The organism is Mesorhizobium sp. M0800 (assembly GCF_040320095.1).
Classification (GTDB): domain Bacteria; phylum Pseudomonadota; class Alphaproteobacteria; order Rhizobiales; family Rhizobiaceae; genus Mesorhizobium.
Window position 1 is genome coordinate 57091 of sequence record NZ_JAMYOZ010000006.1, and the last position, 54142, is coordinate 111232.

Below are 54142 nucleotides of genomic sequence, written 5' to 3' on the forward strand. Positions count from 1 at the left end.
GTCCGCCAAGGGACCAGCGCCTATCTGGCGGTGCTGGTCGCGCTGAGCGTCATGACGCTCATTCTGCCGACCTACACGCGAACCACCGATCCCGGCACGTTCTCGGCCGCGCAACTTGGCTTCGTCAGCGTGCTTTCGGTGCTGCTCTATACCGGTTTTCTGTTCGCGCAGACTGTCCGCCACCGCGACGATTTCATCGACGGGCAAGCGCATGGCGCCGCAGTGCGAACCGACGCTCACGAAAGCGTCGCCGCCGGCGCTGTTCTCCTGCTGATCGGGCTGATCGGCATCGTCATGCTGGCCGAACAGGTCGCAGCCAGCGTCGAAGATGCGCTCGTCGCCTACCAGGTGCCGCAGGCCGACGCCATTGTCGGCGCAATGATCGCCGCGCTGGTCTTGATGCCGGAGGCCATTTCGGCGGTTCGTGCCGCACTCAACAACGAGCTGCAGCGCGGCCTGAACGTCGCCATGGGCTCGGCCTGTGCCACGATCGGCCTGACAATACCGGCAATCGCCGCCGCCAGCCTGCTGACCGGAAGAGGCCTGACCCTGGGGCTGCCGGCGACCGACACGGTGCTTTTGGTTCTGGCGCTCTTCATCTGCAATGTAAGCTTTAGCACCGAGAGAACGACGTTCTTGACCGGCTTGGTGCATCTGGTGGTGTTTTTTACTTGGGTGTTTTTGATATTTGTGCCGTGAGGGTTGGGGGAGGTGGCAAACCACTATCGACCGGTTTTCGAACGAGCGGTCATCCGTTTCCGCATTGAGTTGCGAAGTAGGCGAGCCGCAAAAGTTCCGGATGAGGCGATGGTCGAGAATTGAGAGTGGTGACAGCAAAGACGGCTTGAGGGGTGGGCGCCAATTTGTCTCCTTTGCGCCGTGGGCGGACGCTTAGCACCAAGGCCTTGAACGTCTCGATCTGCAGCCGATTGCGGAATGGCGGCTTTAACGTTTGAAGAAGGATTGCGGACGTTCAGCCCGACGGGACCAAGGTCTGCTCCCGGGTCTAGCCGTCCCGTCTCAATGGCGTCCCGGACCGCCCGGTGGATCTGCGTTGCCAGTGGCGGGTGGCGGGGCAGCCACAGGGTGGACATTTCAGCCCACATGGAAAATGATCATGTTGCCATGCACAACACTGCAGTGCTCTGATCTCGACGAAAAGCCTGAGCGTAGAAGCGGATCAACCGACCTCCGGGTCCAGCGAGCGAGGACGCAAATGGACACCCCAGAGAATGGGCAATTGCATCGCGACGCGGGCGGGCGACCCTGTCGATCGGCCGGCTGGCTTCCCCGCGCCGCCGTGTCGGCGGCATTCCTGCTCGGCATGGCTTTCAGCAGCACTGCGTTTGCGCAGGACCAGCAGCTACCCGTGGTGACAGCGGCCAAGCCGGTGGTCCGTGAAATCGTCGAAGACGACGAGTTCGTCGGGCGCTTCGAAGCCGTCGACCAGGTCGCCATCCGTTCGCGCGTCAGCGGCTATCTGGACAAGGTCAGCTTCCAGGACGGCGCACTGGTCAACAAGGGCGACCTGCTCTTCACCATCGACGAGCGTCCGTACCAGGCGGCTTATGATGCCGCCAAGTCGCAAGTGGACGTCGCCAAGAGTCTGCTCGAATTCTCCAAGATGCAGCTGGATCGCGCCGACGAACTCGCCAAGACCGGCAATATCTCAACCGCGACGGTCGACGACCGCCGGCGGGAATACCTTTCGGCGCAGGCGCAGATGCAGGGCGCGACGGCTGCGCTGACGACGGCCAGCCTGAACATGGAATTCACCGAGATCAAGGCGCCCTTGTCCGGCCGCATCGACCGCCGGCTGGTGTCGGTCGGCAACCTCGTGCAGCCGGATTCCACCTTGCTGACGACCATCGTTACGCGCGATCCGATCGACTTCTATTTCGACGTCGATGAGCGCCTGTATTTCAGCTATGCCCGCGATGCGAAGGAGCGCGGCGGCAGCATGCAGGAAGGCGCCGGCGGGCTCGAGGTGGTGGTTCGCGTCGCCGACCGCGCGGAGGCGGTATTCAAAGGCAAGCTCGATTTTGCCGAGAACCGGATCGACAACGCGACCGGCACCATGCGGGTGCGTGCAAGGTTTCCCAACGCCGATGGCATTCTCCAGCCAGGCATGTTCGGGCGCATCAACGTGCCGGGGTCGCTGCCGCATAGCGGCGTGCTGGTGCCCGACGAGGCGATCGGCGCCGATCAGGATCGCCGCATCGTGTTCCTGGTGGATGAGGCCGGGATGGTGTCGGCGAAGCCCGTGCGCACCGGCCCGCTTCTCGACGGCTACCGGGTCATCCGCCAGGGCCTGACCGGCGACGAGACAATCATCGTCAAAGGGCTGATGCACGCCAGGCCCGGCACCAAGGTGAAGGTCGAGATGGTGGCGTTGCCGCCCAAGGCCGAGACTGCCGAGTTGCAGCAATGAGGTTCGCACATTTCTTCGTCGACCGTCCGATCTTCGCATCGGTCGTTTCGATCGTCCTGCTGATCCTCGGCGGGATTGCTTATACCCAGCTGCCGGTCGCGCAATATCCCGAGATCGCGCCGCCGACCATCGTCGTTCGCGCGCAGTATCCGGGCGCCGACGCCGAGACGGTCGCAGCGACGGTGGCAACGCCGATCGAGCAGGAGATCAACGGCGTCGAGGGCATGCTCTACATGTCGTCCTATTCGTCGGGCGACGGGGCGATGGCGCTGACCATCACCTTCAAGCTGGGCACCGATCTCGACCAGGCTCAGGTGCTGGTGCAGAACCGCGTGTCGGTCGCCGAGCCGCGCCTGCCCGAAGAAGTCCGCCGCCTCGGCATCACCACCACCAAGAGCTCGCCCGACCTGATGATGGTCGTGCACATGCTGTCGCCCGACAATACCTACGACCAGCTCTACGTCTCGAACTACGCCCGCTCGCGGGTGCGCGACATACTGCTCAGACTAGACGGCGTCGGCGACCTCATCATCTTCGGCGAACGCGAATATTCGCTGCGCATCTGGCTCGATCCGGAAAAACTGTCCGCCCTGGGGATGACCTCGGGCGATGTGGTGCAGGCGCTGCGCGACCAGAACGTCCAGGTGTCGGGCGGCTCGATCGGCGCGCCGCCGACCAGCACCGGCACGGCGTTCCAGTACACGGTCACCACGCAAGGCCGCTTCAACGACGCACGCGACTTCCGATACGTGATCGTCAAATCGACCGACGACGGCCGCCTGATCTCGCTGCAGGACGTGGCGCGCATCGAGCTCGGCGCCAAGGATTACGTCACCAACTCCTATCTCAACGGCAAACCGGCGGTGGCGCTCGCCATCTTCCAGCGGCCGGGCACCAATGCGCTCGCCGCAGCCGCGGAGATCCAGGACAAGATGAAGGAGCTTTCCCGCGACTTCCCGAAGGGGTTGAGCTACGACATCGTCTACAATCCGACCGAGTTCGTCGCCGAGTCGATCCAGGAGGTCTACAAGACGATTCTCGAGGCGATGCTGCTGGTCATCATCGTCATCATCGTCTTCCTGCAATCGTGGCGCATGGCGATCGTGCCGATCGTGGCGATCCCCGTGTCGCTGATCGGCACGCTGGCGGTGCTTTACGCCGCCGGCTTCTCGCTCAACATGCTGACGCTGTTCGGCCTAGTTCTGGCGATCGGCATCGTCGTCGACGATGCGATCGTCGTGGTCGAAAACGTCGAGCGCAATATCGCCAGAGGGCTGGCGCCCAATCCGGCGTCGCACCTGACCATGGACGAAGTCGGAACGGCCGTCATCGCGATCTCGCTGGTGCTGATAGCCGTGTTCGTACCGACAGCCTTCATCCCCGGCATTTCTGGGCAGTTCTATCTGCAGTTTGCGATCACCATCGCGGTGTCGACGGCGATCTCGGCATTCAATTCGCTGACGCTTTCGCCGGCGCTGGCCGCACTGCTGTTCAAGCCGCATCACGCCGCGGCGGCGCCGCCGCGCTTTTTCCTGGCGCGGTTCGGACGGGCGCTCGCCGACGGCTTCAATCGCGGCTTCGACAGGGTCGCCCATTGGTATTCGAGCATCATCCGCGTGCTGGTCGGCTCGTGGATAACGATCGCCGCCATGCTGGCCGTTTTCGCGGCCCTCATCTACGCCACGGCCTACATGGTGCAGTCGGTGCCGCGCGGTTTCATTCCGTCGCTTGACCAGGGCTATGCGATCGTCGTCATCCAGTTGCCGGACGGCGCTTCGCTGTCGAGGACCGATGCGGTCATCCAGCAGGCGTCGCAGATCATCCAGAAAACGCCAGGCGTCGACTACGCAGTCGCCTTCGCCGGCTTCTCCGGCGCGACCTTCACCAACGCCAGCAACGCGGGCGTGATCTTCGCCAGGTTCAAGCCGTTTGACGAGCGACTGAAAGCCGGCCAGTCGGCGACCCAGGTCATCGGCAATCTGTTCGGCAGCCTGCAAAGCATCAAGGAAGCCTTCATTATCGCACTGCCGCCGCCGCCGATCCGCGGCGTCGGCAATGCCGGCGGCTTCAAGCTGCAGATCCAGGAGCGCAACAGCGCCGACATGCGGCAGATCCTGGCGCTTGCCAACGAAATCGCCGGCAAGGCCAACAAGACGCCGGGGCTGACGGGCGTGTTCACCACGTTCTCCGCGTCGAGCCCGCAATTCTTCCTGGCGATCGATCGCGACAAGGCGCGCATCCTGAACGTGCCGATCCCCAACATCTTCGAGGCGCTGTCAATCAATTTGGGCACCGCCTACGTCAACGACTTCAACGCTTTCGGGCGCGTCTACCAGGTGCGGGCGCAGGCCGACCAGGCGTTCCGCCTCGATCGCGCCGACATCTTGAAACTGAAGGTGCGCTCGGCGACCGGCGCGCTGGTTCCGCTCGGCACGTTGGTCGAGATCCGCGACGTCACCGGCCCGGCGCTGGTCCAGCGCTACAACATGTACGTTTCGGTGCCGCTGCAGGGCAACGCCGCGCCCGGCGTTTCCACGGGCGACGCGCTGGCATTGATGGAAGGGATCACGGCAAAGACGCTGCCGGCCGGTACCTCCTACGAATGGACCGAGCTCGCCTATCAGGAGCGCAACACCGGCAATGCCGCTGTCTATATCTTCGGACTGTCGGTGCTGTTCGTGTTCCTGGCGCTGGCGGCGCAATATGAAAGCTGGGTGCTGCCGTTCGCCATTGTGCTGGTGGTGCCGCTCGGCGTGCTCGCGGCGTTGCTCGGCGTGTCGCTCCGAGGGCTGGACAACAACATCCTCGTGCAGATCGGCCTCATCGTGCTGATCGGGCTTGCCGCCAAGAACGCGATCCTGATCGTCGAATTCGCGCGGCAGGCGCAGGAACGCGGCCTGTCGGCCGCCGAGGCTGCCGTCGAAGCCTGCCGGCTCAGGCTGCGGCCGATCCTGATGACCGCCTTCTCGTTCATCCTCGGTGTCGTGCCGCTGATGATCGCAACGGGCCCGGGCGCAGAAATGCGCCAGTCGCTCGGCACCGCGGTATTCTCCGGCATGCTCGGCGTCACCTTCGTCGGCCTGTTCCTGACGCCGGTGTTCTACGTCACGCTCAGGTCGCTGTTTTCACGGCGCAAGCCCCGTGCCGAGGCTGAGCCTTCGGGGCCGGCAGAGGCGCCATCGGAGACGGCCGCCGAGTAGGGTTACGAATTCGCCGCGTCGGGCGCGGCTTATCACTCCAGAAAATCGGCGCGGCGCGGCAACGGCCACGATCTGCGCGATCTCGGCGTCGAGGTGCGGCGGAGACCCTGCTCGGTCTGATCCAGCCTAACAGCCGCATCCAGTTCAGCGAGATGATACCGGGCGGCGAGGCCAATGCGATCTTCTATCTGGTCGACCGGGCGGGGCTTGAGGGCGCAACCGCGACCTCCGGAGTCCTCGCTTGCGATGTCTGCTTTCAGGACCCGGAGAAGCTGATCTCTACGGCCGAGATCGGGCGCGAAGCGGTCATCCACGATCTTCAGGTTTTGACCCAGGACGGCCTTTCCCTGGTAGTGAGCGGGAAGGGCGCGGTCGTCGAGCGAGTTGTCAGCCGCCTATTTCCGCAGCCCATTAATGTGCAACTTGGGAAGCCGCTGACATCAATTCCTCCGGATTCGGCGCCTTGGGGGTATTGAGGCCAGCCTCCAGAACTTCAGTGAAGCTCCAGCGTACAATGCCCCCTCGGTCGATGAGAAACTGACCAACCAGCAGCTCCTTAGCGGAAGCCATCATCTGCTGATCGGCTTCCGTAATCTCATACCCGTCCTTCTTGTTGAGCAACTCGTTTATTGCGATGGGGTCCATAGGCTCGGGCAACTCACCCGGGAGATCGATACGGATCCCCATGACCTTGTCCATCCCGATCTCGCGCAAGCCGAAAGCACGGTGCGAGGCCCGCTCCGGGTCGGACGCGGCGAGAAGATCGGGTGTCGGATGGTAACGGAAATAGAGCCGTGCACGCTCTACCGGCGTATTGACGACCGCCAGGCATTCGACGCCTTTCTCAGCCAGGGCCGGCTTGAGTTGCGCCATAGCCGCGACATTGCGCCGGCAGAACGCACAGTGCAGGCCTCGAAACAAGCCGATCAACAATGGGCTACGACCTCGAAAATCAGTGAGCGCGATTTTGCCTTCGCGGGAGATCGCATCGAGAATAATATTCGGCGCCCGGTCGCCCGGCTGCAGCGGGCGTTCGACATTACTCGTGGACATGGACAACCTCCTCGCCCCGGATAAGCACGCCCAGCCATCCGGAGTTGAGTCCGTGCTGGGGGACGCCAGGGCAAAAATTGCTTTCGACCTTTGCCATATTGCCGAGGTCGAGATTACGCGCGTTGCAGGTGCATCATAACACGAAAAAAGCCTCTGCGGGTCGCCCGTTTCGCGAGCTGTCGCGAGCGCTGTGGTAAACAGTGCATCGTCTCATCCGTGCCATGGGACGACACAGCGGCGGGACCGATTGGATCTTCACATGCTTGCGGTGTTCAAGCCTTGAAACTTGGGCGGCTTCCATGTGCCCAGACGTCAAATGCCGACCGCACAGATCGCAGATCTCTAGCCTCAGCGGAACCGACCCGCCATGCAGCCGGTTAATCGGCATGAAGCCACAACCAATCCAAGGCCGCATCATGAGCATTCTGCAAACCACGAAGAAAGCCGTCGAGCAGGTCACCGGTATCGCCAGGCCGGGCAGGCGAGAGCTCCCCGACCTCCTGAGGCCGCGCAAAGCGAATGAATTTCGGTTCAGCGATGATGGCCTGGTGCCCAACCATCCGTCCTGGCCGCTTGTCGTCTATCGCGGCGCCGTGAAGCTGCCCGAAGACTTCGATCCGGCGGCGGTCATGGAGGCGCTTTTCGAGGCAAATGGCTGGGGCGATAGCTGGCGCAACGGCATCTACAGTTACGTTCACTACCATTCGCGGATACACGAGGTGCTGGGCGTCGCGCGCGGGATGGCCAACGTCCGGTTTGGCGGCAACAAGGGACGAATCCTGTCGCTGAAGGCCGGCGACGTCGCGGTGCTTCCGGCCGGCACCGGGCACCAGCGTCTTTCCGCATCCGACGACTTTTTGGTTGTCGGCGCCTATCCTCCATCCGGCACCTATGACCTGTGTACGACCGCCGCCGACCATGCCAAGGCAGTCGTCACGATCCCCAGGGTCGGCCGTCCGCGCAAGGACCCTGTCTATGGAAGCAACGGCCCGTTGCTCGCAGCCTGGGAAAATGATTGAAGCCGTTCCTTTCTTGCGGGTTGGCTTCGGGGCTAAAACCGGATCCTTGACCCGCCGCTCTACGCTGCCAGCACCGCCGTATCCAGCCCGCGAATGATCTTGGCCAGTTCGACGCATTCGTCGTGGCGAACCTTGTTGCGTCGCCACGCCAGGCAGATCGTGCGTTGCGGCATCGGCTCCTGGAACGGCACGATCTTCAAATCGGGGATAGTGCTGGCCGGCCCTGCCGCCATTTCCGGGATGAGCGTGACGCCGAGCCCATGCGCCACCATCTGTAAGAGCGTCGTCAGGCTGGTCGCGCCGTAGCTTGCCATCGCCACCGGCCGCACGTTGCCGCAGACGGCGAGCGCCTGTTCACGCAGGCAATGGCCTTCCTCCAGCAGCATCAGCCGCTCCAGTGCCGGGCTCTCCGGTGGCACCGGCGGCGAGGCGAAGGCGGGATCGCCGGCCGGCACGGCCAGGAAGAACCGGTCGGAGAAAAGTTCCTCGGTAACCAGGCCTGGGTAATCGAGAGGCAGCGCCGCGACGAAGGCGTCGAGCTTTCCCGAACTGGTGTCCTCGACCAGCGAGGCGGTCACGGCTTCGCGCAGTTCCAGCTGCAAGGCCGGGAAATGCCGTTTCAGCTCCGGCAGCACATGCGGCAGGAGATAGGGCGCTACCGTCGGGATGATGCCGAGCCGGAAGCGGCCTTCCAGCGCCGGGCGGCCGCGCCGGGCCGTCGCCTCGACGTCGCGGACGTCGGCAAGAATGCGCTCGATGCGCGGCAGCAGGACCTGCGCTTCGTCGGTCATGCGCACCGATTTGCCGCCGCGCTCGAACAGAGGGCAATTCAGCCGCAGCTCCATCTCAGCGATCTGCGAAGACAGCGCCGGCTGGCTGACGCCGGCGAGTTTTGCGGCACGGCCGAAATGCAGCGTCTGCGCCAGCGCCTCGAAATAATGCATCTGCCGGACGGTCAAACCGATCATAAGGAAAACCTATCAGAATAAACAGCAAAGGCAATTTGTCTTTATCGGCTGGGCGGGCTAGTCTGGAACCATTCCAGAATGGCGCGGCCGCTGGCCCTGCCCGGAAAATCAAAAAAATCCCGGAAAATCAACAAATCGGAGGCAAAGATGGACGCGAAAACCGACGACAACAGCGCCGGCAAATGCCCGGTCCCACATGGATCGGCCAGGAGGAGCAACCGTGACTGGTGGCCGAACCAGCTTGACCTTGGCGTCCTCCATCAGCAGTCCAGCCTCTCGGACCCGATGGACGAGGACTTCGACTACGCCAAGGAATTCAAGAGCCTCGATCTCGATGCGGTGATCAGGGATCTGCACCAGGTGATGACCGATTCGCAGGATTGGTGGCCGGCCGATTTCGGCCATTACGGCCCGCTCTTCATCCGCATGGCCTGGCACAGCGCCGGTACCTATCGCATCGGCGACGGCCGTGGCGGCGCCGGCGCCGGCCAGCAGCGTTTCGCGCCGCTCAACAGCTGGCCGGACAATGCCAATCTCGACAAGGCGCGCCGGCTGCTGTGGCCGGTCAAGCAGAAATACGGCAGGAAAATCTCCTGGGCCGACCTGTTGATCCTCACCGGCAACGTCGCGCTGGAATCGATGGGCTTCAAGACCTTCGGCTTCGCCGGCGGCCGCGCCGATGTCTGGGAGCCGGAGCAGGACGTCGACTGGGGATCGGAAACCAAATGGCTCGCCGACGAGCGCTATTCCGGCGACCGCGAACTTCACGGCCATCTCGGCGCCGTGCAGATGGGGCTGATCTACGTCAACCCGGAAGGGCCGAACGGCACGCCCGATCCATTGGCCGCGGCGCGCGACATTCGCGAGACCTTCGCTCGCATGGCCATGAACGACGAGGAAACCGTGGCGCTCATCGCCGGCGGTCACACCTTCGGCAAGACGCACGGCGCCGGTGATGCATCGCTGGTCGGGGCGGAGCCGGAAGGCGCCGGCATCGAGGCGCAGGGCCTCGGCTGGTCGAGCAAGCATGCCACCGGCATTGCCGGCGACGCCATCACCTCGGGCCTCGAGGTGACCTGGACCACGACGCCGACCAAATGGAGCAACAACTTCTTCGACAATCTGTTCAACTACGAATGGGAGCTGACCAAGAGCCCGGCCGGCGCCCATCAGTGGACGCCGAAGGGCGGCGCCGGTGCAGGCACCGTGCCGGACGCGCACGATCCGTCGAAGCGCCGCGCGCCGGCGATGCTGACCACCGACCTCGCGCTGCGCGTCGACCCGGCCTACGAGAAGATCTCGCGGCGGTTCCATCAGAATCCTGATCAGTTCGCCGATGCCTTCGCCCGCGCCTGGTTCAAGCTGACGCATCGCGACATGGGTCCGGTCGTCCGCTATCTCGGCCCGCTCGTGCCGAAGGAAGAGCTGATCTGGCAGGACCCGATACCGGCAATCGACCACGAGCTGGTCAGCGAACAGGACATCGCCTCGCTGAAGGCGAAGATCCTGGCCTCCGGCCTGTCCGTTTCCGAACTGGTCTCGACCGCCTGGGCCTCGGCCTCGACTTTCCGCGGCTCCGACAAGCGCGGCGGCGCCAACGGCGCCCGCATCCGCCTGGCGCCGCAGAAGGATTGGGAGGTCAACCAGCCGGACCAGCTGGCCAAGGTGCTCGAGACACTCGAAGGTATCCAGAAGGGCTTCAATAACTCGCAGTCCGGCGGCAAGAAGGTCTCGCTTGCCGACCTGATCGTGCTTGGCGGCGTCGCCGCGATCGAGAAGGCGGCCAAAGACGGCGGCCATGACGTGGGGGTGCCGTTCACGCCAGGCCGCATGGACGCCTCGCAGGAACAGACCGATGTCCAGTCCTTCGCCGCGCTCGAGCCGAAAGTCGATGGCTTCCGCAATTATGTCAGGGGCAAGCCGCCGATGTCGGTCGAAGCGATGCTGGTCGACCGGGCGCAGCTGCTGACCTTGACGGCGCCGGAGATGACGGTGCTCGTCGGCGGGTTGCGGGTGCTCGGCGCCAACACCGGTCAGTCGAAGCACGGGGTGTTCACCGACAGGCCGGGCACGTTGACCAACGATTTCTTCGTCAACCTGCTCTCCATGAACACGGTCTGGGATCCGGCCGCCGGCTCCGATGAAGTCTACGAGGCGCGCGACCGCAAGACCAGGGCAGTCAAGTGGACCGGCACCCGCGCCGACCTGATCTTCGGCTCGCACGCGCAACTGCGGGCGCTGGCCGAGGTCTACGGATCGGCCGACGCCGGGCGGAAGTTCGTCAGGGATTTCGTCGCGGCCTGGGCCAAGGTGATGAACGCCGACCGTTTTGACCTCGCGGCGTGATCCGGGCATACGAATTCTCGACGCAACAAAAAAGGCGCGGGCCTCGACCCGCGCCTTTTCATGAAGCCTTCGAAAAATCAGTCTTTCTCGAAGATACCGGCCTTGGCGACCACGCCGGCGATGGCGCCGCCGATCAGCGGCGCGACGATGAACAGCCACAGCTGGCCGATCGCCGCAGTTCCCGAAAACAGCGCCGGGCCGATCGAACGGGCCGGGTTGAGCGATGTGCCGGTCACCGGGATGATGGCGAAATGCAGTCCGGCCAGCGTCAGGCCGATGACCAGGCCGGCGAAGGCAGTGGTGTGCTTGGCGTTGGTGACGCCGAGGATCACCGTGACGAAGGTGAAGGTTCCGATCAGCTCCCACAGGAAGGCCGAGCTGACGCCCCATTTCGTCACGTCCCAGCCATTGGCGCCGAAGCCGCCGGTGTGGCCGCCGACCTGTCCGGAGACGATGATCCACAGCGCCAGCGACGCGATGATGGCGCCGATGACCTGCGCGATCCAGTAGGGAATGACATCCCTGGCCGGCATCCGCCCGGCGAGGAACACACCGAGCGTCACCGCCGGATTGAGGTGCGCGCCGGAAATCGGGCCGATCGCGTAAGCGGCCGCTATCAGGCCGATGCCGAACGCCAGACCGATACCTTCCTGGCCGAGCGGCAGCGCGCCGCCGAAGCCGCCCGTCACCACCGAAGCCGTGCCGATGAACACCAATAGAAACGTGCCTAGAACTTCCGCCAGATAAGTTTTCATTGCCCTCTCCTCGTATCGACCCGCGGCTCCGCTTTTTCTGCGACGCGAATCACTGCGCAAAGAGTATTCGCAACCGGAAAACTTGCAAAGCAGAGCAGTTGCGCAAGCCGCTATGCTTGTGAGCGCCGGACACGCACATTAGAGACTTGTAATATATTGATCGAATTGTTTGGTTCCGCATGCCGGCGCGGGGCGGCTCGCGATGCACCAATCCACATTCGTCACCCCTTGCATGGATTGTCTCGCCGTCGGCGAAACAGAACTGTTTCAATCAGGGCACGAAAAGCTCTAAGAGCAGGGCCGGAATTAATTTACTGAGTAATGGAAGACGACAATGAGACTGGGCGGGCGGCTGGCGGCAGCCATTGAAGTGCTTGACGACATTGGCCGGCGCCACCGGCCGGTGGCCGATGCGCTGAAGGACTGGGGCCTGTCGCACCGCTTCGCCGGTGGCGGCGACCGCGCCGCGATCGGCAACATCGTCTACGACGCGCTGCGCCGCAAGCGCTCGGCCGGCTGGCTGTTGGGCGAAGACACGCCGCGCGCCATCGGCTTCGGCGCGCTGCTGCTCGAATGGGGCCAGACGGCGCAGTCGCTGAACGAGGCGCTCGAGGGCGACAAGTTCGCGCCGCCGCTGCTTACCGCCGACGAATTGAAAACGCTCGGCGGTCGCCGGCTTGCCGATGCGCCGCCGGCCGTCAGGGCAGACATCCCCGACTGGTGCATGCCGCTGTTCGAACGGGCGTTTGGCACGGCCTGGGTGGAAGAGGGTGCCGCTCTCGCGACACGCCCGCCGCTCGACCTCAGGGTCAATACGCTGAAGGCCGATCGCGGCAAGGTGCTGGCCGAGTTGGCGGAGACCGGCGCCAAGCCTGCGCGGATCGCGCCGCACGGCATCCGCATCCCGCCGATCGAAGGCGACGGCAGGCACCCGAACGTGCAGGCCGAGCCGGCCTTCCAGAAAGGCTGGTTCGAAGTTCAGGACGAGGGCTCCCAGATTGCGGCCGAACTGGCCGGCGCCGAACCTGGAATGCAGGTGCTCGATTTTTGCGCCGGCGCCGGCGGCAAGACGCTGGCGCTGTCCGCGGCGATGGACAATCGCGGCCAGATCTTCGCCCACGACGCCGAGAAGGCCAGGCTGGCGCCGATCTTCGACCGCATCCGCCGCTCGGAAAACCGCAACGTGCAGATCGTCACCAAGCCGGCCGAACTCGCGCCGCTCGGCAAGCATATGGACATCGTCCTGATCGATGCGCCCTGCACCGGCAGCGGCACCTGGCGGCGCCGGCCGGATGCCAAATGGCGGCTGACGCAAAGACAGCTCGACGCCCGCAAGGGCGAGCAGGAGACGATACTCGATGCCGCCAGGGACTTCGTCAAACCCGGCGGCCTGCTGGTCTACATCACCTGTTCGGTGTTCGACGAGGAGAATGGCGACCAGGTTTCGGCCTTCCGGGACCGCCATCCCGGCTTTGTCCCGCTCGATCACCGCCAGCTTTGGGACAGCCGTTTTGCGGGCCACGAAGCGGCAATGCGGATAGGCGCTGCGGGCGGCATTTCGCTGTCGCCATTGCTGAGCGGCACCGACGGCTTTTACTTCTGCGCGCTGCGGTGGGCCGGCTGAATCGCTGCCATCGATATAGGGCTAAGCCGAATGCTGCAGTGCAGCATTTGCGATTGCCTGCCGCCCACCCCTCTGCGATAAATGCCTTTGCAATGAGATTTGCCGAGAAACAAAGGGCGACGGCCATGGCAGCAAAGATCGTTCCTGCTCCCGATTATGAGGACCGCGTCAGGACGTCCTTCGCGCGCCAGAACGCGATGATGACGATTGGCGCCGAGCTGACGCTGGTGACGCCCGGCATCATCGAGATCGAAATGCCCTATTCTGCGGCATTGACGCAGCAGCACGGCTTTCTCCATGCCGGCGTCATTTCGACGGCTCTCGACTCGGCCTGCGGCTATGCGGCCTTCTCGCTGATGCCGGAAAATTCCGGCGTGCTGACCATCGAGTTCAAGGTCAATCTGCTGGCGCCCGGCAGGGGCGAGCGCTTCCTGTTCCGCGGCTCGGTGACCAAGCCTGGCCGCACCATCATCGTCGCCGACGGACAAGCCTATGCGTTCGCCGTCGATGGCGAGGCCAAGCTGATTGCCACAATGACCGGAACGATGATGACAGTGCTCGGCCGCGACGGTATCGAGGGCTGAGGAGCGGGTAGGGGGATGGACGATCATGGCCGGCAAGACACCTGGTGAGCTCACCCCGATCTCCGGCAAGTCCGTTCTCTTCGTCATGGCGGCCGAGGCCGAATACGGTCCACACCTGCAGCGGCTGTTCACGCCGCTGCTGACCGGCGTCGGACCGGTCGAGGCCGGCGTCGGACTCAGCGCCGAACTATCCCGGCTGCATGCCGGGATGGCGCTGCCCGATCTCGTCGTGTCGCTCGGGTCGGCGGGCAGCCGGACGCTGGAGCAGACGGAAATCTACCAGGCCGTTTCGGTTGGCTACCGCGACATGGACGCCTCGCCCCTTGGGTTCGAGAAGGGCGCCACGCCGTTCCTCGATCTGCCTGTCAGCGTGCCGCTGCCGTTCAGGATACCAGGCGTCAGACAGGCGACGCTGTCGACCGGGGCGGCAATCGTCACCGGCGCCGCCTACGACGCGATCGCGGCCGACATGGTCGATATGGAGACCTTCGCCTGCCTGCGCGCCTGCCAGCTGTTCGACGTTCCGCTTATCGGCCTGCGCGGCATTTCCGACGGGGCGGCCGATCTGAGACACGTTGGCGACTGGACCGAATATCTGCACGTCATCGACGAGAAGCTGGCCGCGGCGGTGCAACTGCTGGAACAGGCGATCGCCTCCGGCGCGATCGACTTCAAGCTTGTTGGGGCGGCAGGTTCTTAGCGTTGCCGAACAGCACGCCGATCATCCTGAAGCGGACGGCGTTGTCGCGATTGATGTAAGTGACTGACCCGGGCTCGTGATCGAGGGTCCAGCGTCCGGTCGCGCCGGTGTCCCAGTCGGCGACATAACCGTCATCGAGCATCCACCAGCGCCCGCTTCGCGCCTCGCCATCGTCGAGCAGCATGTGCGCGGCACCCTCGCTTTCAAAATAGACGTAAGCCTCCTTGCCGTTTCGTTCCAACACATGGGTCATGCCCGGAATGAGCATTGCAAGGGTTTCCTTCTGAAGTGCTGCCATGATTTCCTCCTGAATTGAAGTCGCCGATTGCCTTGACCGGCATCGCCACTTACAGTGAACTAGTAGTCAAGATGCTTGACTATGTATCGGGCGAGAAGAATTTGGTCAAGGGCCTTGACGAAAAACCTGAAACGCTGCCGGATCACATAGGTTGGCGGCTGTGGCAGGCGAGCCGCGCCTGGCAGACCGAGTTCGCCGCTGCGATGCGCGCTGCCGGCCATCACTGGTTCACCGAAGCGCGTGCCGGCCTGCTTGGACACATCCCGCGCGGCGGCATGCGCCAGTCGGCGCTGATCGAGCGCTCGGCGACCTCAAAGCAGGCGATTCAGCAATTGCTCGATGGCCTGGAGACGGAAGGTGTGTTGCAGCGTCTGCCCGATCCGCAAGACGGTCGCGGCAAGCTTGTGCGCTACACCCGCAAGGGCCTGGACGCCCTGCGCGATGGCGACCGCATCAAGCTGCAGATCGAACGGAGCTATGTTGCCCGCCTTGGTCACGAGCGTTTCGCGGCGCTGATGGGCGCCTTGCGGTCACTCGATACAACGCAAACTGATGCATTGGACAAAGCCTCTGGCGTTCAGGACGACACACCGGAATCGAAGTGAAAGCGCGACCTCACAACCCATTGCGCCGACTCGTTTCTTTCTCTAAACGCTCGCCATGAAAACAGCCAATCATCCCGACACCGTCCTGATTGTCGATTTCGGCAGCCAGTTCACCCAGCTGATCGCCCGCCGCATCCGCGAGGCCGGCGTGTTTTCCGAGATCGTGCCCTTCCAGTCGGCCGAGGCGGCGTTCAAGCGCATCAATCCGAAGGCGGTGATCCTGTCCGGCGGCCCGGCCTCGACCGGCGACATCGGCAGCCCGCGCGCGCCGCAGATCGTCTTCGATGCCGGCGTGCCGGTGCTCGGCATCTGCTATGGCCAGATGGCGATGTGCGTGCAGATGGGCGGCGTCGCCGAAAGCTCCGACCACCGCGAATTCGGCCGCGCCTTCGTCGAGATCGCCGAGGACAGCCCGCTGTTCGAGGGCCTGTGGGCGCCCGGCCAGCGCCACCAGGTGTGGATGAGCCATGGCGACCGCGTCATCTCCCTGCCCAAGGGGTTCGAGGTGCTAGGAAAATCGGAGGGCTCGCCCTTCGCCATCTTCGGCAATGTCGAGCGCAAAATGTACGGCCTCATGTTCCACCCCGAAGTGGTGCATACGCCGGACGGCGCCAGGCTGCTCCGCAACTTCGTCCACAACATCGCCGGCATCGAAGGCGACTGGACGATGCGCGCCTACCGCGAGCACGCGGTCGAGACGATCCGCAAGCAGGTCGGCAAGGGCAAGGTGATCTGCGCGCTGTCGGGCGGCGTCGATTCCTCGGTCGCGGCCTTGCTGATCCATGAGGCGGTCGGCGACCAACTCACCTGCATCCTTGTCGATCACGGTCTGATGCGCAAGGACGAGGCATCAGGCGTGGTGGAGATGTTTCGCCAGCACTACAATCTGCCGCTGATCCTGGTCGACGCTGCGGACCGTTTCATCGGCGCGCTCGAGGGCGAGTCGGACCCCGAGAAGAAGCGCAAGACCATCGGGCGGCTGTTCATCGAAGTGTTCGAGGAGGAGGCCGAGAAGCTCGGCGGCGCCGATTTCCTGGCACAAGGCACCCTCTATCCCGACGTCATCGAAAGCGTCTCTTTCAGCGGCGGCCCGTCGGTGACCATCAAGTCGCATCACAATGTCGGCGGCCTGCCCGAGCGTATGAACATGCAGCTGGTCGAGCCGCTGCGCGAATTGTTCAAGGACGAGGTGAGGGCGCTCGGCAAGGAGCTCGGCCTGCCCGACAGCTTCATTGGCCGGCATCCGTTCCCCGGTCCCGGTCTCGCCATCCGCTGTCCGGGCGGCATCACCCGCGAAAAGCTGGAGATCCTGCGCGAGGCCGACGCCATCTATCTCGACGAGATCCGCAAGGCCGGCCTCTACGACGCCATCTGGCAGGCCTTCGCCGTGCTGCTGCCGGTGCAGACCGTCGGCGTGATGGGCGACGGCCGCACCTACGAATTCGTCTGCGCGCTGCGCGCCGTCACCTCGGTCGACGGCATGACGGCCGACTTCTACCATTACGACATGGCATTCCTGGGAGCAGCCGCCACCCGCATCATCAACGAGGTACGCGGCATCAACCGCGTCGTCTACGACGTGACGAGCAAACCGCCGGGCACCATCGAGTGGGAGTGAGGGAAACGGCGATGATAGGCGGCTCTAGCGTAGTATTTCGCAGAAAATACAATGATTTGCGGGCAGGGCAGACTGCTAGCCAGGGCACATTATCAATGGAATTGACAAATCTATCAAGTCATTGAAATCGTTAAGTTTATCGGAGCGCCTGGCGCGGCTCGCAGCTTGTAGCAGATCACTCTGACGGTACTTTTGACGGTGCTTTTCGTATCCGACAGAGCATTCTAAAAAGTACCGTCATTCCTTTTTTAGGGTTTGACGGTACTTTTCTGTGTGTCAACGCTTTGAAATATATAACTGAAATTGCCCGAAGCATGACATTTCCGCGCTGACGGTACTTTAGTTATCGACATACATAGTTTCAGCTTTGGCTGCGGTACCGATCGATGTTCCGGGACCCGATAGCATATCGTCGGATGGCACCGTCGCATCACCTATCAAATGTTGTCCCGACTGCTGCCGGATCTGCGATGGAGAGAAGCGTCGACCGCATCCAGGCGGGAGCTTGGACCGCGGTAGATGCGAGCGTCTTTTTATCGTTGGGAGAAAGATGAGGTGCCGCGATCTGTGCAAGCTCGGCCGCGCGCGCCGGCCCAATATGACGAAGCGCCTGGACGACGGTCCCGGCCAAGCTGCCCGGAGCAATCAAATGCTTATCCGCCCGCGTGGTCGTTGCCACCGTGCGCGGCGATGAACATGGCGACGGCCGACCGGCAATAGGATTCGATTTCGTTGTCGTCCTCTGCTCTCGCCTCATCGAAGCGTGCGATAATCAGGAGATCGGATCCTTTGAAAAGCGCGGCAAACAAGCGGGCGGACCGGAGAGGATCGGGCACGTTCAGAACCGCCTTCGCGTGCAACTGACGCAACAGGGCCTCGATTTGGGCGATGACATGGGCGGGGCCGGCTTCGTAATGGAGCTTGCTTAGCGACTTTTGATTCGTCTTGTCGGCCATGATCATGGCTTCGACACTGCGGACGTCCGAGCTCAACAGCGTGCGAAGCAGGGATGATCCCACCGCCATGAGCTGATCTTCGGCCGCACCGTCGACGCCTTCAAAAAGGGCCTGTGGTGCAAACTGATGGCAGCGGGTCGCGATGGCCGCGCTGAACAGCGCCTCCTTGTTCTCGAAGTGCCGATAGATGCTGAGCTTGGATATCTTCGCCCGCTGGGCGACCTTGTCCAATGTCGTCGCTTGAAAACCCAATTCCACAAAGAGTTCGCACGCGGCGTCGACTATCGTTTGGCCAAGCGCCTCGTTGGCGGGCCGGCCGCGCCGGCCCTGGCTGTTTACGGTCACGACAATTCCAGTACTTGACAGTATCCTAATTCGTGCATTACGATACCATGTAGTATCGGAAATGTGCAAGCCAGTGGGTAGGTTTCAACCTGTTGTCCAAATCAAGTTTCCCCGGGCCGCCCGGCGATATCGAATGCGGCATTGTCCGGCCGGTCAACACAGTGATGGGCGACTTTCTCGCAGAGGCCGAAGCCCTGCTAGCTGCCCGTCTCGAGCGCGTATCCCTGGACGATATTGCGCGCCAGGCCCAGCCCAACCCCCTCCATCCACGACACGGAGCCCATCACCATGGATGACGTCATCATCATCGGCGGCAGCTTTGCCGGTCTCGCCGGCGCCCTGCAGCTCGGCCGTGCCCGCCGCAAGGTCACCGTTCTCGATACCGGCCTGCCGCGCAACCGCTTCGCCGGCCATTCGCATGGTCTGCTCGGCCACGATCACAAGCCACCGCTGGACATCCTGGCCGAGGCGCGGCAGCAGCTGGCGCGCTATCCCACGATCAGGCTGGTCAATGCCCGGGCCGACAGCGTCTCCGGCGCCATCGACGATTTCTCCGTCCTCACTGGCGATGGCGAAAGCCTTGCGGCGCGCCGCCTGATCCTGAGCTATGGCGTCGCCGACCAGATGCCTGATGTTCCGGGCTTTGCCGAAGGCTGGGGCACGTCCATCGTGCCCTGCCCCTATTGCGACGGCTTTGAAGTCGCCGACCAGCATTGGGGCCTCGTCTGGTCCGGCCCGCAGTCGCACAATCATGTCAGGCTGTTCCACGATTGGACCGACACGTTGACGCTCTTCGCCGATGGTCACGACATTCCGCCCGATATCCGGGCCGATCTCGCGCGCCGCAACATACCTGTCGTCGATGGCCGGATCATCGAGATCGCCCATCGCGGGGGCCATATCGCCACCGTCAATCTCGATACCGGACGCAATGTCGCGGTCGACATCCTGTTCGCGCATCCGCGCAACAAGCCGTCCGCAAGCCTGCATGAATCACTGGGCCTCGCCACGGTCGATACGCCCCTCGGCATCGCCCTCAAGGTCGACGAGCGCCGCGAAACCAGCATGCCCGGCATCTACGCCGCCGGCGACCTCGCCAACCCCCTCATGCCCTCGGTCACCACGGCATCATCGCACGGCGCGATGGCGGGCATCTTCTCCCAGCAGTCGATGCTGGTTTGAGAGCACAGATTCCCTTCTCCGGTTGCCGCGGGCTATCATATTCTGAAGGTTGCGGGCCGGTGCCACGGAACGCGGGCCCCCTCTCCCCTGAGGGGCGTCTTTGGCCGGTCAGCCGTCTCGAAGGGGCAGTTGAGCAAAACGATTCCTAGGCTCAGGCCGGTCCGCAAACGGTCCCAAAAGACCCACAGGCTATTCAACCTCCCCCGGCCCCCTCCCGGGAAGAAGTTCAGCAAGTGAGGGCGCGACATTGCACCTTGAACCGTGCTGTCGCGCCCTCGGAGGGAGTGGGTCTTGAGGTGTCCAGTTTATACTGCCGGGAGTGTCCAGTTTGCACTGCCAGCGGTATCCAGTTCACCCACAAACGGAGAGGGATGGCGCTTGGATGACGCTGCCGCGGCGGGTCGCGTTGTGGCGCGCTGTGCTATGAAAGTTGGTGACGGTACTTTCTTCGTTCGCTGTGAAACCCACCTGAGTTGCCCAAAGTGGGTCCGGAAAGGCGATCGACTTCGATAGATGCCGAAACCGCACAAAAAATTTTCGTGCTATTTTTCCCTTTGAAATCAAGACTGTAACGTTTTGACGGCCCATGGGTCGGCTTCTTGCGCGGCAACGAATAAAAAACTAGCTATATCAATGGCCTAACTAGATTTAGAACAATCGAGTGGGAGTGAGGGGCGTACGGTAGAGTAGGTTGGAGTACTGTCGGATATATTCGGAAATTGTTGGTCAATGATAGGAGGCGATAGTTCGCGGGCGATTCCGCAAGAACAAGCAGCCGTTTTGCAGGTCGGCGATAGACCTTCGATTATGTGTAGAGATGCTCAAAGGGATCGATACACCGCGCCGTTCACAGCACATGCTTTGGATTGGGATTGGAGCGCCGATCCAATTCCTCGGACAATAGACATCATGTTCCGTGGATTTGTATCATGGTCTAAGCCCCGGGGCGGGACCAACGAGACGAGCGCATGGCCGCCGAGCACAGCGGGGACGGCGCCGTAGCTGAATACGTTCTCGTGCCTCGCATAGTTTCAGAGTGCTCCCGCAATGCGTGGATCGTGCGCATGCCGTGCGGCAGATCCCTGTAGACTTAAGCGTGCCATGCTTCAGCAGCTTGGCCGACAGCGGACCCGAGTTGGCGAACGGAACAATTTGGTCGTCCTGCTACGCGACGAAGCGGACCACGCCACCATCCACCCGCAAAGCCGCGCCGGTGGTCGCCGAAGCCTGCTCCGAGCATGTGTAGATGATCATGTTGGCCACCTCATCGGTGGTCGCGAAGCGGTGGATGAGGCTCGTCGGACGCATCGCCTGCAGGAAGCCCTGCTCGGCTTCGTGCTGCGTGATTCCATTTGCGTCAGCCTGTTTCGCCATGAAGTTGCCCAGGATCTCAGAGCGGGTAGGTCCCGGCAGGACGGCGTTGACGGTGACGCCCGTGCCCGCGACCGCCTCGGCAAGCCCGCGTGAAACCGCGAGTTGAGCGGTCTTGGTCATGCCATAGTCGAGCATTTCCTTAGGGATGTTGACTGCGGATTCGCTACTTATGAACACGACGCGGCCCCAGCCTTTCGCCACCATCCGCGGCAGGTAATGACGGCTCACGCGCACGCCACTCATTACGTTCAACTGGAAGAGGTCAAGCCAGTCCTCATCGGGGATATTTGCGATATCCTCGACGCCGTTGTAGCTCCGGATGTGTGCTGTACCGACGTTGTTCACAAGGATATCGGCGTCCGGCGCATGCGCGATCAAGGCTTTTGCCCCCTCCGCTGTCGCAAGATCAGCGGCGATACCCGAGATGTCGCTGCCGGGGAAGGCCTGCCGCATCTGCCGCACCGCCTCATCGACCCGAGCGTTTCCACGGCCGTTGACGACGACCGATGCACCGGCACGCGCCAACCCCTCCGCCGTCGCGCGGCCGATACCGGCGGTGGATCCGGTAACAATGGCCTTGCGGCCTTTGAGTTCGATATTCATCTCATTCATCTCCAAAATTAAATAGGAAGCGCAATCAATCCACTGTCGTCTTCGCTGTTTCCGCCTCCGCTGCGTGGGCGAGGCTTTCGACCCAGTCCTGGTGATACCGGTAGAGTGCGCCGGGATGTTTGCGCCCGAGCTCATCGAGGAAGAAGGGGCCCTGCTGCGTTTCCTCGGTCAGCACATGGCAGCCATGGTCCGTAGGCGTGATGACCCAGCCATGGTATGCGCTTGACCCGGTCTCGTCGCCATCAACTGTCGTCGCCCATGCGAGCCTGCGAAGGGGCTCGCATTCCGTCACGACCAGACTCATCGGAAATCCAACCGTCACACGGCTGTATCGCGTTCCGAGCGTCAGTTCCGGCTCCCCCGTCAGAATCTTGACCTGATCCTCGGCGGGAAAGTAGCTCGACCAATTCTCGGCTTCGACGAGCAGCTTCCAGACCGCTTCAGGCGGCGCCTTCACGTCAATGTCGTTGAGTGCGTAGATGGCCGACGTTTTCGGATCATATCGCTCGGGCCAGGTCACATGGTCGTACATCGATTACTGCTCCTTCTTGAACAAATCCTGGAAGATGAGCTGGCCCCAAGTGCGGCCGCGCGCGTGCACCAGCGCGCCACCCTCGTTGAGCTTTCCCAGCTTGACGGGTGCGAACCCAAGTTGTTTGGCCAAGGCCGCCACGGGAGCGGTCGCGTCCTCGTCGTCGCTCGACAGAAAGACGACACGGTGCCCGCCCTCGACGATCGGATCGGCAGCCAGGGTGGCCGCAACCAGATGATTGAACCCTTTGACGAGCTTGGCGCCGGTGAACGCCTTCGCGACGAAGGCGGAGGACGGGAGACCGTCCAGCTCTTCAGGGACTGGAAACGCGTTCATCGCGTCGATGACTGTCTTGCCTTCCCAGCTCGGCAGAGCCTTCGCAACTTCGCGGTGCTCTCCGAACGGGACTGCCAAGATGATTGTGTCGGCCTCGAGTGCATCCCGCAGCGACTTGGCGACGACCGTGGGTCCAATCGCCCGAGCTTGCGGCGCCAACGCCTCGGGCGGCCGGCGGCTCGCGACGGCCACGTCGATGTTTTTACGGGCGAAGGCGCGGGCGAGGGCCTGGCCTATCTTACCGAATCCTACAATTGCGTAGCTCATAATGCTTCTCCGATCCGTGTTGGTATTGATTTCCCCGGCCTTCAACGGCGCTGGGTTATTCGTTCCGCTGTGTGGCGAACTTTGCGTGGTCGTTCCACCATGGACACGCTAGTTCCCGCCGGTCAGCCGCTTCCCGCGATCCGGCGCGATTTCAGATGGCCGAGAAGCCGCCATCGACAGACAACTCGACCCCATTCACGAAGCTCGAATCGTCGGAAGCAAGAAACAGCGCGGCCGTCGCAATTTCCTCGGGACGCCCCATCTTTCCCCGCGGGATCAGGGATTCGAACATCTGCTTCGCCTCCTCGGTGAGGACTTGGTCCTGCATCGGCGTGGCGATCGGCCCCGGGTGCAGCACGTTCACCCGGATATTCCTGCCCTTGAGTTCGTTGAGCCACCCGCGTGCGAATGCGTGCAGCGCCGCCTTGCTCGCCGCATACACGCTGTAACCAGGAAAACCTTTCACCGAAGCAACTGACCCGGTCATGAAGATCGATCCGCCATCGTTGAACAGCGGCAACGCCTTCTGAACCGTAAACAGCGTGCCGCGCGTATTCAGGCCGAAGGCCGCATCGAAGTGCTGCTCGGTAATCTCGCCCAGTGGGACGGCTTCGCCCGTGCCGGCGCTCGCGTACAGGACGTCGATCCTGCCCTTTTCCCGCTTGACTGTATCGAACAGGCGGTCGAGGTCGTCGAGATTGGCCGCGTCGCCGCGCACGCCGGTCACGTTCCGGCCGATCAGCTTGACGGCCTCGTCCAGCGCCTCCTGTCTCCGGCCCGTGATGAAAACATAGGCGCCTTCTTCAACGAACCGCTTGGCGCTCGCCAGCGCCATGCCGCTCGATCCACCCGTGATGACTGCAACCTTACCCTCAAGCTTTCCCATGACTTCTCCTTTCGTGGTGTCGGGACAGCATCTGCCTCCGAGAACCTCGAAATGGGTCCGCCGGCGTCAGTTGTTGAGTGCGGAAGCGCGCACATCGGTGGTGCGAAATCGATCCGGCTGGACGACTGACGCCAGCCGCGACGATCGGCGTCCGCCGTTCGGAATTGAGCCGCGCTCGTCGACATAGGCTATGATGACCGCCCGTACTGCTGTTCGATGTGTTAGATACGGGCTTTGGAAGGCGCACCGCGCGGTGCGGGATTGCACCATGATCGACTGGGATGACGTTCGCTACTTTCTTGCTGTCGCGCGCGGAGGCTCAGTGCGGGCCGCCGCCGAGCGCCTCGGGGTGAATCACTCGACCGTGCTGCGACGTGTCGCCCAGCTCGAGGAACGCCTCGGGGTGCACATGTTCGAAAAGCTGCCTTCGGGCTACCGCCTGACGACTGCGGGCGAGGAGGTCCTCGAGTTCGCGGACCAGATGGAAGTGTCGTCGCACCTGCTGGAGACGCGCGTCTTCGGGCGCGACCAGAGCGTGCGCGGGCTTCTGCGGGTGACGCTGGCACCGCCCCTCGCGACACACCTGCTCATGCCGGACTTCGCCGATTTCGCGCGTCTGCATCCGGACATCGAGATGGAAATCTTGTCGTCCGGCGAGCTGGCAAATCTGACCAACCGAGAGGCCGACGTCGCGATCCGCGTCGTCTACGATCGCAAAACCCTGCCGCTCAATCTTCATGGTCTGAAGGGACCGGAGGTGTTCGGCGGCGTCTATATGTCCTGTGATCGACTAGCCGCGTGGCGTGCGGGCGCGCCTGATCCCATCCGGTGGATCGTCATAAGCATTCATGGAATTCCGGAATGGGCCAGCGAGGGTGAGGTTCGCACCACGGGGGTTCCCTTCAGGACCACGGACGCCGAGGCGCAGATCGTTGCTGTACGGCAAGGGCTCGGGATCACGACACTGCCCTGCTTCGTCGGCGATGCCGACCCCCTGCTGGTGAGGGTGCCGGGCACCGACCTGCACATGTACGGAACGCTCTGGCTTCTCACACAGGGGGAGACACGCAAGACGAAGCGCGTGCGGCTCTTCACGGAGTTCGTATCCCACAGGCTCGCCGCGTACGCGCCGCTTCTCGCGGGGCTGTCCATATCGCGCGACTGACGCCTGGCAGGTCGCCGATGGCGCTGTCTCGAGCGTACCGCTGTAGAAGGGCCATTCTCGGCGTTGAAAGACAATTGCTCTTTGAAGACTGTGGCGCGTACAGCTATTTCGAAATCCCATGATTGGTATGAGAAGCTTTGCCCGAGCACCGCGCCGCACGAATGATGACGCGCAGCGCAACCAAATTAGGGAGGATTCAAAATATTAGTATGCGATGTTTGATTGTCACGGCTCATCCACTCAATCCAAGCCTTTGCCAAACGCTTTCGAACGCAGCTATCGACACCCTGGTGGATGCGAAGCACCAGTGCCGACATGTTGATCTGTATCGATCTGGCTTCTTCCCGGCTCTTACACCGGCGGAGCGCGCGAGCTACTATTCCGGATTCAAGACCACAGAGGTAGCTAAAGAGATTGAGGATCTTCTCTGGGCCGAGACTATCGTCTTGATTTTTCCCACGTGGTGGTTCGGACCTCCAGCTATATTGAAGGGCTGGTTCGACAGGGTATGGGTGCCTGGTATTGCATACGATCACGCAGCCGATCTTGGTGCCATACAACCGCGACTTCGCCAGTTAAGGAAGGTGGTTGCAATAACAACTTTGGGCTCACCTTGGTGGGTCGATTGGCTGATCCTCAGGCGGCCAGTGCGGCGTGTTCTCAAGACAGCTATTCTGAATACCTGTGCTCCTCAAGCCTCGCTTACGTTCCTTTCATTTTACAAGGTTGAAAGTCTGCCTAAGCAAGGTGTCGATGCTGCGATAAATCGCATTAGATCAATGCTACAGCGTCTATAGCTAAGCCCGTCACAATGCTCCTTTTCTTTGAAGGGCGCACGTAGAGCAATGCCCGCGGGGACAGCGCGGCTCGTGACCGCTGCCCTTATCGGTATGTACGCGCATACGCGCCGAAAGCGTCACCATCGGTAGATGGCAGCACCGCGGATATCTACCGTCACGACATGGCATTCCTGGGCGCCGCCGCCACCGGCATCATCACGAGGTGCGCGGCATCAACCGCGTCATCTATGACGTGACGAGCAAACCGCCAGGCACCATCGAGTGGGAATGAGGGGGAGTACTGTGGAGTAGCTTAGGACAAAGCAGAGTACCAAAGGCGACATTGTCCCAGCGATAATAGTCGATAGTCGTCGCATCATTGCGAACCGCACCTCAATTGACGATATCCTGCGTCGTCGCGGGTTTACCCAGCACAGCATGACAACTTCGCCACGTCCTTGGCAAAGCCGAGTGCTGCCAGTTTCAGACCTTCGACCGTGGTGAGATACGGAAAGATCGTATCGGCGAGGTCGTCGACAGTGAGGCCTTGCCGGATCGCCAGCGCGGCAGTCTGAATGCTGTCGGCGCCCTCGGGCGCCAGGATGTGCGCGCCGAGCAGTCGGCCGTTGCCACTATCCGCGACGAGCTTGATGAGCCCCCGCGTGTCGCGGGCGGCAAGGGCGCGGGGCACTTGGTTGAGATCGATGGTCGACATGCGGATGGCATGTCCGGCGGTTCGTGCCGCGGCCTCGGTCAGACCGACGCTCGCCACCTGCGGATCGGTGAACACAACGGCTGGCATGGCGCTATTGTCATAGCGCAGGCTGTCGCCGTTGAGCGCATTCTTGGCGGCGAGCTTCGCGCCGTAGGCGGCCATGTAGACGAACTGGTCCCGGCCGATGACGTCGCCGGCCGCATAGACGCCCGCCCTGGCCGTGCGCATGCGGTCGTCGACGACGATGCCGCCCTTCGGGGAGAGAGCAATGCCGTGCTCGGCAAGCCCAAGACCTTCGACATTTGGTGCGCGCCCGGTGCTGACGAGTACCTGATCAGCATCGATCACCACGTCCTGACCGTCGCGGGTGACGGTCAGTGAAACACCGTCCCCTGTCTTGCGGATCTCGCGATAGGCAATGCCCGAGATGATCGTGATCCCTTCGTCGCGGAAGTATCCCGTAAGCGCCGCGCCAATCTCGGGCTCGGCCTCGGGAAGCAAGCGGGACCGGCACACGAGCGTCACCTTGACACCGGCGCGAGCGAACATCTGGGCGAGCTCGGCGCCGATGTAGCCGCCGCCGATGACGAGCAACGATCGCGGCAGCTTCTCGAGATCGAGCGCGCTTGTGCTGGTGAGATACGGCACGGACTCGATGCCAGCGATGGCGGGCACGGCGGGCCGTGCACCGGTCGCGATGATGATCTTGCCGGCTGCGACGCGTGCGCCATTCACCTCGACTCCGCCGTCGACGAGACGCGCCGACCCTTCCCGATAGGCGATGCGGTTGTAGGCCGGGAGCAGGTCCGCGTACTTGGCCTGGCGTAGTTGGGAGACGAGTGCATCCTTTTGGTGAATGGTTTCCCGCCAGTTGGCCAATTGGGCCTCGGCCGTGATGCCGGCGAAGCGTGCCGTCACGCGGGCGTTGTGCAGTGTCTCGGCGGCGCGGATCAAGGTCTTTGACGGCACGCAGCCAATATTGACGCAGGTGCCGCCGATGGTGCCGCTGCCGATGAGCGCCACTTGTGCGCCTTGATCGGCGGCCGTGATCGCGGCGGAGAAGCCGGCCGAGCCCGCGCCGATCACGAGAAGATCATAAGCGCCGTTGCGGCCGTTGGCGCGGACGGAGCCGTTCGCGACGGCCGCGCTCTTGGGTGCCGGATCAGTCGGCGGTCGCGGCGCTCTATCGAGACCAGCGAGGCTTGGTCCGAAGAGTGCACGGCCGGCCTCGAGCCCTTCCTCGATCGACAGCCGAAAGCCGGGTTCGTCGGCAGAACGTTCGCGGCGCCAGGCAGAAAGATGATCATCCGAGCAGAAGAAGGCGGTCGTCGCGCACAACGAATTTGCGGCGCATGCACCTTCATAACGGACGCTTTGCCACATAGCGGCCGTCGTCGGCTCGATATCAGCCAGTGCTCGCCCCCGATGCTGCGTAACGATACGGATTGGCGCACCGCAATGACGACAGCGCGAGGCGATCGAGATGTCACGATCGGTCATGGCACCGATGCCGAGGGCGTCGACCGCACACATGGCGTTGACAATGTACCCGTCCAACGTCACCCGATGCCCGGTCTCCCGGTCGCTGAAGGGATAGGCGCCGACGATGCGCCCGCCTTCGAGAACAACCATGTCGCGCCGGCGGAGTTCTTCCAGCTGAGACCAGATTGTGGGCTCATTCAACCCTGTGCGCTCTGCAAGCGTGGCTGGGACGGGCGCTCGCCCGTCTTCGACGTAAAGCTGAAGCAGGGCAACGCGGATGCGGTCCGTGATGGGATCGTAGCCGCTCCAACGATGGAACACATGATCGGAGCCGGCCATGGCCTGCAGTGCGTCCCTGACCGCTGGTGATGAGACGACCGACCAGTCGGGAAATGTCACGGCCTGCCGTATGACAAACGCCGGCAGTGTCGCGGATGCGGATGGTCGGCGCTCGGCCGGCGACGAGGGTGATGTGCAGCAGTCGTTCATGGCCTCGTGTCCTCCTCGTGAGTCTTTAGCTCGCAGCCGGTGGGTTTTGCCGGTCGATGATGGTGGCGCCATACAACGAGAGCCAAACCCGCAATGATGATTAGCGGAATTGCGGCCAGACCCGCGCCCGCCATCCATGCACCAAAGCCGGCCAAAGGCAGGACGGCGGCGAGCAACGGCGCCGCACAGCAGATCGCCGCGAGGATACTACCGACCAGGCCAGTAGCGATGAGTGTGCGGTCGCTCAAGTGGGACCTTTCAATTTGCGCTCGCGACATGGGATGGATAGCCGGCCTTCGTCGTCGCCGCGATCAGCGCGGTTTCGTTGGCGACTGTGTCGTCAAACGTGACGGTGGCCATGAAGTCGGCCATTTGATCCGCTTGACGGGTCTCCACCTTCTTGACGCCCTTCACGCGCAGTAGTGATTGTTTCACGATCGGGGGGCAGAGCACGCAGTCCGCGTTTTTCACATCGAGAACGACGGTCTTGTCTGCTGCCAGGGCCGGCCAAGACATTAGAACTGCGATGAGGGCGACGATGCCGGGAGGCATGCGCATGGATATCTCCTTGGTTCACAGGAACAGGGCGGCGATTCGCGGGAAGCCGACGGCGATCAGGACGAGAACGAGCGCCGTCCACAGACCGATTTTGGCGAGGCGGCTTGAAGAAGGGCTGGCACAGTAGGACCCTTCGGCGCAGGCGATCTTCGGCCTGCGGTAGACCATGTGGAAGCCATAGCCGAGGCACGCTGCGGCGATCGCAGCAAATAGCGGCTGATAGGGTTCAAGAGCCGTTAGGTTGCCAATCCACGCTCCGCTGACCCCAAGTGTGAACAGGGCAAAAGGTACGACGCAGCACGAGGCCGCGCCAAGCGCAGCGAGAATGCCGCCGGCGGCGGCCAAGCGCTGACGCCCAAGCTTGCCACGCTTCAGCGCTGGTGCGCCTACCGCAGGCGCCGTATCTGCTGCTCCGGATCGCAGTGCAGGCATGGCTGTCCTCTTCCTTGCCAAAATCCTCATTGCCCCATAAGGTACGGTCTGTAGTCACTACAGGGTCAACAGGGCTTTTGCGATGCGCGATCACGCCGTGGTGAAGGGCATGCAGCGGGCGGAGCTCGCCCGGCGGACCGGCAGCAATCTGGAGACGGTGCGTTACTACGAGAAAGTTGGACTTCTAGCCGAGCCGCCGCGCACGGCAGCCGGCTATCGCAGCTACGACATCGCGTATGAGCGGCGCCTTCGCTTCGTCTTGCGTGCCCGCGAGCTCGGCTTCTCGCTAGAGGAAATCCGTGGGTTGCTGCGCCTCGTCGACGAGCGTGACCAGCCTTGCGCTGAAGCAAGGGACGTTGCTGCTGTCCATCTCGCGGATATTCGGGCGAAGATCGCCGACCTCAAGCGCATGGAACGAGTGCTGAAGGACGTGGTGGCGCAATGCGGCGACGGCACGCTGCCAGAGTGCCCGCTCATCGAAACTTTATTTGGCAAGGCTGCGTGAACTCGCGGTTGCGAGCGAGGTGACATGTCGAAGGGCGTGATGGAACTGGCACAAACCGTCAGATCGATGCGGCCGATGGTGCCAGCCAAAACTTTTGAGATCAGCAAGCGGTTCAATATTGACCTTGGTTTCAAGCCCCGACTGCTGACCGACAATCTCATCGAGATGCGCCTCGGCGCATACGCCTTCATTCTCCAGGACCACTACGTCCGGCAATGGGCCGATAACTTCGTGATGCACATATCCGTCTCTGACTTGAGCTTGTGGTGGGATCACATTGTGTCGCTCGACCTTCCGTCTCGATACGGGGTCAAGAGTCCGCGCGCGCCACAGTTGGAAGACTGGGGCGTCGTCGCGAACGTGATCGATCCGTCGGGTGTGCTCTGGAGAATCGCCGAGGACGTATCCTCAAAGCTTAGCGAAACGATACGCCTCTCTTGATGTGCTCCTGTCGTTGATAGCTTCGTGACGGTCTTTTTTGGAGTTGCAGGCGTCGATCCCTCGGCGGCTGTCAGCGAAAAAATCGACCGATTGATGCCGATAGTCGTCGAAATCGAGCAAATTCCGAATTGTCGAAATTCCCCTTTAATTTCAAGAGCGCGATTTTCTGACGGATCGGGGATACGGTTCTTTAGGATGCGCGGAAAAAATTTGCGCTGAAAAATCAGCGCGTTATCATCACTTAGAACAATCGAGTGGGAATGAGCTCAAATTCGGTCCGACGGACGTTAGGGTGTCGGGTGGGTTGTGATCAGGCGGGAACGTACGTCAACCTGATCGCGTCCTCGCCAACCCGGTCGCTGGCCACGAGACGCAGCGGTGGCCGGGGGCCGGCGAAGAATGGCTTGCCGCGACCAAGCACGATAGGACGGAAGTAGAGCCGGTACTCATCGATAAGGCCAAGCTCGGTCAGACTACCCGCAAGCTCCGGTCCGGCGACTTCGATCTCGCCCTCGTGTTCGGCTTTAAGCGCCCTAACGAACCCTTTGAGATCGTCGTCCACCAGCGTGGCGTTCGGCCCGACCGACTTCAGGGTGCGAGAGACGACCCATTTCGGCTGCGCCCGCCAGGCCGCCGCAAAGTCGCGCCCGACCTGGTCCTGTCCCGGCTGATCCTCGTCCCAATAGCGCATTACCTCGTACATGCGCCGGCCGTAGAGGCTCCCGGCGATCCCGCGCACATGGGCGTTGAAGTGGCGATGGAGCGCCTCGCCCGGCATCGGCAGCCCGGGCCCGCCCTCGGCGCCAGCGACATAGCCGTCGAGCGACTGCATCATTCCGAACACAAGCTTCGCCATGCACAGGCTCCTATCGATCGACGACGATCCGAAGGGATCGCATTCATTTATACCTCGCCCTCACTTCGTCGGTTCGTTGGTTGCACACATTCTCTGACGTGTTCACGTTGGCCGGTAAATCTGCGCCACCGCGCCCCCCGGGAAGGCTTTCGAGCTCACCAGCTTGAGAGACATCGGCGCGACCAGTTCGGAGAACAGCGGCAGGCCTTTGCCCAGCGCCACGGGGGCCACCGTCAGGGCGAGCTGGTCGACCAGTCCTTGGGCGACGAGACTGCGGGCGAAGCTCACTCCGCCGTGGGCGATGATCGGCTTGCCCTCTTGGGCTTTCAACTTCGCGACTTCCTCCGCCAAGTCACCGCTCGCCACATAGGCCTCCGCCCAACTTTCACCACCGGGCTGCAACTTCGCCGGCTGTCCGGTTCCCGCGTTGACGGCGCGACCCTCATCGAGCGCCGCCGACTTGTTCACCTCCCTCAGGATCTCCGGTCCCCGTCGTGAGAAGACGGCCTTGGGGATCTGGTTCATCGGCGCCGCGAACTGGTCGCAGGAGATCGGCCACCAGGCGGCCATGTCACGGAAGCTGCGGCTGCCCATGATGTGCAGGCTCGAGTTCCATATGAACTCTACGCCCCAGGCCTTCGCCTCTTGATCGGCGCCGAACATCCATGTGTTTCGGCCATCCAGGTCACTCACGAAGCCGTCGATCGATATGGACATCTTCAAGATCAGGTCTCTCATCGCTTCTTCCTTGCGCTGGTGAGACCCAAGGACGGGCCAGATCGGTCAGTTCCGACAATTCGTTGCAGGATAGTCCGACAACGCTCGCGCGCCGCCGAAGAAGGGATACCGAGCTTCCTTGCCTAGTCGGCGAGGGTGTCGTTGATGCCGCGCCAAATTCTGGTTCAGCGCCGTTTGTCAAAGCAGCGCACCTGAAGGTTGCGGCTGAGGCAACTGCCGTCCGCCAGGTGGCGAGAGGCATGTGAGACGAAGCCGGTGCACGCCGACTGATTTGATTCCCAAAACCGGATACGGGTCTTTCCGTAACGGCGCCAATCAGCTTATCCATTTTTCTCGGCCGGGTTCTCCTTTCGTGGCACCGAGGCGGGTAAGCAGATTGAGCGTGATCCTGCCGACATCGTTCATGGCGCCTGCGGCTGGCAGCGCGCCGCACCAGGCAACCGAACTTGCGGAAAAGATCAAGCCGCCTGCTGCGAGCTTTCGCAGGGTCATTTCGGCGCAGCGGCGGGCGATGCGTTGCGTATCCCCGCCCTCATACCAGCGCGTCGGATCCTGGAAGAAGCTGTCGGGAAATCCCGTCGCACGCGCGATCACGACGGTGTCACCGGGAGTGCCGAGGGCTGGGTCCGTCGCATCCACTTCGTAGCCCGCGGCACCGCCCAGCACGATGCCGTCGGTGCCGAAGGTCGCATTTTCAACGCCTTCGAACAGCCATGCGCATCCTGCTTCATGGCTTTCCTCAGTGCGCGTGAAGGGGCGTGCGCCATCGAAACCCATCAATGAGATTGCACCGCCGATCAGCGAGAATTCGCCTCGGCCGCGGCAACGGAGATAGCCGCCTGGTTCGTTGGTGATCGACAGCGCCTGTTCGGCGACCGGGCCGTCCCAGGTGCGGCCGGCCTCCAGCGGCGAGCGCCGCAACTCCATCAGATCGTCCTTGAAAGCCACAGTGGCAGCAAAGCCGTTTCCGCCGAGATAGGCGATGCTGCCGCCTTCGGCTACAAACTGCCGCAGCGCCTGCTCCATCTCGATCGACATATATTCGGGATGACTGCCGGTGACGACGGCTTGATGTCGACGCAAACCGTCTATGCCGCATTCGTGCAAATCGTGATCGGTCATGACGTCAAACACGATTCCATTGTCGTGGCAGAATCGGAGGAAATGCAGATCGACCGGCAAATTGTGTGGGCAGCCGCAGAGCGGATAATCGTAATCGTCCCTGAGCGTCACTTTCGGCTTTTTGTAGGAGCAAATGGAAACACCGCTAAAGTCGGAATGGTAGTCGTAAAGGGATTTCAGATTGTTGGCGATCGCGAAGCGATGTCCGCGGTCGTCGCCTTTCCATTCATAAAGATGATCCGGGAGACATTCGTCCGCATAAGCGAGATAGGTCGCCGTCGGCACGAGATACAACAGCGGCGACGAAACCTGTGAAGAGGTGACGAAGAACACCACGCGTTCGTAGCCACCCTCCCATTCGACCTGGAACGCGTAGACGCCTGGGTGTGCGTTTTCAGGGATCGTCGTTTGGTGCGATGCCGGCCACTCAAGCGGGCCGATGTCGTCGTCGTGGCAATGGATAGCGTCGTAGTGCGACGGCACCAAGCGAGGCTCGAAGCTCGATCCGTCCCAGCGTGCCGAAGTCACGCAGAAGGCTGGCTGATTGATCACGTCGAGGAGCAACGGATCTGCTCCGCTCGACGACAGGATCGGCTGCGTTGGTAACAGCGTCGGGAAATTCCAGGCAACAGTCCCGTGTGGGGTGTCGAGCCGGATCGCAGCAAATTTCGCGTTGAGGGTAGGTTCGTGGTTGGTGGCACTTGCGCCGAAATGGATGCCGTGCGCCTGGAGGTTCCGCGCCGGGCCGCCAAAACCTTCATGGAGTTCGTAAGGCGCGAGAAGATCATGAGATTTGATGCGCAGACGCGATTGTTCCTGCCGCAGGTCCAACTCGACAGTGAGCCACACACCAGTTGGCGCCTTCTTCTCGACAGGGGTTTCGCCGCCGATTTCCACGACAAATGCGCCGTCGCGGAGGCGCAGCCCGAGGGCGCCTGCCTCCAGGATCGTGCGCGCACCTTCGTTGCGCGTGAGGAACAGCTCGAAACGTATGCCGTGGACGGCTTGTACTTTGGCCAGTTCGCCGGCTCGCACGAACAGGAACGACCCCTGGTCGAAATGCCGATGCCGTGCTTCACCTATCGTTTCGATGGGCCAGGCGAGAAATTCCGGAACCGGCTTGTCGAGCCGGCAAATTCGTGTGGCCTTTATCGGCCGATCGCATGACAGGCTGAGCTTGATCCGCTGGCCTGCTTTGGCACTCCAGGGGGTTGTATAGCCGACCACGCTCATCGCGTCGTGGTCTACTGCGCGCTTCATCTATCCCCTCCCGATGAACTCCAGATGGGCTGGGGCGAACCGCGTAGACCGGTCCGATGTCGGCCAAAGCGCTGCCGCTCTGACGAGCAAAGTTCCGCATGGCGCACTACAGCCATGATGTACATGCTTGTATAGATAAGCTGCATTCGGATAGTCTCGACGCGATCGGTCCAAGCGCGACATTACCAAGGAGGATGACATGCGCAACGCATCTCTCTTCGATCTGTCAGGCAGGAAGGCGCTTGTAACCGGCGCAAGCCGTGGCATCGGGCGCAGCATCGCCGAGGCGCTCAGCGCGGCCGGCGCCGACGTCGCGGTCACGGCGCGCAGCGTGGCCTCGCTCGAGAAGACGATGGCGGCCATCCGCACCGCCGGCGGGGTCGCACACGCCATCGCCCTGGACGTCACCGATGTCGACCGCTGCCTGGCGGCGACAGCCGAGGCCGGCAGCCTGCTCGGAGGTCTCGATATTCTCGTCAACAATGCGGGGGTGGAAGAGGTCCGGCCTTCACTCGATGTCGACGAGGCCTTGTGGGACAGGATTGTCGATACGAATCTCAAAGGCGCCTTCTTCTGCGCCCAAGCCGCCGCGCGGCAGATGAGAGACGCCGGACGGCCCGGCGTCATTATCAATCTCTGCTCGCTGACCTCCGAGGTCGGGATTCCCACGGCGGTGCCGTACGGCTCGTCGAAATCAGGCCTCCTCGGCATGACGCGGGCGCTTGCGGCGGAGTGGGCCGATCTCGGGATCCGGGTCAACGCCATTGCGCCTGGCTATTTCAGGACAGCGATGACAGACGTGTTCTACAGCAACGAGGCATGGCAGCAATCGATGCTCGCCAAGATTCCGCAGCGCCGTTTTGGTGATCTCTCGGACCTGCACGGAATCGCGGTGTTCCTCGCTTCGGATGCGGCAGCCTACATAACCGGCCAGTCCATTCCCGTGGATGGAGGCTTTCTCGCATCGATTTGAAGGCTTCAGGGGCCGGAGACGTGTCCCAGAAGTGATCGACAAGCGCTAATCGTAATTGCGTTCTAAGAAAAGGAGCCGCCATGTCTGACGTCAGCTTCCACCGCCTGTCATCCCTCAGTGTCGATCAGCGGGCCAGTTTACTGAAACGCGCCGAAGGAGATCTGTCTTCCTTCATCGAAAAGGTCCGTCCAATCATCCAGGCCGTCAAGGATGAAGGTGACGCGGCACTGCTCCGGTTTGCACGCGAACTCGACAAAGCCGATGTTGCCGACGGTGGACTGAAAGTTTCGGAAGCGGAGTTCGACGCGGCATTCGACAAGGTCGAGAAGGATGTCGTGGAGAGTATCCGGTTCGGCATCGAGAACATAAGGCATTTCCACGAGGAGCAGCGCCCGGAAACGATGTGGCTCAAGGAAGTTCGGCCGGGCGCCTATGCGGGCGACCGATACACACCGATTGCTTCCGTTGCGCTTTATGTTCCGCGCGGCAAGGGCGCCTTTCCCTCGGTGACGATGATGACCTCGGTTCCGGCGGTGATTGCCGGGGTTCCCCAGATCGCGATCGTGACGCCTGCGACTTCGGATGGTTCCGTCGACGCCGCGACGCTGGTTGCTGCCCGCCTCGCCGGCGTGGAGACCGTGTACAAGTGCGGCGGCGCCCATGCGGTCGCCGCTGTCGCCTATGGAACCGAGACCGTGAAGCCTGCCGTCAAGATCGTCGGGCCGGGGAGCCCGTGGGTGGTCGCGGCAAAGAGCGTATTGTCCCCGATCATCAACACAGGTCTCCCCGCCGGTCCTTCCGAAGCGATCATTTTTGCCGATGACAGCATCGACGGCGGCCTGGCTGCTCTTGACCTGTTGATCGAGGCCGAGCACGGGCCGGATTCCTCGGCCTACCTGGTGACGCACAGCCGCAAGGTCGCCGAAGCCGCATTGATTGCGATACCGGAACATTGGTCCCGGATGAGCGAACAGCGTGTAGAGTTCTCGCGCGCGGTACTGACTGGAAAGCGCGGCGGCATCGTGCTGACCGAGTCGCTGGAGGACAGCTACCGCTTCATCAACGATTATGCGCCGGAGCATCTCGAGATTCTGTCAACCGAGCCATTTGCGCATCTCGGACGTATCACGGAAGCCGCCGAGATCCTCATGGGTCCGCATACGCCGGTGACCCTCGCCAACTTCGTCCTGGGACCCAATGCGGTGCTGCCGACCAGCCGGTGGGCGCGAACCTTTGGACCGCTTTCCGTGACGGATTTCGTCAAGAGATCGTCGGTCGGCTATGTGACCTCGGCGGCCTATCCGGAACTCGCCCTGCATGCCCGCAGGCTCGCCCGCTACGAAGGATTCAGCTCGCATGAGAACGCGGTTTCGGAGATCCGCGATCGCTATCTCGCCGGCTGAGCGGAAACGATGACGATGAGGGCGGCGCGACTCTATGGACCCGGCGACTTGCGCGTCGAGGATATCGCCGCGCCAGGCGCTCCCGAGCCAGGCTGGGTGAAGCTGAGGGTCGATGCCGCAGGCATTTGCGGTTCCGATCTTCACAACTTTCGCACGGGCCAATGGATAAGCCGGTCGCCTTCGACGGCTGGCCATGAGCTGACAGGCACGGTGATCGCCATCGGCGAGGGCGTGGACACCATCGCTGTTGGCGACCGAGTGGTCGCCGATTCCCGTTTCTGGTGTGGAGAATGCGCGCAATGCCATGCAGGCAGGCGGCATCTTTGCACGTCGCTGGGCTTTGTCGGCGAGATATGCGACGGCGGATTTGCCGAACAGGCGGTCCTGCCCGCGCGCCTCTTGCATACCATCGATGCTGCGCTTGACGAACGGGTCGCGGCGATGGCCGAGCCGCTGGCTGTAGCGTTGCACGCAGTGCGGCGTCTGCCGAAAACGGCCGGCTCCGTTCTTGTCGTCGGCTGCGGGACTATCGGCGGGCTTGCCGCACTGCTGCTTTCCCGGACATTCGCAGGTACCGTGCTCGTCGCCGATCGCAATCAGGGCCGCTGCGCCCGGGTGGTGCGGATCACCGGCGCCAGCATCGTCGACTTGAACCGGGACGCCATTGCCGCCGCCACCGCGGATGCCCCCTTGCTCGCTGCCGTCGAAGCAACCGGCAGCGTCGCAGCACTCGGCCAGTTGCTCGGCGTTCTCGATGTCGGCGGCACCGTTGCGATGGTCGGCATATTCCATGGCCGCCTCGATATCGATCCCAACATCCTGGTTGAACGCGAAATAGCATTGCTGGGATGCCACGCCTTTGCGGATGAGCTTCCCGACGCCATCCGGATGCTCGGCGAATTGACCGAGCCCATGGTCGAACTGATCGACCGCGAGATTGGTCTGGATGATGTTCCCGCAGCCTATGAGCGGCTGTTGGCGGGGCAGGGCGATGGCTTGAAAACGATCATCCGGATGCGGTGTGCCGGGCGCGTGTGATTTCCGAACCTGCCGGAAAGGATTTTTGAAATGATCACTTTGCCCGACACCGCCAGCCCTCTTTACCAGAAGGTCAAGGACTACATCCTGACGAACATCGGAACGGGGCGATGGAGCAAGGACCGCAAGCTGCCGTCCGAAAATGAATTCGTGGCGACACTCGGCGTGTCTCGGATGACGGTCCATCGTGCCTTGCGGGAGTTGACCTCTGCGGGTTTTCTGATCCGGCTCCAGGGCGTCGGCACATTCATCGCGCCACCTCGACCGCAATCCGCACTGATCGAGATCAACAACATCGCGGCGGAAATTGTCGCGCGGGGAAACCGGCATCGCTCCGAGGTTATCGTCCTCGAAGAGATCATGCCGACAAAGGAGCTCGCGCTTTCGTTCGAGTTTGCAAAGCGCGTGTCGGTCTATCATTCCATCGTCGTCAACTTCGAGAACGACCTGCCTGTGCAACTGGAAGAGCGCTTCGTCAACCCGGGCCTAATACCCGACTATGACAAGCAGGATTTTTCCAGGACAGCGACCTACGACTATCTCATGCAGAAAACCCCGGTGACGGAGGTCGAGCACATCATCTCGGCGACCCCTGCCGATGCCGAGACGGCGCGGTATCTGGGCATCGACGTCGGCAGCTGCTGCCTGTTTCTGCATCGCCGGACATGGACGGGCGCCGTCGTTGCCACGATCAGCAAGCTGACTTACGTTGGCAGCCGCTACTCGCTTGGCAGTCGATATTCTCCATCCAAAAAAACCTGATCGCAGCGAAGCGAATCAGAGTCGGAAGGAGGGGCTAACTTGTATATGCATGTATGTATTTAGCCTTGACATCCGCTGTTGCTGACGTTGAAGTGTCGTCGCACTTTCGTTGAACGAACAGCTAAGATGCCGAGGCACGGTGCCGCAAGAGCAGAAGCCCGCATTCTCACCAGGCCGGATGTTTGGTTCAAAAAAGCGGCCTGATCATCAAGGGGAACAAGATGATGCGTAACCTAGCAGGACAATTTCGCGCACTCGTTATGGCTGCTGCCGTCGGGTTTGCCCCGGCGGTCTACGCGGCCGACACGACAATTCCGGCGACGCCTGAGGCAGGAACATTCAAGATCGGCATCGAGCCATGGCTTGGCTACGGCCAGTGGCACGTCGCCGAAGCCAAGGGTCTGTTCAAGGCAAACGGGCTGTCCGACGTGCAGATCGTGAACTTCGCCGAGGACAAGGACATCAACGCCGCCCTGGCGAGCGGCCAGCTCGATGCCGCCAACATCGCCACCCACACGGCTATGGGAATGGTTGCGGCCGGCCTGCCGGTGAAGATCGTGCTTCTGCTCGACGTCAGCATGACGGCAGACGCCATGATCGCCGGCAAGGACGTCGCCTCCGTCGCCGACCTCAAGGGCAAACAGGTGGCTTTCGAGGAAGGCACGACGAGCGACATCCTGCTCAAATACGCGCTCGCCAAGAATGGCATGTCCATCGCCGATGTCCAGCCGGTTCCAATGCCGGCGGCGGATGCCGGCAGTGCGTTGATCGCCGGCCAGGTCCCGGTCGCGGTGACCTATGAGCCTTATCTCACCGCGGCCAGGGCACAGAACAAGGACGTCAAGCTGCTCTTCACCGCAGGCGAAGATCCCGGCCTGATCAGCGACGTGTTCGTGGTGCGCGATGAGGTGATCAAGTCGCGTCCCGGCCAGGTGCTTGCCATGATCAAGACCTGGGATGCGGCCCTGAAGGCTTACAATGCCGACACGCCCGACGGCCGGGCGATCATCTCCAAGGCGGTCGGTTCGAGCGTCGAAGACCTCAACACCGCCTTTGATGGCGTGCGTTACTATACTCTCGCCGAAAACAAGGATGCGCTGACGGGCGAATTTTCCACCAAGACATTCGCCGATGTCGAGGCAGCCGCCAAGAACGCCGGGCTGCTTCAGGCGGACGTGACGCCGGAGCAGATGATCGACCCGTCATTCGTCAAGGCCGCGAAATGACGGGGGCCGGCTCGCGGTGGTGACGCAAATGTCCGAGCAGCGTGCGACCAAGCCAAGCCCGTCTCACGCAGCGCCGGGGCCGGTGATCAAACAGCCGATGCGCCGTCGTCGATCCTCCGGGATCGGCGCGCCCATCGCACGCTCGCGCTTCCTGATGATAGCAGTGGCGGTTTTTGCCGGCCTCGGCCTTGCTTGGTGGGCGGCAACGGGGCTGGGGCTGGTAAAGCCGATTTTCCTGCCCTCGCCGGGAAGCGTGGTGACCCAGCTCGGCAAGCTCGCGGGTGACGGCACGCTGTGGCTGGATCTCAGGACCTCGATATATCGTATTTCTGTTGGCTTCCTCATCGCCTCGGCATTGGCGATTCCGATTGGCGTGCTGATCGGCAGCTTCAGGACTTGGGAAGCGGCGATCGAGCCGCTTGTGGATTTCATCCGCTACATGCCGGTGGTCGCTTTCGTGCCCCTCTCCATCCTGTGGTCGGGGACGGGCGATGCCCAGAAGTTCCTGATCATCTTCATCGGCACCTTCTTTCAGCAGGTGCTGATGATCATGGACAATGTGAAGCGGGTTCCCGCTGATTTCATTGGCCTTGGCAGGACACTCGGCCTGCCGGATCGCAGGATCTTGACCCGCATCGTGGTTCCCAGCGCCTTGCCAGGCATCTGGGACACGTTGCGCATCAGTCTCGGCTGGGCATGGACCTGGCTGGTGTTGGCGGAACTTGTCGCGGCGACATCAGGGCTCGGCTACCGCATCACCGTGTCCCAGCGTTATTTCCAGACAAACACCATCATCGGCTACATCCTGCTGCTGGGTGTGCTTGGCCTCATTACCGACCAGGTCATGAAGGCACTGGGAAAAGTGCTGTTCCGGCAGGAGGGCCACGTGCAATGAGGCCGGGCCGATGAGTTTGCCCAAACTGCGGATCGAGGGTCTCCACAAGAGCTTCGGCACGGGCGCGCGGCGCACGGAAGTGCTGCGCGATATCAATCTCGATCTTGCCGACAACGAGTTCGTCTCGCTGGTGGGCACGTCGGGTTGCGGCAAGAGCACGCTGCTGTCGATCGTTGCCGGACTGCAGGATTTCGACGCGGGAGATCTCGCCATCGATGGCGCGCCGATCCTGCAGCCGGGCCTCGACCGCGGCGTCGTCTTCCAGTCCTACACCCTGCTTCCCTGGCTGACGGCGCAGCAGAACATCGAGTTCGCGCTCAAGGCCGCGGGTCATGATCGCGCGACCTGCCGCAGGATAGCACGCGAGCATCTCGATCTGGTCAAGCTCCCGCACAGCGCCAATCGCTATCCGTCTGAGCTTTCTGGCGGCATGAAGCAACGGGTGGCCATAGCGCGTGCCCTTTCCTATCGACCCAAAATGCTTCTGATGGACGAGCCCTTTGGCGCGCTCGATGCCCTGACCAGGCATCAGATGCAGGAACTCCTGACGCAGATCTGGGAGGAGCACAGGCTCACCGTGCTCTTCGTCACCCATGATGTGGAAGAAGCCGTCTACCTGTCGGACCGCATCGTCGTGATGGGGATCGGCCCGGGACGCATCATGCAGACCTTCAATGTCGACATCGAGCGCCCGCGCCGGGAAGAGGTCATGGAAACCCCGGCCTTCATGGATTTGCAGCGCAGCGTGCACAAGGCGATCCGCGAGGCCTCAAAACGTCCCGAAATGGTTTAGGCGAGCCACTCAATTTACTTACAATCGGCGACCAGCGTTGCGCCCAATCTCGATATCGCGCCATCGCGATTCCTGACCAGGGGAGCCGCGATCGGCGGCTTTCTCCTCAACCTCGAAAAAAATTTGCAGGACAATGTCGATTTCCTAAACTCCGTTCGTCGTTTCGATGCCGGCCTGTGAGTCCGGCTCAACAAGGAGACAGACGATGCGTGTGATGGTGCTTGTGAAGGCTACCGAGGACAGCGAAAAGGGCTTTGTCCCCACGCCCGAGGCGAAGGAGGCGATGGAGGCGATGGGCAGGTTTAACGACGAGCTGCGCAATGCCGGCATCTTGCTCGACGCCGATGGCCTCAAGCCCTCCTCGCAGGGCAAGCGCGTTGCGTTCGATGGTCCCCGGCGGACGGTCATCGACGGGCCTTTTGCCGAGACCCGCGAACTGGTCGCCGGCTTTTGGCTCTGGGAAGTCAAGGACATGGACGAGGCGGTCGCCTGGGTGAAGCGCTGCCCCAATCCCATGCCCGGACCGAGCGAGATTGAAATCCGGCCGCTGTACGAGATGGCTGATTGGCAATGGGAATCTGACGCCGGAGGTCACGGAAATCCATGACCGGACGCGCGAGAAGCTTAGCGGCAACTGAACCTGTCGGCCGCAGCCTGCTTTGCCTTCGTTATGGCTTTGGCCGATAAGGCAGCATGACGGCAGGCGAGACGCAGCAGGCGATCGAGGCGATTTTTCGCATTGAACGAGCCCGGCTCATCGCGGGCCTGGCCCGCCTCGTGCGCAATGTCGATCTTGCAGAGGAACTGGTGCAGGACGCCCTGGTCATAGCTTTATCCGAATGGTCCAGGACCGGCGTTCCGGCCAATCCCGGCGCTTGGCTGATGACGGTCGCCAAACGCCGCGCCATCGACGCGATCCGTCGCGACAAGATGCGCGAGCGCAAGCATGAGGAGATCGCGCGGGAGCTGGACGGCGAGTGCGATGGTACGGCCGAGGGAAACGAAATGGCCATGAACGACGATCTTGGCGACGAGCTGCTGGGCCTCATCTTCACAGCCTGCCACCCCATACTTTCGGCCGACGCCCGCGCGGCCCTCACGCTGCGTGTCATCGGCGGCCTGACGACGGACGAGATCGCCCGTGCTTTCCTGTCGAGCGAGGTGACGATCGCCCAGCGCATCGTCCGCGCAAAGAGGACGATCGGAAAGGCCGGGCTAAGCTTCGAGGTGCCGCGCGGCGCCGAGCGTGCGGCGCGTCTGTCCTCGGTGCTGGAGGTCATCTATCTCATCTTCAATGAAGGCTATGCTGCCACGGCAGGCGACGACCTTGTCCGGCCGAGCCTGTGCCTGGAGGCACAACGGCTGGGCCGCATGCTGGCGGGTCTGATGGCCGAGGATGCCGAGGTGTTCGGCCTGCTGGCTCTAATGGAAATCCAGGCATCGCGCCTGCCGGCACGCATCGGGCCGGACGGCGCCCTCTTGACCCTGACCGAGCAAAACCGCGCGCGCTGGGACCAGCTGCTGATCCGCCGAGGCCTTGACGCGCTGGCCCGTGCCGAAGCCCTCGGGGGCGATGGCCCCTATGTGTTGCAGGCCGCGCTTGCAGCCTGTCACGCGCGGGCGCGCAGTCCGGCCGATACCGACTGGCCCCGTATCGCAGCGCTCTACGACCGGCTGCGTGCAGTGATGCCCTCGCCGGTGGTCGATCTCAATCGAGCGGTCGCGCACAGCATGGCCTTCGGGCCCGAAGCGGGCCTGCGGCTGGTAGACGAGATTGCCGACGCCGCCGCCTTGCGCAATTATGCGCCATTGCCGGCGGCGAGGGGCGATTTTCTGTTTCGGGCCGGCCGGCTGGCCGAGGCCCGCGCCGAATTCGAGGCTGCGGCCAAGCTCACCCGCAACGTGCGCGAAGCGGCCTTTCTCCTCGCCCGCGCAGACGCTTGTGGTTGACAGCATCGCTCTCCGTGCCCGACGCGCCGCTCGGCAACATCGAAAGCCGCCAGTTCGCTCCCGGCCAGCTCCCTTCAATGAGCGTGATCAGCTCGCAACGCGAAAGGGATTAACGATGCGCAAGCCTTCGTCGAGCGCCATTCCGTGCTGCATGTCCTCCGACCAAAGTGTATCGCAGCCAGCGTGAACCGCCGCGGAGGCGATCATCGCGTCATAGGTGGAAAGGCCGTACCGCTCGGCGAGCCTCAATCCTGTTTCGTGGGTCTCGAGCGTGAGCGGATGAACCGTCAACAGGCCGCGCAGCGTGGTCAGCAGCGCATGCGTGTCGTCCCATGACATTTGCATCTTCCGACGGGCGACATTGGTGAGTTCATTGAGAACCTGCACGCTGATCGCCCCGCCATCGGCGATGACCGCCTCGGCCCGATCCGCCTTCGCCGTGTCGCCTGACGCGATATGAAGAAGGACATTGGTATCGAAAAAACTAACGGGCATTTGCCTCGTCCCGATCGAATTTGAAGTCAGCGGGAAGCCGACCGCGGAAGGCGCGGAGACGCTTCAGCAACTCCTCACGCCCGGGCTTCCGCGCGACGCCAAGCTGGCGGGCGTCAGCGACATGGATTTCGATCTCATCGCCTTCCCTGAGTTCAAGCGCTTCGACCACAGCGGCGGGAAGGCGGACCGCAAGACTGTTTCCCCATTTGGCGATCTGCATGCCACTTCCTCTCTTAGATATACGCTGGAAGAAATGTATATCCACAAGTCGTCAAGGTCAAGAATTGCAGCCAATCGGTTTATTCATTTTGGAGGAGAGGGCCTCGATCATGCCAGCAACTGCGTCGGCACGCCGAGAATCGGTCCTGCCTCGGCGAGCCGCTGGTCGAGGGTCCACACCGTGGCGCCATGCTCCGATGCCGTCGCGAGGTGCAGGGCGTCGCCAGCACGAAGCCCGAGGATATGCTGATCGGCGAATTTCGCGGCGACCCGAAAATGCCCGCCCGTCACCGGCAGCACGGTGAAGCTCTCAGCGACAAGCTTATTGAACATCGCGAGCGCTGCCGCGCGTTGCTCCAGGTCGATCTGTCCGGTCCGAAGCTTGATCGCCATGGCGGAGGAAATCTCGGTGATGGTCCAGTCGCTGATCACAAGTTGCCCTGGGTCCTGCTCCGCCAGCCAGCCCTGAACACGCGCGGTCATGGCTTCGTTGGATAGCGCCGCGATGATCAGCGAAGTATCGAGATAGGACGTCAATAGCGATCGCCATCTCGCATCGATCGCACCAGATCGGTGGCAGCCTGAGCCTGCAGAGGCATGGTTGCGGTCAGGGATTGGAGCAGGACGGCGTCGATCCGTTTGCGAGGGCGGGCCACGGCCGTGAGCCTGGCGACCGGCTTGCCACGCCGGGTTATGTCGATCGAGTCTCCAGCCTCGACCCGGTCGACGAGCTCACTCAGATGTGCCTTGGCGTCCGCCAAATTGACCGCGTCCATCTCAGCTCCTGACCATGTAGATGGTCATGTAGCGTATAACGCGTGACAATTCCAGTGCAGAGCACGGCGAATAAGCAACTGGCTGCGTGAGCGAAGCAGGTGACCTGCAACGAGAATTATGCCGCTTCCCGCTTGACTCACACATATCCCGGTGGTTATACATCGATCAATAGCCGAAGGGTTATCGATCCCAATGCCAAACGCTCACGATGTACTCTTCAGAACGCTTGCCGATCCGACTCGGCGCGCTATTTTTGAGCGGCTGTGTCGCGAAGGAGAGCAGACGGTCGGGGCTCTAACGGCTCAGGCCGGGATCTCGCAACCGGCCGTGTCAAAACATCTCGGCGTTTTGAGGCAGGCCGGGCTCGTGCGCGACCGCCATGCAGGGCGACAGACCCATTATAGCGCGCAGCTTGCTGCGCTTGCCCCCCTGATTGACTGGACAAGCCAGATGACCGGGTTCTGGCAGAGCCGGTTCGACGACCTCGAAGACCTGCTCAAAAGGATGGACCAGTGAACGAAATGGCGACCGAAACGCTCTCCGTCGTTGTCGAACGGGAAATCGCTTATCCGCCCGAGAAGATCTGGCGCGCGCTCACGCAACCACACTTGATCGAGGAGTGGCTCATGAAAAATGACTTCAAACCTGTCGCGGACCACCGTTTCAATCTTCACGCAGACTGGGGCGCTGTCGAATGTCAGGTGCAGACGGTCGAGCCGAACAGAACACTGACTTACACGTGGGATACCAAGGATCTCAAGAGTGTCGTCTCCTGGACCCTCACCCCCACGAGCACCGGAGCCCGCTTGCGCATGGAACAGTCGGGCTTCCGGCCGGATCAGCAGCCTTACTTCCGGGGTGCCAAAGTCGGCTGGCCGAGGTTCTTTGACGATCTGGAGCAGGTTCTGGCGCGGACGGACTGAGATCCGCTGGGCTATCCAAGCAAGGGCTCTGTTACAGAGCGACATCACGAGGCGATAATGGAGGCAAGCCATTGAAGATCAAGTTGGCCAAAGTATACGTGGAGACCAGGAAAAGGCACTGGCTTTTACACCGAAACGCTCGGCTTTACCAAGAAGGCCGATTTCAGCAATGGGCCGTTTCGCTGGCTGACCGTCGCATCACCCGACGAGCCGGACGGTGCCGAGCTGCAACTCGCGCTCAATGACAACCCGGCGGCCAAGGCCTACCAGCAAGCCATTTTCCAGCAGGGCCAGCCCGCGGTCATGTTCTTCACCGATAACGTCAAGGGCGACTACGAGCGCATAAAAGCGCGCGGCGCCGAGTTCACGATGCCGCCGACCGAAGTAACCGGCTCGACCATCGCCCAGCTGAACGACAACTGCGGCAACCTCGTTCAAATCACCCAACTGGCGCGCTGGTAAAGCATGCGTTCAGTGGCGTGGCTGCCCGGCGGGAGTCGCCAAACGGGCCGCCCGATCCGCTTCGGTTCGTCTTCAGAGGAGGTCTCAATGGATTGGAACAAATGGGTTCGGCAGATCCACCGCTGGCTGTCGATTATCTTTGCGGCGGTCGTCGCCGCCATCTTCATCAGCCTGGGAGCAGGCAAGGAACCCGCCTACTGGGTATACCTCTTGCCGCTGTTTCCACTCGGCTTGCTCCTGCTTACCGGTCTGTACATGTTCGTGCTGCCTTACGCTCCCAAGTGGCGCAACGCAGGGGGCACCGGCGCATTGGAGTGAACGCATGGCCAACAAGACGTCCATCAAGTCAGCGGCGGTCGCGAAGAAGCCCGCCGCCAAGCCTGCAGCCGCCAAGCCGGTCCTCCTCGCAGGCGGCAACCCGCAGATCCCGAAGGGTGATGGTGACGCTCCCGTGCAGGCCTACATCGCGGCCATGCCGGGCTGGAAACACGACGTCGGCCGCCGCCTCGACGCACTCATCGAGCGCAACGTTCCCAACCTGCGCAAGGCCGTCAAATGGAACTCGCCCTTCTATGGCGTAGAGGGTCAAGGCTGGTTCCTCAACTTCCATTGCTTCACAAAGTACATCAAGCTGGCTTTCTTCCGCGGCACGTCGCTGCATCCTTTCCCTCCAGGCGAGTCCAAGCACAAGGACGTGCGCTACCTCGACATCCGCGAGGACGACCAGCTCGACGAAGCTCAACTCACCGACTGGGTAAAGCAAGCCAGCCAGTTGGCTGGCGAGCGAATGTGAGTGGAATGCCAGTCATTCCCGCAAACCCGGTGCCGACTAGCGGTATTCATGTGACGGGCGAGCGGCAACAACCCTAGGGAAAGCGACAATGATGATGAAGAGTGGCTCTATGGAAGGAAATGCAGAGAGCTCTCCCTCTCAGCTGATAGATGCGAGGATCAGTGAGCTGGACGATTGGCGAGGCAAGACGCTTTCCCATGTCCGCGCTCTCGTCAAGCAGGCTGACCCGGAAGTGGTCGAGGAGTGGAAGTGGCGAGGCGTTCCGGTGTGGTCGCACGCCGGAATAATCTGCACCGGCGAGACCTACAAGAACGTCGTGAAGGTGACCTTCGCAAAGGGCGCCTCCCTGCCGGATCCTTCAGGCCTGTTCAACTCCAGTCTCGAAGGCAACACCAGGCGCGCCATCGATATCCGTGAGGGCGAAGACATAGATGAGAATGCGTTCAAGGCGCTGATACGCGCTGCTGCCGCCCTGAACACGGCCCGATAGTCAGCTCCGGCCGATATGGTCGGCTAGCGGGCCGAGAGCGGCGAGCAAAGCTTCGCCGGTGGCTTGCGTCGCGTTCTCATGCGGCGCGCGCAGGTTCAGCCAGCGTCTGTCGCCGGACCGTACCGCCAGCACTGCCTTCATTGCGGAGATGAGGCCGGCGTCCTGGATGATTTTGCGGAACGCCTTGATGGCGGCATCCGCGTCAGTAATGTCCTCTCCCGCCAGCGCTGCGTCGTAGAGGGCCCGGATCGCTGCGGCATTCAGATTGACCGTCGCCGAGATGCACCCCGCAGCACCGTTGGCGAGGCCTTTCGTCAGCTGTGCCTCCGAGCTCGGGAACACCGCGACCCTTGGGGCTGCCGCAATGACCGCCGCGGTGTTGTTCCAATCGCCGGCGCTGTCCTTGTAAGCCACTGCGACATCCGGAAACGCTTGGCTCAAGCGGGCGGTCAGCGCCGGGCTCACCGGTACGCCGGAATTCTGCGGGATGTGGTAGAGGATCATCCTCATCGCCGGGTTCGCCACCCGTTCGATCAGCTCGCCATAGTAGCGGGCCTGTCCGTTGTCGCCGGCGGCCGTATAGAAGAACGACGGCAGCACCATCACCCCGGCACAGCCGAGCCCGACGGCATGCGCCGTCAGCTCGACGGTCTCGGCAAGCGCTGTGACACCAGTGCCGGGCATCAGATGGCTTGGCGAAATGCCGGCCTCGACCAGCCACTCCAGCGCTTGCATGCGCTCGCGCAACGAGACGGACAAGGCCTCGCCCGTGGTGCCGAACGGCGACAGGAAATGCGCTCCCTGATCCAGCACCCATTTGGCGTGGGATATCCAGAGATCGCGGGCGATCCGGCCGTCGTTTTCGAACGGCGTCAGGATCGGTGCGATGGTTCCTTGTGGGCGGATCATGTGCGTCCTTCTAAAGCCGGCATCAAAAATGTCGAGCAAGCTACATGAAGCAATGTTGCTGAGTACCGGCCGTTCGACCTCGAAAGCAAGCGGCTCGCGCATAGGCGCGCGATTGTGATCGGGCGGCGGTTCTGAGGCTCTCGAGGTATATCCTTGTCACGGGATAACGTCGTCTGGCCGAAAGGGGGGTGACAAACGAGTTCTGCTGTTTCATCAATGCCGCCTTTTGAGGAGAGGCCCATGCGGAGGATCGGTGTCGGCATTATCGGCTGCGGCAACATTTCGGATGCCTATCTGAAGGCATCGCCACAATTCCCGGTGCTCGACATTGTCGGCGTCGCCGACGTCAACCGGACGGCGGCCGAGGCCAAGGCAGCGGTCTACGGCCTGGCTGCCATGCCGGTCGACGCGCTGTTGGCCGATCCGCGCGTCGAGATCGTGCTCAACCTGACTACGCCGCAGCATCATGTGCCGGTCGGCCTGCAGGCTGTCGGGCAAGGCAAGCACGTCTATTCCGAGAAGCCGCTGGCAACGACGCTCAGCGACGCCGAGCGGCTGGTCGCGGCCGCGCGCGAAAAGGGCGTGCGCGTCGGCTGCGCACCCGACACCTTTCTTGGCGGCTCCCACCAGACGGCGCGGCGGCTGGTCGATGAGGATACGGCTGGGACCATTGTCGCCGGCTCTGCCTTCATGCAGGTGCCCGGCCACGAGCTCTGGCATCCCAATCCGGATTTCTACTATCAGCCCGGCGGTGGGCCGATGCTCGACATGGGACCGTACTATCTGACCTGCCTGGTCAATCTCCTGGGTCCGGTAAAATCCGTGACCGGGCAGGCGAAGTCTTCCTACGCCACCCGCACCATCGGTTCTGGACCGCGCCAGGGCGAAACCATCCGGGTCGAGGTGCCGACCCATATTTCCGGCCTGCTCGCATTCGAGAATGGCGCCGCGGTCTCGATCACCACCAGCTTCGACGTCTGGAAGCATGAACACAATCACATCGAACTTTACGGAACCAAGGGCTCGATGATCGTCTCCGATCCCAACCAGTTCCAGGGCGACATCAGGACCAGCCAGCGCAAGGGCGACTGGACGGTGGCCGATCAGATCCATTCGTATGGCGACGGCAATTACCGGGGCCTCGGCCTTGCCGACATGGCGCAGGCGGTCGTCTCGGGCAGACAACACCGCGCCAGTCTCGATCTTTCCCTCCATGTCCTGGAAATCATGGAATCGATCATCTCTTCAGCAGAGATAGGGCAGGGTATCGATCTCAGATATCGCTGCGCCCGGCCGGCGCCGATGCGCGCCGACCTGCCTTTCGGAATTCTGGAATAGGGAATAATGCGATGAGCAAGACGGCACTGATTTTCTGGGGCGGCTGGGAAGGTCACACCCCGGCCCGAAGCGCCGAAATCGTCAAGGAGATGCTGGCCGGCAACGGCTTCGACGTGCAGCTGGAGCAGGGGACTTCGGCACTTGCCGATCCGCAGCTGGGCAAGCTCGATCTCATTGTCCCGGTGATCACCATGTCGACAATCGAAAAGCCGGAGCTGCAAAACCTGACCAGCGCCGTCGGGGCCGGCACCGGCCTTGCGGGCTTTCACGGCACTATGTGCGACAGCTTCCGCAACGAGCCGGAATACCAGTTCATGACCGGCGGCCAGTGGGTCGCCCATCCCGGCAACATCATCGACTATCACGTCGACATCACCAGGCCAGGCGATCCGGTCATGCAGGGCATCGACGGCTTCGCCTACCGTTCAGAGCAGTATTACATGCATGTCGATCCGACCAACGAGGTGCTGGCGACGACTACTTTCACCGGCGAGCATCTCGATTTCATCGCCGGCGTCGTCATGCCGGTTGTCTGGAAGCGCCGCTACGGCAGGGGCCGCGTCTTCTACAGCGCGCTCGGGCACACCGCCGACGAGTTCGCCGTGCCGCAAATGCGCACGATGTTCGAACGCGGCGCGATTTGGGCCAGCCGAAACTCGGACCTTGAATAGCCGTTCAATCTGAACGCCACGTATCGTTGTAATCTCTCATAGGGCGGCCGCCCGAACGCGGACACAGGCACTGGACTGCGGCAATTGACTGCCATGGTAGCATCCAATACACCGGGGTCTCGTCGGGAAATTCCGTAGCTGGAGGTCGAATGGAGCAGACGTGGCGATGGTTTGGGCCGAGCGACGCAGCAACGCTCGCCCATGCCAGGCAGGCCGGCGCGACCGGCATCGTGACGGCACTGCACGACATCCCTTACGGCGAAGTCTGGCCGATCGACGCCATCAGGCAGCGCCAGGCGCTTATCGAGGCGGATCCGGCGATGGGCCTCAAATGGAGCGTCGTCGAGAGTGTGCCCGTGCACGAGGACATCAAGCTCGGCCGCGGCGATCTCGACCGGCTCTACGACAATTTCAGGCAGACCTTACGCAATCTCGGCGCCTGCGGTGTGCGCACGGTCTGCTACAACTTCATGCTGATCCTCGACTGGACCCGGACCGACCTGGCTGCGCCGCTGCCGGGCGGCGGACGGGCGCTCCGCATGAACATGCACGAGCTTGCCGCGTTCGATTGCTACATGCTGCAGCGCAAGGGATCGGAGCGCGACTATGCGTCCGATGTTCTCCAGCGGGCGAGCGAATGGTTCGAGACGACGCCGGGTGCGTCAAAAGAGCGTCTGCTTGCCAACATCATGGCCGGCCTGCCAGGCGCCTTCAAGCGCTACGACGTAGCGGAATTGCGCGAAGTGGTGGCCGAGCAGTCGAGCCTGTCGCACGACCGGCTGCGCGAGAACCTCGTCCGTTTTCTCGAAAACGTGCTGCCGGCGGCCGAAGAGGCGGGCGTCACGTTGGCGATCCACCCGGACGATCCGCCGCGCGATCTCGTCGGCCTGTGCCGGATCGTCAAGAACGCCGACGACATCGCCCTTATCCTGGACGCCGTGCCATCGGCCCATAGCGGCCTCACCTTGTGCACGGGGTCGCTGGGCGCCAACCCGGCCAATGACGTGCCCGCCATCGCCAGGCGCTTTGCGCACAAGATCAACTTCGTGCATCTGCGCAACGTCAGCAAGGACCCGGACGGCTCGTTCATGGAATCCGAGCATCTGAGCGGCGATGTCGACATGGTCTCGGTGGTCTCGATCTTGCTCGACGAGCAGCAACGCCGCCGCGACGCCGGCGAACCGGCGGCGCTGCTGCCGTTTCGCCCGGATCATGGCCACGAGCTGATCGATGACGCCGCGCGGCACACCCATCCCGGCTACCCCGTGATCGGCCGTCTTCGCGGCCTTGCCGAATTGAGAGGCGTGATGACGGCGATTGCCCATCAGCGCGGCTACCGGCTGCAATGACGGCGCCCCGCCTGCTCTGCGTCGGCGCGCTCACCTACGACACGATCTTGCGCCTCGATGTCCTGCCCTCCGGCGCCGGCAAGTTCCTGCCAAGCGAGGCCGTGCAGATCGCGGCCGGCATGGCAGCAAGCGCGGCCGCGTCGGCCAGCCGCCAGGGCGGGCAGGTCTGGCTATGGGCAAGCGTCGGCGACGATGCTGTTGGCCGCGATGTCATCGGCCAGATGGAGGCGGAGCGGGTCGACTGTTCGCTGGTGCGCAGGGTTGAAGGTGGCCGCTCGGCCATTGCCACGATCCTGGTCGATGCCGCCGGCGAGCGTATGATTGTGCCCTTCTACGATGCAGTCACGCAAGCCGATCCTGACCGTCTTCCGCCCGCGGATTTTTCCCGCTTCGACGCCGTGCTGGTTGATGTCCGCTGGCCCGGAGCCGCGGCCCTGGCGCTGGCGAAGGCTCGCGAGTGCGGTATCCCGGCGATCCTTGACGCCGATGTCGCCTCGCGACCGGTGCTCGACCGGCTGCTGCCGCTCGCCTCGCATGTCGTTGCTTCGCTGCCGGCGGCACGCATCCTTTGCGGTCCGGAGATATCCGCCGGTTCTGCCGTCGCCATTCTCGGCGAACGGACCGGCGCCTTCGTGGCGGTCACCGATGGCGCGAACGGCACCGTGTTCCGCTACTCGGGCAGAAATGACGTCCGTCATCTGCCGTCGCCGCCGGTCGAAGCCGTCGACACCCTGGCGGCAGGCGACGTGTTTCACGGCACCTTCGCTCTCGGCTTGGCCGAAGGTTGGGACGAAGAGCGGGCGATAGCAGTGGCCAGCGCCGCCGCCGCCCTGAAATGCCTGCGCTTTGGCGGACGTCTTGGAGCACCGACGCGCGCGGAAACGCTGGCTTTCATGCAAGGATCGACATGACGCCGAACACGGTTGGGCCGGTTCGGCAAAGAAGGGCACGTCAAGTGGCGCCGATCGACTACCATGGTAGCCACTGCGCAACTGTTCGAGGGAGGATAAATGGCTGAGTTCAAAAAACGCGCACTGGTAACCGGGGCAGCCATGGGCATCGGTCGTGCTGTCGCCGAAAGACTGGCTGAGCAAGGCGTCGACCTGATCCTGTTCGACCGGGCGGGCGATCAGCTGGATGAGGTCGCGGCGCAGCTTTCGGCGCGCGGCGTGACCGTGCACACCGTGCTTGGCTCGACCGCCGACACTGAAGCCTGTGGCCGCGCCGTCGAGCTTGCCCAGTCCGCGTTCGGCGGGCTCGACATGCTCTCCCACAATGCCGGCATCCAGCGTTACGGAACGGTTGAGACCACGGACGAGGCGCTTTGGGACGAGGTGATGAACGTCAACCTCAAGGCTGCCTACCTGCTCTCCCGCGCGGCGATGCCGCTGCTGCGGCAAAGCCGCGGCGCCATCGTCCATATGAGCTCGGTGCAGGGTCTGGCCAGCCAGGAAGGGGTTCTGGCCTACAGCACGGCCAAGCACGGCCTGATCGGCCTGGTCAAATCGATGGCCGTCGACTATGCGCCGCTCGGCGTGCGCGTCAATGCCGTCGCTCCGGGTGCGGTCGACACGCCGATGCTGCGGGATGCGGTCAAGCTCAACGATAGGCCCGACGAGATCCTGCGCATCCTCGACAATATGCATCCGCTCGGCCGTACCGCCCAGCCGCAAGAGATTGCCGCAGTCGTCGCCTTCCTGCTGTCCGACGATGCCTCCTTCGTCACCGGCGAGGTCGTACGCGTCGATGGCGGCCTGCTGGCGCGCATCGGTGGTTCTCCGCGCAAGGAATAACGTCGGCGCTGCTGCTTGCGCAGGCATTTCATGAACGGCTTGAAGCTGCAGAGCCTATAAGGGGTCGCCGATGGCAGGGCTTTTGGGAATGCGGACCATCACCGAGGGGCGGCTCGGCGAAACCGCCCCCGGCGCTTCAGTTGCGGCTAGGACGTTCGAGGTTTTGCTCGACCAGATCCTGACCTTCCGCCTGAAGCCGCACGAGCTGATTTCTGAAAAGGCGATGTCGGAAGCCCTCGGCGTGAGCCGCACGCCGGTCAGGGAGGCGCTCGCCCGGCTGGCCGGTCTTGGCTTGATCGACATTTATCCGCAGCGCGGCAGCATGGTGGCGCCGCTCCGGATTGCCGATCTCGAGAAATCGCAGTTCCTGCGCGAAGCGCTCGAAATCGGCCTGATCAAGCGCGCGGTCGAGAGCCCGCGCCGTGCCGACCTGCTTGCCATGCTCAAAGGCGAACTGGCCGTCCAGGAGACGTTCGCCTGCATCGCGGACGACAGGCGCTTTTTCAAGTCGGACGAGCTGTTCCACCAGCACATCGCCAGCCATGCCGGGTTTCCCGGAATCTGGGCCGACATCAGCGCGGCGAAGCTGCATATGGACCGCTTCCGCTTCCTGTCTTTTCCGCGCCTCGACAGCATGTCGGTGGTCCTCG

55 protein-coding genes and 4 pseudogenes (2 of these 59 running past the window's edge) are annotated in these 54142 nt (G+C 62.6%); 37 read left to right on the forward strand and 22 right to left on the reverse strand.

What is annotated here, in order from left to right; translation table 11 throughout:
* The 3 genes from NKI18_RS10150 to NKI18_RS10160 form a co-directional block, all read left to right on the forward strand.
* Window positions 1–699 carry the 3' portion of a calcium:cation antiporter gene (locus NKI18_RS10150; protein WP_352614835.1) on the forward strand. The gene continues 405 nt to the left of window position 1, outside the view, so the window shows 699 of its 1104 coding nt (coding positions 406–1104); its start codon lies beyond the left edge, outside the window; it ends in the stop codon at window positions 697–699.
* A gap of 625 nt (window positions 700–1324) precedes the next feature.
* Window positions 1325–2431: an efflux RND transporter periplasmic adaptor subunit gene (locus NKI18_RS10155; RefSeq protein WP_352615282.1), complete on the forward strand. Its 1107-nt coding sequence runs from the start codon at window positions 1325–1327 to the stop codon at window positions 2429–2431.
* Window positions 2428–5631 carry an efflux RND transporter permease subunit gene (locus NKI18_RS10160; RefSeq protein ID WP_352614837.1) on the forward strand — a complete coding sequence of 1068 codons (3204 nt, stop codon included), beginning with the start codon at window positions 2428–2430 and terminating at the stop codon, window positions 5629–5631. Before NKI18_RS10155 ends, NKI18_RS10160 begins: the two co-directional genes overlap by 4 nt.
* A gap of 411 nt (window positions 5632–6042) precedes the next feature.
* Here NKI18_RS10160 and NKI18_RS10165 read toward each other — a convergent pair whose 3' ends face one another.
* The gene (locus NKI18_RS10165; RefSeq protein WP_352614839.1) at window positions 6043–6684 is read right to left on the reverse strand and encodes a peroxiredoxin-like family protein; all 642 of its coding nucleotides are present in this window, start codon (window positions 6682–6684) and stop codon (window positions 6043–6045) included.
* Window positions 6685–7100: 416 nt separating this feature from the next.
* Here NKI18_RS10165 and NKI18_RS10170 point away from each other — a divergent pair, with 416 nt between their 5' ends.
* The gene (locus NKI18_RS10170; protein ID WP_353019609.1) at window positions 7101–7703 is read left to right on the forward strand and encodes a cupin; all 603 of its coding nucleotides are present in this window, start codon (window positions 7101–7103) and stop codon (window positions 7701–7703) included.
* A 59-nt stretch (window positions 7704–7762) separates the two neighbouring features.
* Here NKI18_RS10170 and NKI18_RS10175 read toward each other — a convergent pair whose 3' ends face one another.
* Window positions 7763–8671 carry a hydrogen peroxide-inducible genes activator gene (locus NKI18_RS10175; protein ID WP_352614843.1) on the reverse strand — a complete coding sequence of 303 codons (909 nt, stop codon included), beginning with the start codon at window positions 8669–8671 and terminating at the stop codon, window positions 7763–7765.
* 147 nt (window positions 8672–8818) lie between these two features.
* On the opposite strand from NKI18_RS10175, the gene katG reads away from it, so the two are divergent.
* Window positions 8819–11017, forward strand: coding sequence for a catalase/peroxidase HPI (katG, locus tag NKI18_RS10180; RefSeq protein WP_352614845.1), 2199 nt, complete (start codon window positions 8819–8821; stop codon window positions 11015–11017).
* A 77-nt stretch (window positions 11018–11094) separates the two neighbouring features.
* On the opposite strand, the gene NKI18_RS10185 is transcribed toward katG, so the two are convergent.
* Complete coding sequence (locus NKI18_RS10185) at window positions 11095–11772, reverse strand: MIP/aquaporin family protein (protein ID WP_023677138.1); 678 nt, start codon at window positions 11770–11772, stop codon at window positions 11095–11097.
* Between the two features lie 334 nt (window positions 11773–12106).
* Here NKI18_RS10185 and NKI18_RS10190 point away from each other — a divergent pair, with 334 nt between their 5' ends.
* The 3 genes from NKI18_RS10190 (at window position 12107) to NKI18_RS10200 (ending at window position 14680) form a co-directional block, all read left to right on the forward strand.
* Window positions 12107–13396: an RsmB/NOP family class I SAM-dependent RNA methyltransferase gene (locus NKI18_RS10190; RefSeq protein ID WP_352614847.1), complete on the forward strand. Its 1290-nt coding sequence runs from the start codon at window positions 12107–12109 to the stop codon at window positions 13394–13396.
* 125 nt (window positions 13397–13521) lie between these two features.
* Window positions 13522–13980 carry a PaaI family thioesterase gene (locus NKI18_RS10195; RefSeq protein ID WP_023677140.1) on the forward strand — a complete coding sequence of 153 codons (459 nt, stop codon included), beginning with the start codon at window positions 13522–13524 and terminating at the stop codon, window positions 13978–13980.
* Window positions 13981–14005: 25 nt separating this feature from the next.
* Window positions 14006–14680: a 5'-methylthioadenosine/S-adenosylhomocysteine nucleosidase gene (locus NKI18_RS10200; RefSeq protein ID WP_352614849.1), complete on the forward strand. Its 675-nt coding sequence runs from the start codon at window positions 14006–14008 to the stop codon at window positions 14678–14680.
* Here NKI18_RS10200 and NKI18_RS10205 read toward each other — a convergent pair.
* Window positions 14652–14978 (reverse strand): hypothetical protein, encoded by a 327-nt coding sequence (locus tag NKI18_RS10205; RefSeq protein WP_352614851.1) that lies wholly within the window; start codon window positions 14976–14978, stop codon window positions 14652–14654. The two genes, NKI18_RS10200 and NKI18_RS10205, sit on opposite strands and share 29 nt — an antisense overlap.
* Before the next feature lie 71 nt (window positions 14979–15049).
* On the opposite strand from NKI18_RS10205, the gene NKI18_RS10210 reads away from it, so the two are divergent.
* Both NKI18_RS10210 and guaA read left to right on the forward strand, forming a co-directional pair.
* The gene (locus tag NKI18_RS10210; RefSeq protein WP_353019615.1) at window positions 15050–15583 is read left to right on the forward strand and encodes a MarR family winged helix-turn-helix transcriptional regulator; all 534 of its coding nucleotides are present in this window, start codon (window positions 15050–15052) and stop codon (window positions 15581–15583) included.
* 55 nt (window positions 15584–15638) lie between these two features.
* Window positions 15639–17201 (forward strand): glutamine-hydrolyzing GMP synthase, encoded by a 1563-nt coding sequence (gene guaA, locus NKI18_RS10215; RefSeq protein ID WP_352614855.1) that lies wholly within the window; start codon window positions 15639–15641, stop codon window positions 17199–17201.
* A 430-nt stretch (window positions 17202–17631) separates the two neighbouring features.
* On the opposite strand, the pseudogene NKI18_RS10220 reads toward guaA, so the two are convergent.
* Together NKI18_RS10220 and NKI18_RS10225 are read right to left on the reverse strand one after the other, a co-directional pair.
* A pseudogene (locus NKI18_RS10220) lies at window positions 17632–17859 on the reverse strand (hypothetical protein); the annotation flags it as partial.
* Entirely contained in the window at window positions 17855–18502 is a 648-nt protein-coding gene (locus NKI18_RS10225) for a TetR/AcrR family transcriptional regulator (protein ID WP_352614857.1), read from the reverse strand. The pseudogene NKI18_RS10220 and the gene NKI18_RS10225, both read right to left, overlap by 5 nt.
* A 288-nt stretch (window positions 18503–18790) precedes the next feature.
* Between NKI18_RS10225 and NKI18_RS10230 the strand changes: the two genes are divergently transcribed.
* Window positions 18791–19684 (forward strand): NAD(P)/FAD-dependent oxidoreductase, encoded by an 894-nt coding sequence (locus tag NKI18_RS10230; RefSeq protein ID WP_352614859.1) that lies wholly within the window; start codon window positions 18791–18793, stop codon window positions 19682–19684.
* A 1048-nt stretch (window positions 19685–20732) separates the two neighbouring features.
* Here NKI18_RS10230 and NKI18_RS10235 read toward each other — a convergent pair.
* The 5 genes and pseudogenes from NKI18_RS10235 to NKI18_RS10255 form a co-directional block, all read right to left on the reverse strand.
* Window positions 20733–20845: pseudogene (locus tag NKI18_RS10235) on the reverse strand (alpha/beta fold hydrolase); the annotation flags it as partial.
* Window positions 20846–20848: 3 nt separating this feature from the next.
* Window positions 20849–21661, reverse strand: a complete 813-nt coding sequence (locus tag NKI18_RS10240; protein WP_352614861.1) for an SDR family NAD(P)-dependent oxidoreductase — start codon at window positions 21659–21661, stop codon at window positions 20849–20851.
* A 34-nt stretch (window positions 21662–21695) separates the two neighbouring features.
* The gene (locus NKI18_RS10245) at window positions 21696–22202 is read right to left on the reverse strand and encodes an SRPBCC domain-containing protein (RefSeq protein WP_352614862.1); all 507 of its coding nucleotides are present in this window, start codon (window positions 22200–22202) and stop codon (window positions 21696–21698) included.
* 3 nt (window positions 22203–22205) lie between these two features.
* A complete protein-coding gene (locus tag NKI18_RS10250; RefSeq protein WP_352614864.1) occupies window positions 22206–22805 on the reverse strand; it encodes an NADPH-dependent F420 reductase in 600 nt (199 codons plus the stop codon).
* 151 nt (window positions 22806–22956) lie between these two features.
* Window positions 22957–23691 carry an SDR family NAD(P)-dependent oxidoreductase gene (locus tag NKI18_RS10255; RefSeq protein ID WP_023676197.1) on the reverse strand — a complete coding sequence of 245 codons (735 nt, stop codon included), beginning with the start codon at window positions 23689–23691 and terminating at the stop codon, window positions 22957–22959.
* Between the two features lie 268 nt (window positions 23692–23959).
* On the opposite strand from NKI18_RS10255, the gene NKI18_RS10260 reads away from it, so the two are divergent.
* The 3 genes and pseudogenes from NKI18_RS10260 to NKI18_RS10270 all read left to right on the forward strand — a co-directional run.
* Complete coding sequence (locus NKI18_RS10260; protein ID WP_352614866.1) at window positions 23960–24856, forward strand: LysR family transcriptional regulator; 897 nt, start codon at window positions 23960–23962, stop codon at window positions 24854–24856.
* A 209-nt stretch (window positions 24857–25065) separates the two neighbouring features.
* Window positions 25066–25653, forward strand: coding sequence for an NAD(P)H-dependent oxidoreductase (locus NKI18_RS10265; protein ID WP_352615283.1), 588 nt, complete (start codon window positions 25066–25068; stop codon window positions 25651–25653).
* A 107-nt stretch (window positions 25654–25760) separates the two neighbouring features.
* Window positions 25761–25927: pseudogene (locus NKI18_RS10270) on the forward strand (GMP synthase (glutamine-hydrolyzing)); the annotation flags it as partial.
* A gap of 132 nt (window positions 25928–26059) precedes the next feature.
* Here the strand turns inward: NKI18_RS10270 and merBA are convergent.
* From merBA to NKI18_RS10285, 3 genes are all read right to left on the reverse strand, one after another.
* Complete coding sequence (merBA, locus tag NKI18_RS10275; RefSeq protein ID WP_353019723.1) at window positions 26060–28321, reverse strand: bifunctional organomercurial lyase/mercury(II) reductase MerBA; 2262 nt, start codon at window positions 28319–28321, stop codon at window positions 26060–26062.
* Window positions 28322–28579: 258 nt separating this feature from the next.
* Window positions 28580–28879, reverse strand: a complete 300-nt coding sequence (locus NKI18_RS10280) for a heavy-metal-associated domain-containing protein (RefSeq protein ID WP_353019622.1) — start codon at window positions 28877–28879, stop codon at window positions 28580–28582.
* Between the two features lie 15 nt (window positions 28880–28894).
* Window positions 28895–29311 (reverse strand): mercuric transporter MerT family protein, encoded by a 417-nt coding sequence (locus NKI18_RS10285; protein WP_352614869.1) that lies wholly within the window; start codon window positions 29309–29311, stop codon window positions 28895–28897.
* Window positions 29312–29393: 82 nt separating this feature from the next.
* Between NKI18_RS10285 and NKI18_RS10290 the strand changes: the two genes are divergently transcribed.
* Window positions 29394–29816: a MerR family transcriptional regulator gene (locus tag NKI18_RS10290; RefSeq protein ID WP_352614871.1), complete on the forward strand. Its 423-nt coding sequence runs from the start codon at window positions 29394–29396 to the stop codon at window positions 29814–29816.
* Between the two features lie 24 nt (window positions 29817–29840).
* Window positions 29841–30257 (forward strand): VOC family protein, encoded by a 417-nt coding sequence (locus tag NKI18_RS10295; protein ID WP_352614872.1) that lies wholly within the window; start codon window positions 29841–29843, stop codon window positions 30255–30257.
* Window positions 30258–30567: 310 nt separating this feature from the next.
* Here NKI18_RS10295 and NKI18_RS10300 read toward each other — a convergent pair whose 3' ends face one another.
* The 3 genes from NKI18_RS10300 to NKI18_RS10310 all read right to left on the reverse strand — a co-directional run bounded on the left by NKI18_RS10300 (window position 30568) and on the right by NKI18_RS10310 (window position 34233).
* On the reverse strand, window positions 30568–31113 hold the full coding sequence (locus NKI18_RS10300; protein WP_352457593.1) for a dihydrofolate reductase family protein: 546 nt from the start codon (window positions 31111–31113) through the stop codon (window positions 30568–30570).
* Window positions 31114–31215: 102 nt separating this feature from the next.
* Window positions 31216–31851, reverse strand: coding sequence for a dihydrofolate reductase family protein (locus NKI18_RS10305; protein WP_352614874.1), 636 nt, complete (start codon window positions 31849–31851; stop codon window positions 31216–31218).
* Window positions 31852–32166: 315 nt separating this feature from the next.
* Entirely contained in the window at window positions 32167–34233 is a 2067-nt protein-coding gene (locus tag NKI18_RS10310; RefSeq protein WP_352614876.1) for a N,N-dimethylformamidase beta subunit family domain-containing protein, read from the reverse strand.
* A gap of 199 nt (window positions 34234–34432) precedes the next feature.
* Here NKI18_RS10310 and NKI18_RS10315 point away from each other — a divergent pair, with 199 nt between their 5' ends.
* From NKI18_RS10315 to NKI18_RS10355, 9 genes are all read left to right on the forward strand, one after another.
* Complete coding sequence (locus tag NKI18_RS10315) at window positions 34433–35206, forward strand: SDR family NAD(P)-dependent oxidoreductase (protein ID WP_352614877.1); 774 nt, start codon at window positions 34433–34435, stop codon at window positions 35204–35206.
* An 80-nt stretch (window positions 35207–35286) separates the two neighbouring features.
* Window positions 35287–36609, forward strand: coding sequence for a histidinol dehydrogenase (gene hisD / locus NKI18_RS10320; protein WP_352614879.1), 1323 nt, complete (start codon window positions 35287–35289; stop codon window positions 36607–36609).
* A 15-nt stretch (window positions 36610–36624) separates the two neighbouring features.
* Entirely contained in the window at window positions 36625–37647 is a 1023-nt protein-coding gene (locus NKI18_RS10325; RefSeq protein ID WP_352614881.1) for a zinc-dependent alcohol dehydrogenase, read from the forward strand.
* A gap of 30 nt (window positions 37648–37677) precedes the next feature.
* The gene (hutC, locus tag NKI18_RS10330; protein ID WP_352614883.1) at window positions 37678–38409 is read left to right on the forward strand and encodes a histidine utilization transcriptional repressor HutC; all 732 of its coding nucleotides are present in this window, start codon (window positions 37678–37680) and stop codon (window positions 38407–38409) included.
* A 224-nt stretch (window positions 38410–38633) separates the two neighbouring features.
* A complete protein-coding gene (locus NKI18_RS10335; protein ID WP_352615287.1) occupies window positions 38634–39635 on the forward strand; it encodes an ABC transporter substrate-binding protein in 1002 nt (333 codons plus the stop codon).
* 97 nt (window positions 39636–39732) lie between these two features.
* Entirely contained in the window at window positions 39733–40530 is a 798-nt protein-coding gene (locus NKI18_RS10340) for an ABC transporter permease (protein ID WP_352615289.1), read from the forward strand.
* Between the two features lie 10 nt (window positions 40531–40540).
* Window positions 40541–41323, forward strand: coding sequence for an ABC transporter ATP-binding protein (locus NKI18_RS10345; protein ID WP_352451005.1), 783 nt, complete (start codon window positions 40541–40543; stop codon window positions 41321–41323).
* A gap of 205 nt (window positions 41324–41528) precedes the next feature.
* Window positions 41529–41930 (forward strand): YciI family protein, encoded by a 402-nt coding sequence (locus NKI18_RS10350; protein WP_051406115.1) that lies wholly within the window; start codon window positions 41529–41531, stop codon window positions 41928–41930.
* Between the two features lie 86 nt (window positions 41931–42016).
* The gene (locus NKI18_RS10355; RefSeq protein WP_352614885.1) at window positions 42017–43273 is read left to right on the forward strand and encodes an RNA polymerase sigma factor; all 1257 of its coding nucleotides are present in this window, start codon (window positions 42017–42019) and stop codon (window positions 43271–43273) included.
* An 87-nt stretch (window positions 43274–43360) separates the two neighbouring features.
* Here the strand turns inward: NKI18_RS10355 and NKI18_RS10360 are convergent, their stop codons facing one another.
* The 4 genes from NKI18_RS10360 to NKI18_RS10375 form a co-directional block, all read right to left on the reverse strand.
* Complete coding sequence (locus NKI18_RS10360) at window positions 43361–43768, reverse strand: PIN domain-containing protein (RefSeq protein WP_352614886.1); 408 nt, start codon at window positions 43766–43768, stop codon at window positions 43361–43363.
* Window positions 43758–43988 (reverse strand): AbrB/MazE/SpoVT family DNA-binding domain-containing protein, encoded by a 231-nt coding sequence (locus NKI18_RS10365; protein ID WP_352614888.1) that lies wholly within the window; start codon window positions 43986–43988, stop codon window positions 43758–43760. The genes NKI18_RS10360 and NKI18_RS10365 overlap by 11 nt, the downstream gene beginning before the upstream one ends.
* 107 nt (window positions 43989–44095) lie before the next feature.
* Window positions 44096–44524, reverse strand: a complete 429-nt coding sequence (locus tag NKI18_RS10370; RefSeq protein ID WP_352614889.1) for a type II toxin-antitoxin system VapC family toxin — start codon at window positions 44522–44524, stop codon at window positions 44096–44098.
* Window positions 44521–44763 (reverse strand): type II toxin-antitoxin system Phd/YefM family antitoxin, encoded by a 243-nt coding sequence (locus tag NKI18_RS10375; protein ID WP_023676181.1) that lies wholly within the window; start codon window positions 44761–44763, stop codon window positions 44521–44523. The genes NKI18_RS10370 and NKI18_RS10375 overlap by 4 nt, the downstream gene beginning before the upstream one ends.
* Before the next feature lie 193 nt (window positions 44764–44956).
* Here NKI18_RS10375 and NKI18_RS10380 point away from each other — a divergent pair, with 193 nt between their 5' ends.
* The 6 genes and pseudogenes from NKI18_RS10380 (at window position 44957) to NKI18_RS10405 (ending at window position 47432) form a co-directional block, all read left to right on the forward strand.
* On the forward strand, window positions 44957–45280 hold the full coding sequence (locus tag NKI18_RS10380; protein ID WP_023716560.1) for an ArsR/SmtB family transcription factor: 324 nt from the start codon (window positions 44957–44959) through the stop codon (window positions 45278–45280).
* Window positions 45277–45687, forward strand: a complete 411-nt coding sequence (locus tag NKI18_RS10385; protein WP_352451011.1) for an SRPBCC family protein — start codon at window positions 45277–45279, stop codon at window positions 45685–45687. The genes NKI18_RS10380 and NKI18_RS10385 overlap by 4 nt, the downstream gene beginning before the upstream one ends.
* 177 nt (window positions 45688–45864) lie before the next feature.
* Window positions 45865–46149 (forward strand): annotated as a pseudogene (locus NKI18_RS10390) (VOC family protein); the annotation flags it as partial.
* An 87-nt stretch (window positions 46150–46236) separates the two neighbouring features.
* Complete coding sequence (locus NKI18_RS10395; protein ID WP_023716563.1) at window positions 46237–46467, forward strand: hypothetical protein; 231 nt, start codon at window positions 46237–46239, stop codon at window positions 46465–46467.
* Window positions 46468–46471: 4 nt separating this feature from the next.
* On the forward strand, window positions 46472–46942 hold the full coding sequence (locus NKI18_RS10400; RefSeq protein ID WP_352614891.1) for a DUF1801 domain-containing protein: 471 nt from the start codon (window positions 46472–46474) through the stop codon (window positions 46940–46942).
* A 91-nt stretch (window positions 46943–47033) separates the two neighbouring features.
* The gene (locus tag NKI18_RS10405; protein ID WP_352615291.1) at window positions 47034–47432 is read left to right on the forward strand and encodes a DUF1801 domain-containing protein; all 399 of its coding nucleotides are present in this window, start codon (window positions 47034–47036) and stop codon (window positions 47430–47432) included.
* Here NKI18_RS10405 and NKI18_RS10410 read toward each other — a convergent pair whose 3' ends face one another.
* Window positions 47433–48341 carry a dihydrodipicolinate synthase family protein gene (locus tag NKI18_RS10410; RefSeq protein ID WP_353019634.1) on the reverse strand — a complete coding sequence of 303 codons (909 nt, stop codon included), beginning with the start codon at window positions 48339–48341 and terminating at the stop codon, window positions 47433–47435. It lies immediately after the preceding gene.
* 240 nt (window positions 48342–48581) lie between these two features.
* Here NKI18_RS10410 and NKI18_RS10415 point away from each other — a divergent pair, with 240 nt between their 5' ends.
* From NKI18_RS10415 to NKI18_RS10440, 6 genes are all read left to right on the forward strand, one after another.
* Window positions 48582–49679: a Gfo/Idh/MocA family protein gene (locus NKI18_RS10415; RefSeq protein WP_352614893.1), complete on the forward strand. Its 1098-nt coding sequence runs from the start codon at window positions 48582–48584 to the stop codon at window positions 49677–49679.
* Window positions 49680–49690: 11 nt separating this feature from the next.
* Window positions 49691–50350: a ThuA domain-containing protein gene (locus NKI18_RS10420; RefSeq protein ID WP_352614895.1), complete on the forward strand. Its 660-nt coding sequence runs from the start codon at window positions 49691–49693 to the stop codon at window positions 50348–50350.
* A 149-nt stretch (window positions 50351–50499) separates the two neighbouring features.
* Entirely contained in the window at window positions 50500–51699 is a 1200-nt protein-coding gene (gene uxuA, locus NKI18_RS10425; protein ID WP_352614897.1) for a mannonate dehydratase, read from the forward strand.
* A complete protein-coding gene (locus tag NKI18_RS10430; RefSeq protein ID WP_352614899.1) occupies window positions 51696–52610 on the forward strand; it encodes a PfkB family carbohydrate kinase in 915 nt (304 codons plus the stop codon). The genes uxuA and NKI18_RS10430 overlap by 4 nt, the downstream gene beginning before the upstream one ends.
* Before the next feature lie 99 nt (window positions 52611–52709).
* The gene (locus NKI18_RS10435; protein ID WP_352614901.1) at window positions 52710–53492 is read left to right on the forward strand and encodes an SDR family NAD(P)-dependent oxidoreductase; all 783 of its coding nucleotides are present in this window, start codon (window positions 52710–52712) and stop codon (window positions 53490–53492) included.
* A 70-nt stretch (window positions 53493–53562) separates the two neighbouring features.
* Window positions 53563–54142 carry the 5' portion of a GntR family transcriptional regulator gene (locus NKI18_RS10440; RefSeq protein ID WP_352614903.1) on the forward strand. The gene runs 182 nt beyond the window's last position, so only the first 580 of its 762 coding nucleotides appear in the window; it begins with the start codon at window positions 53563–53565; its stop codon lies off the right edge, out of view.

Bases quoted from the DNA above. Each gene is read 5' to 3' on its own strand.
- NKI18_RS10185 (WP_023677138.1), bottom strand. From the start codon at position 11,772: ATGAAAACTTATCTGGCGGAAGTTCTAGGCACGTTTCTATTGGTGTTC.
- NKI18_RS10290 (WP_352614871.1), top strand. From the start codon at position 29,394: ATGCGCGATCACGCCGTGGTGAAGGGCATGCAGCGGGCGGAGCTCGCC.
- NKI18_RS10300 (WP_352457593.1), bottom strand. From the start codon at position 31,113: ATGGCGAAGCTTGTGTTCGGAATGATGCAGTCGCTCGACGGCTATGTC.
- NKI18_RS10210 (WP_353019615.1), top strand. From the start codon at position 15,050: ATGCTTGACTATGTATCGGGCGAGAAGAATTTGGTCAAGGGCCTTGAC.
- NKI18_RS10160 (WP_352614837.1), top strand. From the start codon at position 2,428: ATGAGGTTCGCACATTTCTTCGTCGACCGTCCGATCTTCGCATCGGTC.
- NKI18_RS10430 (WP_352614899.1), top strand. From the start codon at position 51,696: ATGACGGCGCCCCGCCTGCTCTGCGTCGGCGCGCTCACCTACGACACG.
- uxuA (WP_352614897.1), top strand. From the start codon at position 50,500: ATGGAGCAGACGTGGCGATGGTTTGGGCCGAGCGACGCAGCAACGCTC.
- hisD (WP_352614879.1), top strand. From the start codon at position 35,287: ATGTCTGACGTCAGCTTCCACCGCCTGTCATCCCTCAGTGTCGATCAG.
- NKI18_RS10175 (WP_352614843.1), bottom strand. From the start codon at position 8,671: ATGATCGGTTTGACCGTCCGGCAGATGCATTATTTCGAGGCGCTGGCG.
- NKI18_RS10365 (WP_352614888.1), bottom strand. From the start codon at position 43,988: ATGCAGATCGCCAAATGGGGAAACAGTCTTGCGGTCCGCCTTCCCGCC.
- NKI18_RS10250 (WP_352614864.1), bottom strand. From the start codon at position 22,805: ATGAGCTACGCAATTGTAGGATTCGGTAAGATAGGCCAGGCCCTCGCC.
- NKI18_RS10280 (WP_353019622.1), bottom strand. From the start codon at position 28,879: ATGCGCATGCCTCCCGGCATCGTCGCCCTCATCGCAGTTCTAATGTCT.
- NKI18_RS10420 (WP_352614895.1), top strand. From the start codon at position 49,691: ATGAGCAAGACGGCACTGATTTTCTGGGGCGGCTGGGAAGGTCACACC.
- NKI18_RS10170 (WP_353019609.1), top strand. From the start codon at position 7,101: ATGAGCATTCTGCAAACCACGAAGAAAGCCGTCGAGCAGGTCACCGGT.
- NKI18_RS10285 (WP_352614869.1), bottom strand. From the start codon at position 29,311: ATGCCTGCACTGCGATCCGGAGCAGCAGATACGGCGCCTGCGGTAGGC.
- NKI18_RS10255 (WP_023676197.1), bottom strand. From the start codon at position 23,691: ATGGGAAAGCTTGAGGGTAAGGTTGCAGTCATCACGGGTGGATCGAGC.
- NKI18_RS10415 (WP_352614893.1), top strand. From the start codon at position 48,582: ATGCGGAGGATCGGTGTCGGCATTATCGGCTGCGGCAACATTTCGGAT.
- NKI18_RS10400 (WP_352614891.1), top strand. From the start codon at position 46,472: ATGGCCAACAAGACGTCCATCAAGTCAGCGGCGGTCGCGAAGAAGCCC.
- NKI18_RS10165 (WP_352614839.1), bottom strand. From the start codon at position 6,684: ATGTCCACGAGTAATGTCGAACGCCCGCTGCAGCCGGGCGACCGGGCG.
- NKI18_RS10355 (WP_352614885.1), top strand. From the start codon at position 42,017: ATGACGGCAGGCGAGACGCAGCAGGCGATCGAGGCGATTTTTCGCATT.
- NKI18_RS10305 (WP_352614874.1), bottom strand. From the start codon at position 31,851: ATGAGAGACCTGATCTTGAAGATGTCCATATCGATCGACGGCTTCGTG.
- NKI18_RS10375 (WP_023676181.1), bottom strand. From the start codon at position 44,763: ATGGACGCGGTCAATTTGGCGGACGCCAAGGCACATCTGAGTGAGCTC.
- NKI18_RS10410 (WP_353019634.1), bottom strand. From the start codon at position 48,341: ATGATCCGCCCACAAGGAACCATCGCACCGATCCTGACGCCGTTCGAA.
- NKI18_RS10405 (WP_352615291.1), top strand. From the start codon at position 47,034: ATGATGAAGAGTGGCTCTATGGAAGGAAATGCAGAGAGCTCTCCCTCT.
- NKI18_RS10325 (WP_352614881.1), top strand. From the start codon at position 36,625: ATGAGGGCGGCGCGACTCTATGGACCCGGCGACTTGCGCGTCGAGGAT.
- NKI18_RS10345 (WP_352451005.1), top strand. From the start codon at position 40,541: ATGAGTTTGCCCAAACTGCGGATCGAGGGTCTCCACAAGAGCTTCGGC.
- NKI18_RS10195 (WP_023677140.1), top strand. From the start codon at position 13,522: ATGGCAGCAAAGATCGTTCCTGCTCCCGATTATGAGGACCGCGTCAGG.
- NKI18_RS10435 (WP_352614901.1), top strand. From the start codon at position 52,710: ATGGCTGAGTTCAAAAAACGCGCACTGGTAACCGGGGCAGCCATGGGC.
- NKI18_RS10190 (WP_352614847.1), top strand. From the start codon at position 12,107: ATGAGACTGGGCGGGCGGCTGGCGGCAGCCATTGAAGTGCTTGACGAC.
- NKI18_RS10205 (WP_352614851.1), bottom strand. From the start codon at position 14,978: ATGGCAGCACTTCAGAAGGAAACCCTTGCAATGCTCATTCCGGGCATG.
- NKI18_RS10260 (WP_352614866.1), top strand. From the start codon at position 23,960: ATGATCGACTGGGATGACGTTCGCTACTTTCTTGCTGTCGCGCGCGGA.
- NKI18_RS10350 (WP_051406115.1), top strand. From the start codon at position 41,529: ATGCGTGTGATGGTGCTTGTGAAGGCTACCGAGGACAGCGAAAAGGGC.
- NKI18_RS10245 (WP_352614862.1), bottom strand. From the start codon at position 22,202: ATGTACGACCATGTGACCTGGCCCGAGCGATATGATCCGAAAACGTCG.
- guaA (WP_352614855.1), top strand. From the start codon at position 15,639: ATGAAAACAGCCAATCATCCCGACACCGTCCTGATTGTCGATTTCGGC.
- NKI18_RS10295 (WP_352614872.1), top strand. From the start codon at position 29,841: ATGTCGAAGGGCGTGATGGAACTGGCACAAACCGTCAGATCGATGCGG.
- NKI18_RS10315 (WP_352614877.1), top strand. From the start codon at position 34,433: ATGCGCAACGCATCTCTCTTCGATCTGTCAGGCAGGAAGGCGCTTGTA.
- NKI18_RS10310 (WP_352614876.1), bottom strand. From the start codon at position 34,233: ATGAAGCGCGCAGTAGACCACGACGCGATGAGCGTGGTCGGCTATACA.
- NKI18_RS10395 (WP_023716563.1), top strand. From the start codon at position 46,237: ATGGATTGGAACAAATGGGTTCGGCAGATCCACCGCTGGCTGTCGATT.
- NKI18_RS10155 (WP_352615282.1), top strand. From the start codon at position 1,325: ATGGCTTTCAGCAGCACTGCGTTTGCGCAGGACCAGCAGCTACCCGTG.
- NKI18_RS10360 (WP_352614886.1), bottom strand. From the start codon at position 43,768: ATGCCCGTTAGTTTTTTCGATACCAATGTCCTTCTTCATATCGCGTCA.
- NKI18_RS10200 (WP_352614849.1), top strand. From the start codon at position 14,006: ATGGCCGGCAAGACACCTGGTGAGCTCACCCCGATCTCCGGCAAGTCC.
- NKI18_RS10265 (WP_352615283.1), top strand. From the start codon at position 25,066: ATGCGATGTTTGATTGTCACGGCTCATCCACTCAATCCAAGCCTTTGC.
- hutC (WP_352614883.1), top strand. From the start codon at position 37,678: ATGATCACTTTGCCCGACACCGCCAGCCCTCTTTACCAGAAGGTCAAG.
- NKI18_RS10380 (WP_023716560.1), top strand. From the start codon at position 44,957: ATGCCAAACGCTCACGATGTACTCTTCAGAACGCTTGCCGATCCGACT.
- NKI18_RS10340 (WP_352615289.1), top strand. From the start codon at position 39,733: ATGCGCCGTCGTCGATCCTCCGGGATCGGCGCGCCCATCGCACGCTCG.
- merBA (WP_353019723.1), bottom strand. From the start codon at position 28,321: ATGAACGACTGCTGCACATCACCCTCGTCGCCGGCCGAGCGCCGACCA.
- NKI18_RS10230 (WP_352614859.1), top strand. From the start codon at position 18,791: ATGGATGACGTCATCATCATCGGCGGCAGCTTTGCCGGTCTCGCCGGC.
- NKI18_RS10335 (WP_352615287.1), top strand. From the start codon at position 38,634: ATGCGTAACCTAGCAGGACAATTTCGCGCACTCGTTATGGCTGCTGCC.
- NKI18_RS10240 (WP_352614861.1), bottom strand. From the start codon at position 21,661: ATGAATATCGAACTCAAAGGCCGCAAGGCCATTGTTACCGGATCCACC.
- katG (WP_352614845.1), top strand. From the start codon at position 8,819: ATGGACGCGAAAACCGACGACAACAGCGCCGGCAAATGCCCGGTCCCA.